Source organism: Staphylococcus rostri, from assembly GCF_002902145.1.
GTDB classification, from domain to species: domain Bacteria; phylum Bacillota; class Bacilli; order Staphylococcales; family Staphylococcaceae; genus Staphylococcus; species Staphylococcus rostri.
Map to the genome: position 1 here is coordinate 1 of NZ_PPRF01000013.1, position 57,671 is coordinate 57,671.

Annotated in this window: 51 protein-coding genes (1 of these 51 running past the window's edge); 39 read left to right on the forward strand and 12 right to left on the reverse strand. The window is 38.4% G+C overall.

Annotated features, from left to right (window positions below):
• The first annotated feature begins 385 nt into the window (after positions 1–385).
• The 3 genes from CD122_RS01400 to CD122_RS01410 all read left to right on the forward strand — a co-directional run bounded on the left by CD122_RS01400 (position 386) and on the right by CD122_RS01410 (position 3,237).
• On the forward strand, positions 386–1,210 hold the full coding sequence (locus CD122_RS01400) for an alpha/beta fold hydrolase (RefSeq protein WP_103357237.1): 825 nt from the start codon (positions 386–388) through the stop codon (positions 1,208–1,210).
• Positions 1,211–1,438: 228 nt separating this feature from the next.
• Positions 1,439–2,389, forward strand: coding sequence for an L-lactate dehydrogenase (locus tag CD122_RS01405; RefSeq protein WP_103357238.1), 951 nt, complete (start codon positions 1,439–1,441; stop codon positions 2,387–2,389).
• Between the two features lie 434 nt (positions 2,390–2,823).
• Positions 2,824–3,237 carry a transcriptional regulator, SarA/Rot family gene (locus tag CD122_RS01410; RefSeq protein WP_103357239.1) on the forward strand — a complete coding sequence of 138 codons (414 nt, stop codon included), beginning with the start codon at positions 2,824–2,826 and terminating at the stop codon, positions 3,235–3,237.
• A gap of 85 nt (positions 3,238–3,322) precedes the next feature.
• Here the strand turns inward: CD122_RS01410 and mnmM are convergent, their stop codons facing one another.
• Both mnmM and mnmL read right to left on the reverse strand, forming a co-directional pair.
• Positions 3,323–3,883, reverse strand: coding sequence for a tRNA 5-(aminomethyl)-2-thiouridylate-methyltransferase MnmM (mnmM, locus tag CD122_RS01415; RefSeq protein WP_103357240.1), 561 nt, complete (start codon positions 3,881–3,883; stop codon positions 3,323–3,325).
• Complete coding sequence (mnmL, locus tag CD122_RS01420) at positions 3,880–4,833, reverse strand: tRNA modification radical SAM protein MnmL/YtqA (RefSeq protein WP_103357241.1); 954 nt, start codon at positions 4,831–4,833, stop codon at positions 3,880–3,882. Before mnmL ends, mnmM begins: the two co-directional genes overlap by 4 nt.
• Before the next feature lie 117 nt (positions 4,834–4,950).
• Between mnmL and CD122_RS01425 the strand changes: the two genes are divergently transcribed.
• From CD122_RS01425 to CD122_RS01435, 3 genes are all read left to right on the forward strand, one after another.
• Positions 4,951–6,132 (forward strand): MDR family MFS transporter, encoded by a 1,182-nt coding sequence (locus tag CD122_RS01425; RefSeq protein ID WP_103357242.1) that lies wholly within the window; start codon positions 4,951–4,953, stop codon positions 6,130–6,132.
• A gap of 304 nt (positions 6,133–6,436) precedes the next feature.
• A complete protein-coding gene (gene leuS / locus CD122_RS01430) occupies positions 6,437–8,848 on the forward strand; it encodes a leucine--tRNA ligase (RefSeq protein ID WP_103357243.1) in 2,412 nt (803 codons plus the stop codon).
• A gap of 13 nt (positions 8,849–8,861) precedes the next feature.
• Positions 8,862–9,173: a rhodanese-like domain-containing protein gene (locus CD122_RS01435; RefSeq protein ID WP_103357244.1), complete on the forward strand. Its 312-nt coding sequence runs from the start codon at positions 8,862–8,864 to the stop codon at positions 9,171–9,173.
• Between the two features lie 64 nt (positions 9,174–9,237).
• Here the strand turns inward: CD122_RS01435 and CD122_RS01440 are convergent, their stop codons facing one another.
• Positions 9,238–10,509, reverse strand: coding sequence for a BaiN/RdsA family NAD(P)/FAD-dependent oxidoreductase (locus CD122_RS01440; protein WP_103357245.1), 1,272 nt, complete (start codon positions 10,507–10,509; stop codon positions 9,238–9,240).
• A gap of 120 nt (positions 10,510–10,629) precedes the next feature.
• On the opposite strand from CD122_RS01440, the gene CD122_RS01445 reads away from it, so the two are divergent.
• The 8 genes from CD122_RS01445 to CD122_RS01480 all read left to right on the forward strand — a co-directional run bounded on the left by CD122_RS01445 (position 10,630) and on the right by CD122_RS01480 (position 18,953).
• Positions 10,630–12,264 (forward strand): putative polysaccharide biosynthesis protein, encoded by a 1,635-nt coding sequence (locus CD122_RS01445; protein ID WP_103357246.1) that lies wholly within the window; start codon positions 10,630–10,632, stop codon positions 12,262–12,264.
• On the forward strand, positions 12,264–12,959 hold the full coding sequence (locus tag CD122_RS01450) for a pseudouridine synthase (protein WP_103357247.1): 696 nt from the start codon (positions 12,264–12,266) through the stop codon (positions 12,957–12,959). Before CD122_RS01445 ends, CD122_RS01450 begins: the two co-directional genes overlap by 1 nt.
• A 57-nt stretch (positions 12,960–13,016) precedes the next feature.
• Positions 13,017–13,421, forward strand: coding sequence for a YtxH domain-containing protein (locus CD122_RS01455; RefSeq protein ID WP_103357248.1), 405 nt, complete (start codon positions 13,017–13,019; stop codon positions 13,419–13,421).
• Positions 13,422–13,936: 515 nt separating this feature from the next.
• Complete coding sequence (gene pepV, locus CD122_RS01460) at positions 13,937–15,346, forward strand: dipeptidase PepV (protein ID WP_103357249.1); 1,410 nt, start codon at positions 13,937–13,939, stop codon at positions 15,344–15,346.
• Positions 15,347–15,348: 2 nt separating this feature from the next.
• Positions 15,349–16,197 (forward strand): D-amino-acid transaminase, encoded by an 849-nt coding sequence (dat, locus tag CD122_RS01465; protein WP_103357250.1) that lies wholly within the window; start codon positions 15,349–15,351, stop codon positions 16,195–16,197.
• Positions 16,198–16,555: 358 nt separating this feature from the next.
• Complete coding sequence (locus tag CD122_RS01470) at positions 16,556–17,347, forward strand: phosphotransferase family protein (protein ID WP_103357251.1); 792 nt, start codon at positions 16,556–16,558, stop codon at positions 17,345–17,347.
• A 12-nt stretch (positions 17,348–17,359) separates the two neighbouring features.
• Complete coding sequence (gene trmB / locus CD122_RS01475) at positions 17,360–18,007, forward strand: tRNA (guanosine(46)-N7)-methyltransferase TrmB (protein ID WP_103357252.1); 648 nt, start codon at positions 17,360–17,362, stop codon at positions 18,005–18,007.
• Positions 18,008–18,119: 112 nt separating this feature from the next.
• Positions 18,120–18,953 (forward strand): YtnP family quorum-quenching lactonase, encoded by an 834-nt coding sequence (locus CD122_RS01480; RefSeq protein ID WP_103357253.1) that lies wholly within the window; start codon positions 18,120–18,122, stop codon positions 18,951–18,953.
• Between the two features lie 75 nt (positions 18,954–19,028).
• Here the strand turns inward: CD122_RS01480 and CD122_RS01485 are convergent, their stop codons facing one another.
• Complete coding sequence (locus CD122_RS01485) at positions 19,029–19,349, reverse strand: hypothetical protein (protein ID WP_240624103.1); 321 nt, start codon at positions 19,347–19,349, stop codon at positions 19,029–19,031.
• 98 nt (positions 19,350–19,447) lie between these two features.
• Between CD122_RS01485 and CD122_RS01490 the strand changes: the two genes are divergently transcribed.
• The 11 genes from CD122_RS01490 (at position 19,448) to CD122_RS01540 (ending at position 33,814) form a co-directional block, all read left to right on the forward strand.
• The gene (locus tag CD122_RS01490; protein WP_103357254.1) at positions 19,448–20,518 is read left to right on the forward strand and encodes a M42 family metallopeptidase; all 1,071 of its coding nucleotides are present in this window, start codon (positions 19,448–19,450) and stop codon (positions 20,516–20,518) included.
• 20 nt (positions 20,519–20,538) lie between these two features.
• Positions 20,539–20,847, forward strand: a complete 309-nt coding sequence (locus CD122_RS01495) for a thioredoxin family protein (protein WP_103357255.1) — start codon at positions 20,539–20,541, stop codon at positions 20,845–20,847.
• A gap of 232 nt (positions 20,848–21,079) precedes the next feature.
• Positions 21,080–21,940 (forward strand): DUF1444 domain-containing protein, encoded by an 861-nt coding sequence (locus tag CD122_RS01500; RefSeq protein ID WP_103357256.1) that lies wholly within the window; start codon positions 21,080–21,082, stop codon positions 21,938–21,940.
• Positions 21,941–21,951: 11 nt separating this feature from the next.
• Positions 21,952–22,551: a YtpR family tRNA-binding protein gene (ytpR, locus tag CD122_RS01505; protein ID WP_103357257.1), complete on the forward strand. Its 600-nt coding sequence runs from the start codon at positions 21,952–21,954 to the stop codon at positions 22,549–22,551.
• Between the two features lie 17 nt (positions 22,552–22,568).
• The gene (locus tag CD122_RS01510) at positions 22,569–25,904 is read left to right on the forward strand and encodes a DNA translocase FtsK (RefSeq protein ID WP_103357258.1); all 3,336 of its coding nucleotides are present in this window, start codon (positions 22,569–22,571) and stop codon (positions 25,902–25,904) included.
• 24 nt (positions 25,905–25,928) lie between these two features.
• Positions 25,929–27,242 carry a UDP-N-acetylmuramate--L-alanine ligase gene (gene murC / locus CD122_RS01515; RefSeq protein ID WP_103357259.1) on the forward strand — a complete coding sequence of 438 codons (1,314 nt, stop codon included), beginning with the start codon at positions 25,929–25,931 and terminating at the stop codon, positions 27,240–27,242.
• Positions 27,243–27,317: 75 nt separating this feature from the next.
• Positions 27,318–27,755 (forward strand): DUF948 domain-containing protein, encoded by a 438-nt coding sequence (locus CD122_RS01520; RefSeq protein WP_103357260.1) that lies wholly within the window; start codon positions 27,318–27,320, stop codon positions 27,753–27,755.
• A gap of 209 nt (positions 27,756–27,964) precedes the next feature.
• Positions 27,965–29,293: a hypothetical protein gene (locus CD122_RS01525; RefSeq protein ID WP_103357261.1), complete on the forward strand. Its 1,329-nt coding sequence runs from the start codon at positions 27,965–27,967 to the stop codon at positions 29,291–29,293.
• 217 nt (positions 29,294–29,510) lie between these two features.
• Positions 29,511–30,602: a bifunctional 3-deoxy-7-phosphoheptulonate synthase/chorismate mutase gene (locus tag CD122_RS01530; RefSeq protein ID WP_103357262.1), complete on the forward strand. Its 1,092-nt coding sequence runs from the start codon at positions 29,511–29,513 to the stop codon at positions 30,600–30,602.
• Positions 30,603–30,894: 292 nt separating this feature from the next.
• Positions 30,895–31,884 (forward strand): catabolite control protein A, encoded by a 990-nt coding sequence (gene ccpA, locus CD122_RS01535; RefSeq protein ID WP_103357263.1) that lies wholly within the window; start codon positions 30,895–30,897, stop codon positions 31,882–31,884.
• 262 nt (positions 31,885–32,146) lie between these two features.
• A complete protein-coding gene (locus CD122_RS01540) occupies positions 32,147–33,814 on the forward strand; it encodes a formate--tetrahydrofolate ligase (protein ID WP_103357264.1) in 1,668 nt (555 codons plus the stop codon).
• A 62-nt stretch (positions 33,815–33,876) separates the two neighbouring features.
• Here the strand turns inward: CD122_RS01540 and CD122_RS01545 are convergent, their stop codons facing one another.
• Complete coding sequence (locus CD122_RS01545; protein ID WP_103357265.1) at positions 33,877–34,773, reverse strand: biosynthetic peptidoglycan transglycosylase; 897 nt, start codon at positions 34,771–34,773, stop codon at positions 33,877–33,879.
• A 351-nt stretch (positions 34,774–35,124) separates the two neighbouring features.
• Between CD122_RS01545 and tyrS the strand changes: the two genes are divergently transcribed.
• Both tyrS and CD122_RS01555 read left to right on the forward strand, forming a co-directional pair.
• On the forward strand, positions 35,125–36,387 hold the full coding sequence (gene tyrS, locus CD122_RS01550) for a tyrosine--tRNA ligase (RefSeq protein WP_103357266.1): 1,263 nt from the start codon (positions 35,125–35,127) through the stop codon (positions 36,385–36,387).
• 299 nt (positions 36,388–36,686) lie between these two features.
• Positions 36,687–37,040 (forward strand): hypothetical protein, encoded by a 354-nt coding sequence (locus CD122_RS01555; protein ID WP_206167740.1) that lies wholly within the window; start codon positions 36,687–36,689, stop codon positions 37,038–37,040.
• A 296-nt stretch (positions 37,041–37,336) separates the two neighbouring features.
• On the opposite strand, the gene CD122_RS01560 is transcribed toward CD122_RS01555, so the two are convergent.
• Positions 37,337–38,599: a S1C family serine protease gene (locus CD122_RS01560; protein WP_373694260.1), complete on the reverse strand. Its 1,263-nt coding sequence runs from the start codon at positions 38,597–38,599 to the stop codon at positions 37,337–37,339.
• A gap of 151 nt (positions 38,600–38,750) precedes the next feature.
• Between CD122_RS01560 and CD122_RS01565 the strand changes: the two genes are divergently transcribed.
• Both CD122_RS01565 and CD122_RS01570 read left to right on the forward strand, forming a co-directional pair.
• The gene (locus tag CD122_RS01565; RefSeq protein ID WP_103357267.1) at positions 38,751–39,371 is read left to right on the forward strand and encodes a lysophospholipid acyltransferase family protein; all 621 of its coding nucleotides are present in this window, start codon (positions 38,751–38,753) and stop codon (positions 39,369–39,371) included.
• Between the two features lie 149 nt (positions 39,372–39,520).
• Entirely contained in the window at positions 39,521–40,645 is a 1,125-nt protein-coding gene (locus CD122_RS01570) for an HAD family hydrolase (protein WP_103357268.1), read from the forward strand.
• Between the two features lie 41 nt (positions 40,646–40,686).
• Here the strand turns inward: CD122_RS01570 and serA are convergent, their stop codons facing one another.
• The 3 genes from serA to CD122_RS01585 form a co-directional block, all read right to left on the reverse strand.
• Positions 40,687–42,303 (reverse strand): phosphoglycerate dehydrogenase, encoded by a 1,617-nt coding sequence (gene serA / locus CD122_RS01575; RefSeq protein WP_103357269.1) that lies wholly within the window; start codon positions 42,301–42,303, stop codon positions 40,687–40,689.
• Positions 42,293–43,453, reverse strand: coding sequence for a pyridoxal-phosphate-dependent aminotransferase family protein (locus CD122_RS01580; protein ID WP_103357270.1), 1,161 nt, complete (start codon positions 43,451–43,453; stop codon positions 42,293–42,295). The genes serA and CD122_RS01580 overlap by 11 nt, the downstream gene beginning before the upstream one ends.
• Positions 43,454–43,627: 174 nt before the next feature.
• Positions 43,628–44,080, reverse strand: coding sequence for an SACOL1771 family peroxiredoxin (locus CD122_RS01585; protein WP_103357271.1), 453 nt, complete (start codon positions 44,078–44,080; stop codon positions 43,628–43,630).
• Between the two features lie 78 nt (positions 44,081–44,158).
• Here CD122_RS01585 and CD122_RS01590 point away from each other — a divergent pair, with 78 nt between their 5' ends.
• Positions 44,159–44,902, forward strand: a complete 744-nt coding sequence (locus tag CD122_RS01590; protein WP_103357272.1) for a glycerophosphodiester phosphodiesterase — start codon at positions 44,159–44,161, stop codon at positions 44,900–44,902.
• 63 nt (positions 44,903–44,965) lie between these two features.
• On the opposite strand, the gene CD122_RS01595 is transcribed toward CD122_RS01590, so the two are convergent.
• The 3 genes from CD122_RS01595 to CD122_RS01605 all read right to left on the reverse strand — a co-directional run bounded on the left by CD122_RS01595 (position 44,966) and on the right by CD122_RS01605 (position 47,945).
• On the reverse strand, positions 44,966–45,919 hold the full coding sequence (locus tag CD122_RS01595) for an ornithine cyclodeaminase family protein (RefSeq protein ID WP_103357273.1): 954 nt from the start codon (positions 45,917–45,919) through the stop codon (positions 44,966–44,968).
• A gap of 735 nt (positions 45,920–46,654) precedes the next feature.
• Complete coding sequence (rpsD, locus tag CD122_RS01600) at positions 46,655–47,257, reverse strand: 30S ribosomal protein S4 (RefSeq protein WP_103357274.1); 603 nt, start codon at positions 47,255–47,257, stop codon at positions 46,655–46,657.
• A gap of 229 nt (positions 47,258–47,486) precedes the next feature.
• Complete coding sequence (locus CD122_RS01605) at positions 47,487–47,945, reverse strand: GAF domain-containing protein (RefSeq protein ID WP_103357275.1); 459 nt, start codon at positions 47,943–47,945, stop codon at positions 47,487–47,489.
• A 180-nt stretch (positions 47,946–48,125) separates the two neighbouring features.
• On the opposite strand from CD122_RS01605, the gene ezrA reads away from it, so the two are divergent.
• The 9 genes from ezrA to CD122_RS01650 all read left to right on the forward strand — a co-directional run.
• Positions 48,126–49,826: a septation ring formation regulator EzrA gene (ezrA, locus tag CD122_RS01610; RefSeq protein ID WP_103357290.1), complete on the forward strand. Its 1,701-nt coding sequence runs from the start codon at positions 48,126–48,128 to the stop codon at positions 49,824–49,826.
• A 151-nt stretch (positions 49,827–49,977) separates the two neighbouring features.
• Positions 49,978–51,114 (forward strand): cysteine desulfurase family protein, encoded by a 1,137-nt coding sequence (locus tag CD122_RS01615; protein WP_103357276.1) that lies wholly within the window; start codon positions 49,978–49,980, stop codon positions 51,112–51,114.
• Positions 51,111–52,331, forward strand: a complete 1,221-nt coding sequence (gene thiI, locus CD122_RS01620) for a tRNA uracil 4-sulfurtransferase ThiI (RefSeq protein ID WP_103357277.1) — start codon at positions 51,111–51,113, stop codon at positions 52,329–52,331. Before CD122_RS01615 ends, thiI begins: the two co-directional genes overlap by 4 nt.
• A gap of 30 nt (positions 52,332–52,361) precedes the next feature.
• Positions 52,362–53,129: a TSUP family transporter gene (locus tag CD122_RS01625; RefSeq protein WP_103357278.1), complete on the forward strand. Its 768-nt coding sequence runs from the start codon at positions 52,362–52,364 to the stop codon at positions 53,127–53,129.
• 200 nt (positions 53,130–53,329) lie between these two features.
• Positions 53,330–54,316 (forward strand): signal peptide peptidase SppA, encoded by a 987-nt coding sequence (sppA, locus tag CD122_RS01630; protein WP_103357279.1) that lies wholly within the window; start codon positions 53,330–53,332, stop codon positions 54,314–54,316.
• A 9-nt stretch (positions 54,317–54,325) separates the two neighbouring features.
• Positions 54,326–54,937 carry an RDD family protein gene (locus CD122_RS01635; RefSeq protein WP_103357280.1) on the forward strand — a complete coding sequence of 204 codons (612 nt, stop codon included), beginning with the start codon at positions 54,326–54,328 and terminating at the stop codon, positions 54,935–54,937.
• 12 nt (positions 54,938–54,949) lie between these two features.
• On the forward strand, positions 54,950–55,444 hold the full coding sequence (gene tpx / locus CD122_RS01640) for a thiol peroxidase (protein WP_103357281.1): 495 nt from the start codon (positions 54,950–54,952) through the stop codon (positions 55,442–55,444).
• A gap of 240 nt (positions 55,445–55,684) precedes the next feature.
• Complete coding sequence (locus tag CD122_RS01645; RefSeq protein ID WP_103357282.1) at positions 55,685–56,623, forward strand: class I SAM-dependent methyltransferase; 939 nt, start codon at positions 55,685–55,687, stop codon at positions 56,621–56,623.
• Positions 56,624–56,708: 85 nt separating this feature from the next.
• Positions 56,709–57,671: the 5' portion of an acetate kinase gene (locus tag CD122_RS01650; RefSeq protein ID WP_103357283.1), read on the forward strand. It continues 234 nt past the right edge of the window; 963 of the gene's 1,197 nt are visible here — the first part of the coding sequence; its start codon is at positions 56,709–56,711; its stop codon lies beyond the right edge, outside the window.

Below are 57,671 nucleotides of genomic sequence, written 5' to 3' on the forward strand. Positions count from 1 at the left end.
AAGTTTTTGAATAATCCCATTTTTATTCCTCCCATAACTTTGTTTAACGATTAACAACAGTGTATCACGAACATTAATGTGATGAAAACGTTTTTAATATGAAATGATACAATTATTGGCTCGAAACACAAAAATGGGTTCGAATTAGGTGTTGAGATGTCATGTAGAAGGTAGTAGCTGATTGGTATGAAAATATGTTTTTACAAGCTTTTTTCAAACTTACTCAGCCTTGCCGGGGTGGGACAACGGAATCTTTTTAGATCAATGAGATTCTGGTCCCGCTCCAATAAATCTATCACAACCAAATATTGATTTTTATTAGCAATTCAGTAGTAAGTCAAGCTATAATAGAATGAAAGTATTTAGCAAGAAAGGTTAGGTACATATGTGGAAATGGGAAACAGTTAGTGAAGCGAAGGGCGTTGTTGTGATTGTTCATAATATGTTAGAACATACTGGACGTTACGCTTTTGTAATTACACATTTAAGACGAAATGGCTATCATGTCATCATGGGAGATTTACCCGGACAAGGTCAGACATCTCGTATGAATAAAGGACAAGTTGAAAGTTTTGATCAATATCACGAGTCAGTGTTAGAGTGGTTGAAAATTGCGGAAGGCTATCATTTGCCAATATTTATGATTGGTGTTGGACTCGGTGGTTTAATTGCTGTTAATCTTCTTGAAAAAGTGGATTTAGGCATTGAAGGTCTCGTGTTAATTTCACCGCTTTTAGCTTTTCAAAATAATGCACACACGCGTAAAAATATTTTAACATCAAATGTAGGCGATGTGTCTAAGTCTGCTAAGTTTGATTTAGGCTTTGATGTGACGGATTTGACGTCTAATGAAGAAGTTCAAGAAGAAACAGTCAGCGATGCGTTAATGCTTAAGAAAGTGAGCTATCATTGGTATCAAGAAGTGGTCAAAAATATGAAAGAGACGTCGACTCATCTTCAAAACATGAAAGCTGTTCCGCTATGTTTAATGTATGGAACAGAGGACAGAATCACAGACGTTTCGGTGACACGACAGCTTGCGACAGTTTGTGACTATGAAGAACTTTATGTTAAAGCGTGGCAAGGTTTTGCGCATGAGGTACACAATGAATCACAGAGAGAGGCTGTCATGCGTTATATTTTAAGTTTTCTCAACAACCGTGTACATTCTGCGGGGTTTTTAGTTGAAGATGAGAATACTTTAACGTAGGATTGTCTAATAAAGAAACTATGTTTGCGCTTACAATTAACTAAAAGAGAAATTACACAGTTTATTTTAAAATTTATCAATTAAGTGATTTGCTGACTAAAATAATTCTCCAATATATTTTATTGTGCTTGAACTAAAATACAAAGCATGTTAAATTATATATGTGAAATGCTTCACATTAATATTGCGTATTAAATATTGAAAATAGATAGATTGGAGAGAGTCTCAATGGCTAAAAAAGGTAATAAAGTAGTATTAGTAGGTGACGGTGCGGTAGGTGCTAGTTACGCATTTACAATGGTCAGTCAAGGTATTGCAGACGAGTTAGTAATCATTGACATTAATGAGGATAAAGTACTTGGTGACGTACTTGATTTAAACCACGGTGCACCTTATGCAATGTCTCCGGTAAAAGTTAAAGCAGGTCAATATTCAGATTGTGGCGATGCAGATTTAATCGTAATCTGTGCTGGTGCGCCACAAAAAGTTGGCGAAACACGCTTAGACTTAGTTGAAAAAAATGCTAAAATCTATAAAGGTATTATCACACCAATTATGGACAGCGGTTTCGATGGTATCTTCTTAATCGCAGCAAACCCAGTTGATGTTTTAACTTATGTAACATTGAAATACTCTGGTTTACCAAAACATAAAGTTATTGGCTCAGGTACAATTTTAGATACTGCACGTTTCAAACACTTATTAAGTGAAGAATTCGATGTAGCACCTTCAAGTGTTCATGCTAACATTATTGGTGAACATGGTGACTCTGAAGTGCCAGTATGGTCAAGCGCTACAATTGCAGGTCGTCCATTATACGACATCTTAAAAGAAAACCCTGAAAAAGAACACTTAATTGAAGAAATCTACGTAAAAACACGTGATGCAGCATATGATATTATCAAAGCAAAAGGTGCAACATACTATGGTGTTGCAATGGGCTTAATGCACATCTCTAAAGCGATTTTACGTAACCAAAATGTTGTATTAACAGTTTCTAGCTACTTAGAAGGTGAATACGGCGTTGATGGTGTATACACTGGTGTGCCAACAGTAATTAATGCTGAAGGTGCTGTACGTATTATCGAAACACCATTAAATGAAGATGAAAAAGCTAAATTTGAAAAATCAGCTAAAATTCTTAAAGATATGCAAGACTCAATCAGTCATTTATTTTAATATGTAACGATAAATGGAGATGTCATCCTTAGTGGGTGGCATCTTTTTTAGGCTGTTCAGCTTCTGTGGTGGAAAGATAATAATAAGTATCTTGTTTTCTTTATATTGTAATTCTAGCTCGGTTGAAATAGCTGTCTTCATTTAGCGTACAGTATGAATATTTTGTCAGTGTTCGAGAAGCAGGAAGCTTGATACAACTTTACAATTTGACAAAATTTGGGAGCCCGCTGACATTTCATATATTTTGTCTTGCTTATGGTAGCCCTTTTTTTAATCTGCCAACTCTTGTGCACAATTATATGTAAATTATATTTGAGCGATAATATAATGCAAAAGCAAAAATTCTAAAAGCACTCAATATTATTTGTTTCAAAAATTGCTTTCATGGGTATATTAGTGTTGATGATTATGTTTAATAGATGGGAGAATGTTGAATGACTAATCACAAAGCAGAAAATAAAAATGGTATTAAAGCATTGTATTCGTTACAAACGGAAATAGAGACAGTTTTTGATACAATTGCTGAAAAATTCAAATTAACGAAAGAAGAACTATTAATTCTACTGACATTGTGGGAAAAGGGGGCTATGACTTTAAAGGAAATGGATAAATTTGTCCAAATTAAGTCATACAAACGCTCACGTACATATAACCACTTAGTTAGTAAGCAGTGGATTTTCAAAGAGAGACCGGAAAATGATGAACGGACTGTGATGATCTATTACAACGAAGAGATGTTCGACAAACAACGAGAATTATTTACCATGATTGCTTCAGAAGTTAAACACCATCAATCGAAAATGGACCAACAATTCAAACAAATTATGCAACTAGGTCTAACACAATAAGTAGCAATTGGATGACACTCATCAACAATGTCTATAAAAAAACTGTACCGATTATCAAATATCAGTACAGTTTTTTGTGTTTATATTATCTTTTTTCAATCGCAATGACATAGGGTGGGTTGTTTTGTTGATTAATGAAACCATATTGTAGGATATGTGCTTGTTGTTGATCAAAGTTTTGTAGATAACGATAGACTTGTTCGCTTTCAACTTGCCCTTCTGGATGTCCTGGATAAACGACTAGAACAATAATGCCTTCTGGACGTAAATACTCAAAAATACGTTCAATAGCAGTAATCGTCGTGTCTGGTTGCGTGACAATATGTTTGTCGCCTTTTGGCAAGTACCCCAAATTAAAAATCGCAGCATCTAAACGTTCTAAGTGGGCTGAGTGTATATGACTAATCATGTTTTCATGACCCGTATGAACGAGGGTCACATGATCAAAAGCTTTTGTTTTAAGACGTGTTGCGTCAATGGCAGTTTGCTGAATATCGCAGCCATAGACATGTCCATTAGGTACGGATTGCGCCAAAAATAATGTATCATGTCCGTTACCGCATGTTGCGTCGATGACCGTGCTATCCGAGTGAATGTGTGATGTAATGAGTTCCTTGGCAAAGGGAAGAATACGTTGAACAATCATTGAACGGCTGCTTTCTGATAATGACTGCCTTGTACTGTGCCACGACGTTCAAGTTCGGCATCAATATCGTTAAGTACTTCCCATTTGTTGACACTCCACATCGGTCCAACCATTAAGTCGATTGGGCCATCGCCTGTAATACGATGTACAATCATTTCAGGCGGCAAGATTTCAAGTTGATCACAAACAAGATTAATATATTGTTCTTTCGTCATAAATTGTAAGAGCCCTTTATCATATTGTTTCACCATTGGCGTACCTTTTAAAAGGTGTAACAGATGAATTTTAATGCCTTGGACATCCATATCAGCGACAGCTTTTGCCGTTTCCATCATCATGTCATAATCTTCGCCAGGTAATCCATTAATAATATGGCTACATACGTTAATGCCGTGTTTGCGTAATTTAGCAACGCCTTCATAATAGACGTCCATATCATGTGCACGATTGATTAAGTCAGATGTCGTTTGATGTACTGTTTGCAAGCCGAGTTCGACCCATAAGTACGTCCGTTCATTTAATTCAGCGAGATATTCAACGACGTCATCAGGTAAACAGTCAGGTCGCGTACCAATCGAAAGGCCAACCACACCTTCTTCTTGTAGCGCCGCTTCAAATTTTTCGCGCAATACTTCAACAGGCGCATGTGTATTTGTAAATGCTTGGAAGTAGGCGATGTATTGACCTTCATGCCATTTTTCGTGCATACGTGATTTAATCTCTTGGAATTGAACAGGAATTGGATCTGCACGATTACCTGCAAAATCACCACTGCCGGCTGCAGAACAAAATGTACAACCACCGTGTGCCACTGTACCATCGCGGTTAGGACAATCGAAGCCTCCGTCCAATGCGACTTTAAATATTTTTTGACCGAATGTATTTTTCAAATGATAGTTGAGCGTATGGTAGCGCTTGTTTTCGAAAGCATATGGAAATACTGTTCCCATTTCGTCTCGTCCTTTCTAATTAACACAATGTATTCCAAGATTTTACCATATTTTTTGAATGTCGTGTTATAGTGTTATATTAGAATATGAAACCTGAGAAAGAAAGAAGGGATAATGATGCGAATGCCAAGTGCAATATGGTGGCTAGTCATCGGTATGGCAATTAATATTACAGGTGCGAGCTTTTTATGGCCGTTAAATACAATTTATATGACGAATGAACTCGGTAAGTCATTGAGTGTGGCGGGCTTGGTGTTGATGATTAACTCTATCGGTATGATTGCTGGCAACTTACTAGGAGGTACGATGTTTGACCGTCTAGGTGGCTATCGTACAATTATGGTCGGAACGATTGTCAGCTTGATAGCAACGGGATTACTCAACTTTTTCCATGGATGGCCATGGTATGCGATTTGGCTTATTATGTTAGGCTTTGGTGGCGGTATGATTATTCCGGCAATCTACGCAATGGCAGGTGCGATTTGGCCACAAGGTGGAAGAAAGACGTTTAATGCGATTTATCTCGCACAAAATATCGGTGTGGCATTGGGTGCGGCACTAGGTGGTATTGTGGCAGACTTCAGTTTTAACTATATCTTTTTAGCGAATTTACTTATGTATGTCGCATTTTTTGTGATTGCGGTATGGCAGTTTAATGTGGATTATCATGCGAAGGTAAAACAGCACAATACGATAGAAGATGTCGCGAATGTGCAAAATAAAAAACATTTTACAGCGCTTATTTTATTATGTGTCATGTTTGCATGTTGTTGGGTTGCTTATGTGCAATGGCAAACAACGATCGCATCATTTACGCAACAAATTGGTATTTCCATGCCGCAATATAGCTTATTGTGGACACTAAACGGCGTGTTAATTCTTGTCGGACAACCGCTTATTGCGCCGATTGTTCATTTACTTAAAGGCCAATTAAAAAAACAATTATATGTTGGCGTGTTTATTTTAATTTTGTCATTTTATGTGACAAGCTTTGCGACATCATTTTCATTCTTTGTGATCGGTATGGTTATTATGACGTTTGCTGAAATGTTCATCTGGCCAGCAGTGCCAACGATTGCGAGTCGCTTAGCCCCACAAGGACGAGATGGTGTGTACCAAGGCATTGTCAACTCTGCATCGACTGTTGGAAAGGCACTCGGTCCACTTGTCGGTGGTTTGCTCGTCGATTATTTCAACATGCAAGTGATGTTTTTATCGATGATTGGTTTGCTCGTGATAGGGCTTGTCTTTTTAGCAATTTTCGATAAAGGGATTAAGGGGCATTCATTGTTTGAGTAATGTGATGTGAAAATAAAAGATTATGCTTGCAACAATGCGTTAAATTGCCTATTATAGAGTGTAATAGCAAATTGTCATCGGAGTAGTAACTTAAAGTATGCGATCTTCAGAGAGTTAGTGGTGGTGCGAACTAACGATAGCATTTAAGTGAACTTGCCAATATAAAAAATGAATAACAGAACATCTCAACTATTTGAAAAATGAAGTGCACGAATGTGAATGAGGGTGGTACCGCGGCAAAGTTGTCGTCCCTTACGAATAACAGTAGTTTGAGGTGTTTTTTGTATTTTAGGAGGTCAATGCTGTGAATTATGATCATAAGCAAATTGAGAAAAAGTGGCAAAATTATTGGTTAGAAAATAAAACGTTTAAAACTGAAGACAACCTGGGGCAAAAGAAATTTTATGCTTTAGATATGTTCCCATATCCGTCTGGTGCTGGGTTACACGTGGGTCATCCAGAAGGTTATACAGCAACGGATATCGTGTCACGTTATAAACGTATGCAAGGATACAATGTGTTACATCCAATGGGGTGGGATGCATTCGGTTTACCTGCTGAGCAATACGCTTTAGATACTGGGAATGACCCTGCTGAATTCACGAAAAAGAATATCCAAACGTTCAAACGTCAAATTCAAGAACTTGGGTTTAGCTATGATTGGGATCGTGAAGTCAGTACGACGGATCCAGAATATTACAAATGGACGCAATGGATTTTTATTCAACTGTATAAAAAAGGTCTTGCATATATTGATGAGATTCCTGTGAACTGGTGTGAAGCGCTCGGTACAGTTTTATCAAATGAAGAAGTGATTGACGGTGTATCTGAACGTGGCGGTCATCCCGTTGTTCGCCGTCCGATGAAACAATGGGTGTTAAAAATCACTGAATACGCGGATCGTTTACTTGAAGACTTAGAAGACTTAGATTGGCCTGAATCAATTAAAGATATGCAACGTAACTGGATTGGACGTTCTGAAGGTGCAAAAGTTAGTTTCGGACTAGAATCATCTGATGAAAAAATTGAAGTATTTACAACACGTCCAGATACTTTATATGGTGTAACGTTCCTTGTGTTAAGTCCAGAACACCGTCTTGTAGATGAGATTACAACGCCAGAACGTATGGCAGAAGTAGCCGCATATCAACAAGCAGCAGCTAAAAAATCTGACTTAGAGCGTACAGATTTAGCCAAAGAGAAAACAGGTGTGTTCACAGGTGCATATGCAGTGCATCCATTATCTGGCGAACAAATTCCTGTATGGATTGCTGACTACGTGCTTGCTTCATATGGCACAGGTGCTGTTATGGCTGTTCCAGGCCATGATGAGCGTGACCATGAATTTGCAGAAACATTTGGCTTAGATGTTGTGAATGTCATTGAACATACTGAAGATACACCGGTTTACACTGGCGACGGACCACACGTGAATTCAGGTGCGTTAGATGGTTTGAACAATGCAGAAGCGATTGATAAAGCGATTGCCATCTTAGAAGAAAAAGGTGCGGGTGAACGCAAAGTCAACTACAAGTTACGTGACTGGTTATTTAGCCGTCAACGTTATTGGGGTGAACCAATTCCAATCATTCATTGGGAAGATGGTTCAATGACAACTGTTCCTGAATCTGAATTGCCATTGTTATTACCGAAAATGGATCAAATCAAACCGTCTGGTACGGGAGAATCACCACTTGCAAACAGTGCAGAATTTGTGAACGTGGTTGATGAAAAAACAGGCATGAAAGGTCGTCGCGAAACGAATACAATGCCACAATGGGCAGGTAGCTGTTGGTATTACTTACGTTACATTGATCCGAAAAACGATCAAATGTTAGCAGATCCTGAAAAATTGAAACATTGGTTACCAGTAGACCTTTATATTGGTGGTGTCGAGCATGCCGTACTTCACTTATTGTACGCACGTTTCTGGCACAAAGTATTGTATGATTTAGGTGTTGTTCCAACGAAAGAGCCATTCCAAAAACTGTTCAACCAAGGTATGATCCTAGGTGAAGGTAACGAAAAAATGAGTAAATCTAAAGGTAATGTTGTAAACCCTGACGAGATTGTAGCGTCACATGGTGCAGACACATTGCGTTTATATGAAATGTTCATGGGACCATTGGATGCCTCTATCGCATGGAGTGAAACAGGTCTTGATGGTGCACGTCGTTTCCTAGATCGTGTATGGCGTCTATTCGTGACAGAAGATGGCACGTTATCTGAAAAAGTGGCGGATGCACCAACGCCAAAATTAGAGCAAGTGTATCATCAAACAGTTAAGAAAGTGACAGACGACTTTGAGAAATTGAACTTCAATACAGCAATCAGTCAAATGATGGTATTTATTAACGAAGGCTACAAAGCAGAAGCAATTAACCGTATTTATATAGAAGGATTTGTTAAAATGTTAGCGCCAATCGCACCACATATCGGTGAAGAATTATGGGCGATTCTTGGTCATACACAAACAATCACATATGAACCATGGCCAACATATGATGAATCATTGCTTCAAGCAGATACAGTTGAAATTGTTGTTCAAATCAACGGTAAAGTACGTGCTAAACTTGAGATTTCAAAAGACACACCAAGAGAGGAAATGGAACGCATCGCATTAGCAGACGAAACGGTTCAAGCTAACTTAGAAGGCAAAGATATTAAAAAAGTCATTGCGGTTCCAGGAAAACTCGTAAACATTGTTGCAAAATAATAGGAGTGAGACGATGAAAGAAATTTCAATGGATCAATTAAAAGAACAGATTTTAAGTAATGAGCCAATTCATATTATCGATGTAAGAGAAAATGAAGAAGTTGCATTAGGTATGATTCCAAATGCGACACACATTCCAATGCAAGAAATCCCGCAACATATCAATGATTTTGATAAGGATAAAACATACTATATCGTTTGTGCGGCAGGTGCGCGCAGTGCGAGGGTAGTCGCATACCTTAACGACCAAGACATTGATGCTGTTAACGTTGATGGCGGTATGAATGCGTGGGGTGACGGTGATTTAACATATCCGGGTGTTTAACTTCAATATATAATAATATTAAAAAAGAGGGTGTCCACAGCGCGTGGTACATCCTCTTTATGTTTTATGCTTCTATTGAATCGTACGTGAATTGCCCAGCATAATAACCAGCAACATAACCAGTGACAAGGGCGCTTGTAATGTTATAGCCACCCGTGTATCCGTGGATATCCAGCACTTCTCCGCACAGGAATAAACCATCTTGTAATTTTGATGCCATTGTCGTTGGTATGATTTCTTTAATGGACACACCACCGCCTGTTACAAATGCTTTCTCGATAGGCAATGTACCATTAACTGTAAATGTAAATGCTTTAAATTGATGTGCCAAGTCATTGATTTGTTGCACGCTTAAATGATGATACGTTGTTTCTAAATCAATATGCGCTTGTTCCAATATAAAGTGTAAATAGCGTGTTTCAATGATACCTTTAAGGGCGTTTTTAATAATTTTGTCGGGTTGTTCTTTCAATAACTTAGTAATTTTTTGTTTAACTTCTTCCTCGTTCATATCTGGAAAAACATCTAATTGCATTTGTATGTCTTGACGTTTTTGTTGTTGCTGCTCTTTGTAAATAAATTGGCTACATCTAAGCGCTGCTGGGCCACTGATACCAAAATGCGTGAATAACATATCCATTTGGTGTGTAATGCGTTTTTTTCCATTTTTACGCAACACAGATAGGGCAACATCTTTTAAGCTGAGCCCTTTAAGCGTTTGTTCTCGAATAAATGGCTCGCTTGATCGGATAGGCACTTCAGTTGGGAATAAATCGGTAATCGTATGTCCAAAAACTTTGGCAAAATCATAGCCGTCACCCGTTGAACCAGTATGTGGCACACTCGTACCACCTGTAGCAATAACAACTGTACGTCCTTCATACTCTTTGCCATTCTCAAGTGTCACTGTATAGTGATTATCTGAAGCAGTAATGGCTGATACAGGACTATTTTCTAAAACTTCTACATGCTGTTTTTGTAGCTCAGCGATTAACACATCTAATACATCTTGTGATTTGTCCGTCACAGGGAACATACGCCCATGGTCTTCTTCTTTAAGTTTGAGGCCACGTGATTCAAAAAAGCGAATAATCGATTGGTTATCAAAAAGTGAAAAAGGGCTGTATAGAAACTTCCCATTCCCGGGGATATTTTTAATAATTTCGTCATACGGCAGATTGTTCGTCACATTACAACGACCGCCACCTGAAATTTTAAGTTTACGACCGAGTCCTTGCTTCTTTTCGATTAATAGCACACGCTGATGGTTCTGACTCGCTGATATAGCAGCCATAATACCACTAGGTCCACCACCAATGACAATAGTTTGATACATGAATTATATTCTCCTTCACTTTTATATATATAATGATTTTAACATAATCTGTTTATGTGTATAATGATGGTGTTATGCTATAATGAGTGTTCAAAAAATCAAAAGTAGGTTGATGATTCTATGAGTGAAAATAAGGAGTTAGTACGGGGGACGTTTTTATTAACTTTAAGTATTTTAATAACGAAAATATTAGGAATTCTATATATCATTCCGTTTTACCGTATCATTGGTGGTGCAGATAATCTCGCACCATTTAACTATGCATACGGCCCCTATAATATCGCGATAGCCGTCGCAACAGCAGGTGTGCCACTTGCCGCCTCTAAATATGTTGCGAAATATAATGCATTAGGCGCTTATCGTGTGAGTCAAAAATTGTATAAATCAAGTTTTGTTGTGATGAGTATTACCGGTGTGATTGGATTTATTGCGCTTTACGCATTATCTCCAACGATTGCATCAATCACAATTGCTAATAATACAGATAAAAATGCCGGTTGGACGGTTGAACAGATTACAAGCATTATCCGAACAATTAGTTTCGTCGTTATTTTTATTCCAGTATTAGCGACATGGCGTGGTGTTTTCCAAGGGTATAAATCAATGGGACCGACTGCCGTATCAGAAGTGACTGAGCAAATTGCGCGTATCATTTTCATTTTACTTGGTAGTTACCTTGTATTAAATGTATTTGATGGTTCTATGTTATTAGCCAATGGTATCGCAACATTCGGTGCTGCCATCGGTGCCATCGCCGGTATTTTAACGTTATGGTGGTATTGGATTAAACGTCGTAAGGGTATCCATGAAATGGTCGCATCCGATATGACAGGTATTGATGTGTCTTACACACAAATGTACAAAGAAATCATTTCTTACAGTATTCCGTTTGTAATTGTGAGTTTAAACTATCCATTATTTATGATTGTAGACCAGTTAACACATAACAATGCGTTAGAAGTTGCAGGTGTATCACATCGCATGCAAGATATGTTCTTCACAATTTTAAATATGACAACGAATAAAATTGTGATGATTCCGACATCGTTAGCAGCTGGTTTTGCTATCAGCTTAATTCCATTCATTACGAAAACGTATGAAGAAGGCAATTATAAAGAAATGCATAAGCAAATTCAGACCGCGATGGGCGTCCTTGCGTATATTACAGTGCCTGCAAGTCTAGGTATTATGGCGTTAGCGGTGCCACTTTATACAGTTTTCTATGAATATAGTATTGAAGGCAGTCGCTTATTGTTTATCTATGCACCCGTTGCGATTTTAATATCGTTACTTAGCGTAATTGCTTCGATGTTACAAGGTATTGATAAACAAAAATTAACAGTATTTATTATTTTAGGCTCTGTATTAATCAAATTGGCTTTAAACCATCCAATGATTGTGATGTTCCATACAGCAGGTGCGATTTTAAGTACAGCAATTGCCCTTACATTTGCGATTGTTTCGAGCTTACTTGTTCTTAGAAAATATGCTGGCTTTAAATTAGCAAACACAATATTAGATGTAGGACAAATTTTAATTTATGGCTTTATCATGATGATTGTTGTTGAACTTGTATACTACGGCTTACAATTCTTTATCTCACCAGCAAGCCAAGTGGGTGCACTGATTATTACAGTTGTTTGTGCCTTGATTGGTGTTATTGTATACGGTGTGATTACGATGAAAACACGTCTTGCCGATAAGTTTTTAGGCAACATTCCAAACAAACTACGTAGAAAGTTAGGTTGGCTTTAATGCGTCTTGACAAGTTTTTAGCGAATATGGGTGTTGGTACCCGTAATGAAGTCAAGGTATTGTTGAAAAAAGGGCAAGTGAAGGTGAACGGTGACATCGTCAAAAGTCCAAAGACAAAAATTGATGCAGCGCAAGATAAAGTGATGGTTGGTGGAGAACGAATCGGGTATGAACCTTATGTATATCTAATGTTGCACAAGCCTGCGGGTGTAATTTCAGCAACTGAAGATGACATACATCGTACAGTACTTGATCTAATTGATGACTACAAGCATTTGGCGTTGTTTCCGGTCGGTCGACTTGATAAGGATACGGAAGGCTTGTTGTTAATAACGAACGATGGCGCGTTTAACCATCGCATTATGAGTCCAAATAAACACGTGCCGAAACGATATTATGTCGAATTGGAAAAAGCTATTGTGCCAGAAGCTATTGAAGTATTTAAGGCAGGTATTGAACTTAAAGAAGGCTTGTTAAAACCGGCAGAACTTGAAATTCTTGAGCCGAGCAACACTGCACGTGTGACAATTCACGAAGGCAAATATCATCAAGTAAAGCGTATGTTTCATGCCGTAGATAATGAAGTCGTCTATTTAAAAAGAGAAGCGATTGGCGCGTTAGCACTTGATCCAACTTTAGCTAAAGGCGATTATCGCCAGTTAACACCTTCTGAAGTTGCACTTTTTGAAGATTAATGTTTAAGTTATGCACACTAAGGGAAAGTGTATTAAAACTTTACAGAGGTGATTACAATGGCAAAATCTAATCAAGTTATCAAAGCAATGATTGGTATTGGCGGTGCATTGGCAGCAGTGGCGCTTTCAAACAAAAGCAGACGTGATAAAGTGAAAGAAACATATCAAAATTATAAAGAAAATCCTGAAGACTATAAGCAACAGGTACAAGAGAAAGCATCACAATTAGGTAACATTGCGACGGATGAAATTAATAAAGTGAAAGAAGATCCGAAAGCATATGTTGATGCAATCAAACAAGGTCCAAAAGCTTTCTTGAATGAGAAAAAAGAACAGTTCTTACAAGATGATGCTGAGAAAGCAGAACGTAAAGAAGCGGATTTCGTAGGTGAGGGTGGCGGAGATCCATCACAAAACCTTAACGAAACGACAAAGGCAGTTTTGGAAAACAAAAATAAATAATGTTGATGCGTTATAAAAGGCTGGGACTTTGTATCCCGGTCTTTTTTGTTATAGTACCAGTTAGGTTGATATAGCTGTCTTCATTTAGTATACAGTTCTTTGTGATTATGCGCTTTTTTGTCAGTGTTCGAGAAGCAGGACTCTCGACAGGACTTCGCAATTCGACAAAATTTGGGAATCAATTTTGCTCATTGCTCGGGTTCTGCTCGATTCCTAAACGCTTCTCTCACAACCTCGTTTTTGAATATCATCGTTTCCTGATTGCTCGCTTGCCAAGGCGCCTCACTCCAACTAGGGAGCACTACAGAAGTCTCATCGGTATGCAAAGATTTCGTTGTAGTGTTTCGGCAAGGATGACTCGTTCACAATTTTTTTCAGTTCTGGTCGCCAGTGCGTAAACTATTTTGAACGCTAATTTGTCAGGAAATTTAAAATGATGTAGGTTTGTACTGTCGTTCGTCAAGAAAATCATGTAAAATAAAAAGTACAACTATTTTAGAAAGAAGCTGAGACGCATGTGGAGAGAGAAAGTAAAAGAGTATGAAGACCAAATTATCGAAGACTTGAAGGGGCTACTAGCAATTCCTTCTGTACGTAATGATTCAGAAGCAACGGCTGACGCACCTGTTGGACCAGGTCCTAAAGCAGCGCTGGAATATATGTATGAACTTGCAAAGCGTGATGGGTTTGAGACATTTGATACAGATCACTTAGCTGGACGCATCGAAGTCGGTAAAGGAGAAGAATTATTTGGTATTTTAGGTCATGTCGACGTTGTACCTGCAGGAAATGATTGGGATACAGATCCATTCACACCTGTCGTGACAGAAGATCGCGTGATTGCACGAGGCACGTTAGATGACAAAGGACCAACAATTGCTGCGTATTATGCCGTTAAAATTCTAAATGACATGAAGGTCGATTGGAAGAAACGTATCCATATTATTATCGGAACAGATGAAGAGTCTGATTGGAAATGTACAGATCGTTATTTTGAAACGGAAGAAATGCCAACGATTGGTATCGCACCGGATGCTGAATTCCCACTGATTCACGGAGAAAAAGGGATTACGACATTTGATATTCAGCAGACATCACTTGCACATGATGACGATGAGCCTGAGATTGAATTACATCGCTTAGTGTCTGGCGAACGTTATAACATGGTGCCGGATACTGCACAAGCTGATTTACTCGTTAAAGAGAATATGACGAATACGATTCAACAATTTGAAGCCTTTTTATCAGAGCATAAGCTGTCGGGGAATCATGAAGTTGAAAACGGCATTTTAAAACTAACTGTTTATGGAAAAGCTGTTCATGGTATGGATCCGTCAATTGGTGTAAATGCTGGATTATTCTTATTACATTTCTTGAATACACTTAACTTAGACCAAACTGCACGCAACTGGGCGGCGTTTAGTGAACGTTATCTTTATGAATCTCACTTTGGTGAAAAGATGGGCATGAAGTATCATACGGAACAGATGGGCGACTTAACGACGAATATTGGTATTTTAAATTATGACCAAGCGAATGGTGGCTCATTTGGTATCAATTTACGTTACCCTGAAGGTTTTGACTTCGAACAGGCGATTCAAGTGTTTGAAGATGAAATCAAAGCGCTCGGTTTTGAACTAAAAATAGGTAAAGTCCAACAACCACATTTCGTGGACCCAAGTGACCCGTTTATTCAAAAACTGTTAACTGCGTACCGTAATCAAACAGGAGATATGTCACCTTCATATACAATTGGTGGCGGCACATACGCACGTAACCTTGATAAAGGGGTAGCATTTGGCGCAATGTTTGACGACTCTGAAGATTTAATGCATCAAAAGAATGAATACATCACGAAAAAACAATTGTTCAATGCAACAAGTATTTATTTAGAAGCAATTTATTCTATTTGTGTGGAGGAATGAGTATGACAAAAATCTTAGTAAATGATGTGTTAGTTGAAGAGCAAGATGCAAAGGTCGCATACAACGATAGAGGTTATAACTTTGGCGATGGTATCTATGAATACGTGCGTTTATATGACAATAAGTTGTTTACCGCGAAAGAACACTTTGAGCGTTTGTTGAGAAGTGCACAAGAAATCGGGTTAGATATTGATTATACGGTGGAATCACTAACTGAGCTTGTGCGAAAGTTAGCAGAGGCAAATGGCGTGACTGACGGTGGTGTCTACATGCAAATTACACGTGGGGCAGCGCCAAGAGATCATGCGTTTCCAACACCACCTGTGGCACCTGTGTTAACAGCTTTTACAAAGTCTTATGAGCGTCCGTATGAAGAATTGAAAAATGGTGTTTCCGTTGTGACGACTGATGATGTACGTTGGTTGCGCTGCGACATTAAGAGTTTGAACTTACTCGGAAATGTTTTAGCAAAAGAATATGCGACGAAGTACAATGCTGAAGAAGCGGTACAACATCGCGATGGTATTGTAACGGAAGGTGCGTCTAGCAATGTGTATGCAATTAAAGATGGTGTAGTACATACGCATCCAGCAAATAACTTGATCTTAAACGGTATTACACGTCGCGTGATTCAATGGATTTGTGACGATGAAAACATCACATTCAATGAAGAACCATTTACTGTAGAGTTTTTAAAAGCTGCTGATGAAGTCATTATTTCGAGTACGTCTGCAGAAGTTATGCCAGTTGTGACGATTGATGGAGAACCAGTAAACGGCGGACAAGTTGGTCCAATTACACGTCAATTACAAGAAGGATTTGAACGCTATATCGCTTCACATTCACACTAAAAATTCTGACAATCTGCACGATAAAACAGAAATGAAATTTTCATGACATATTAAAACGACACACAAGTAAAACGACACATTTTGTGTTTGATTTTTGGTTGAAAAATAAGCGTAATAACTATACACTTATTAATGAGTCTAAAAATAGTACGTGGATAATTATTTGAAAATGAATGGCAATTAATAAAAGGGCTGGGACGTGTATCTCAGCCTTGAATAGGCTATTGGCGATAACGTGTGTGTGCGAGGTTTTATTTGATATGCATGCTATTTGCCGGGGTGGGACATTAAACGCTCATAATATTTATGAGTACACTGTCCCACTCCCTTTTCTCTTTGAAAGTGAGGTGAACATGTTGTGGAGCAGTTCTATCAGTTAGGTTGGACATTGGATTCAGCAGGTGGCGTGTCAGGTGAGGCATACATGGCTGAACAAGATGGACAGAAGTTATTTTTGAAAAGGAACTCAAATCCTTTTATTGCGGCGTTATCGGCAGAAGGTATTGTGCCAAAGCTCGTATGGACGAAACGTATTGAAACGGGTGAAGTAGTAACAGCACAGCACTGGAAAAATGGCCGTGAGCTTGAAGCGGATGAAATGGGTCAAGCGCGCGTGGCACAGTTATTAAAGAAAATCCATCAATCCCGACCATTACTGACGATGTTAAAACGTATGGAAATGGCACCTATCACACCGGAGATTATGTTGAATAAAATTAATGCATCGTTATCAAGAGAAGTTCTTACACACCACGTGGTAAGAAAGGCATTGACGTATTTAGAAGATCATATGCCTGAATTAGATGCGAGATTTTATACGGTCGTACACGGTGATGTAAACCATAACAATTGGTTGCTGTCAGATAAGGATGAATTATTCCTTGTTGACTGGGAAGGTGCAATGATTGCGGACTGGGCAATCGATATTGGTATGCTGCTTTACAATTATGTTCCTGAAAGCCAATGGTCTGAATGGTTAGATACTTATGGCGTGAAAGAGACAATGGATCTCAAAAAACGCATGAAATGGTATACCGTCATTCAGTCGATTGGTATGGTTCAATGGAGTGAAGAGCACAAGCGCTTTAAAGAAATGAACACATGGCTTGAGTTTTTAAATGATGTCATGACAAGTAATTTATTTATATAAGGAGTTATAATCATGAGAATGCGACATAAGCCATGGGCTGAAGATTATTTGCGTGAGCATCCAGAGATTGTAGACATTGATTGCGATCATGCAAATTCTGTGTCACAGTGGTTCGATAACGACCATCCGATCCATATTGAAGTAGGTTCGGGTATGGGGCAGTTCATTACAACGCTTGCTTCACAAAACCCACACATTAACTATATTGCGATTGAACGCGATAAGAATGTGATGATCCGCGTATTGGATAAGGTGAGAGATAAAGGTCTCACGAATATTAAATTGTTGTGTAATGATGCGGTCGTGTTAACGGATTATTTCGCAACAAATGAAGTTGCGCGTATTTATTTAAACTTCTCTGATCCGTGGCCTAAAACACGTCACGCTAAAAGAAGATTGACGTATCACACATTTTTAGCGATTTATCAACAAATTCTACATGAAGATGGCGATATTCATTTTAAAACAGACAACCGTGGTTTGTTTGCGTATAGTTTAGAAAGTATGTCGCAATATGGCATGTATTTTACAAAAATCAATTTGAACTTGCATGAAGAAGATGCAGAAGATAATATCGAAACTGAATATGAGCATAAATTTGCAGAAAAAGGGTCGCGAATTTATCGCATGGAAGCAAAATTCCACGCGCCAAAAGCATAAACTTTGCGTCTAAAACATCACTCACAAAATGGAGAGTGGTGTTTTTTGCATTTTATTTGATGAACAGCCTTCAATATCGCTAAAATAGAAGTAATGATAGGGGGAATGCGTGATGAAACTAGGTAAATTCCAAATTGATGTGCTCAACGGTGGCGATGTCAAAATGGATGGAGGTGCAATCTTTGGTGTGGTACCGAAACCATTATGGGCGAAAAAGTATCCGTTCAATGACAACAACCAAGTGCCATTATCGACGCATCCAATCTTAATTAGAACGGACGACTGTAACATGATTATTGATGCGGGTATCGGTAATGGTCGGTTGACTGATAAGCAAAAACGCAATTATGGTGTTGGTCAAGAAGCAGATATTGAAAAAAGCTTGGCACAATACGACTTAACACCTGCAGACATTGATCTCGTGTTAATGACACATATGCATTTCGATCATGCGACTGGTTTGGTGGATGAAGAAGGACATGCAACGTTTCCAAATGCACAGCACGTGATTCAACAAGATGAGTGGCACGAGTTTGTCAGTCCTAATATTCGTAGTAAGGCAACATATTGGCCGGCGAACAGAGGCGATTATGAAGTGCGTACGATTTTATTTGAGAAAACATACACACCGTACCCTGGTATTACAATGACACATACAGGTGGTCATAGCTTTGGTCATGCGATTATTGAAATTGAAAGTGAAGGACAGAAAGCGGTCCACATGGCGGATATTTTTCCGACAGTTGCACATGTGAATCCATTGTGGGTTTCTGCATATGATGACTATCCAATGCAGTCGATTCGCGCAAAAGAGCGTCTCACGAAACGCTATATTTTAGAAGATTATTGGTTTTTGTTTTATCATGATATTAATTATTTGGCTGCGAAGTTTGATACAGATGGCAAAACAATTAAAGAAACGATTGAACGACCAAAATTTGAATAGGCATCAAAAAAGGGACACAACGTGCATACAACCATCCTAACGTGGTGGTTGCACATGTTGTGTCCCTTAGTCGTATTAAACTTCAATAATGTCTATAACTTGACCATCATATGCATCAGCAATAAAAGTATAGTGGTAAACTTTACCATTACGCAGTGCACTAATGCCGCCTTTATAGACTTCATACTCGATTCCAAACTTGCGATAAAGTGTTGGCTCATAGACAATGTATGAACCCGTGACATTTTGAAAATAATCTTTTACGGATGCAATCACTTTCTCTGCAGGGTAATAACTTTGTTTGTTTTTATTTAGTGTATAAAAATAACTACCTGTCATCAGAATCCCAATTGTAATAGGAATCATCAGTGGCCATTTTTTCTTTGTATTTCTCAATTACATCGCCCCCATGAAAACATATTTCTAGTGTACCACAGCTGAGATGTTATACTAAAGTAAGAATGTAAGAGAAAAAAATAGGGGAGCGTGTGTCTATGACAGAAAGTACATTACAACATATAAAAAAACTGACTGAAATGCATGGTGCACCTAACTTTGAACATCGTGTTCGTGACTATATGAAGCGTGCGATGACACCGTATGTCGATGGCTTTGTTGATGATCGTATGGGTGGTTTTTATGGTGTGAAAAAAAGTGCGAATCCAAATGCACAGCGTGTGATGGTAGCGGCGCATATGGACGAAATTGGGTTTATGATTACGGAGATTACTGCACAAGGTTTTATTAAGTTCACAGCATTAGGTGGTGTCGCGAATGATATTTGGCAAGGGCAACGCTTAAAAGTGTTAACACAGCAAGATGAAGAAGTTGTAGGGGTCGTTGCGAATATTCCTAAACATTTTAGAACGGGGCAGGAAGGTGCACCGAAAATTGAAGATTTGTTATTGGATATTGGTGCGACATCGCCTGAAGAAGTGGCGGAACGTGGGATTGTGATTGGCGATCCGATTGTACCACATACCGAACTTATTCAATTGTCGGAACATCGATTTGCGGCTAAGGCATGGGATAACCGTTATGGCTGTGTGATTGCAATCGAACTGTTAGAACAACTTAAAGACGTTGAATTGGACTTTGATTTGTACGTAGGTGCCAACGTCCAAGAAGAAGTCGGTTTACGCGGTGCACGTGTAGCAGCAAACTTAATTAAGCCGGATATTGCATTTGTTGTCGACTGCTCGCCGGCTAACGATATGAAAGGACGTCAAGGGCTCTCTGGCGTACTTGGAGACGGTGCATTGTTGCGTATTAAAGATGGTACAATGTTATTGAAACCAGCATTCAAGCAATTTTTAATTGACGTTGCAGAAACACATAATATTCAATATCAACATTACATCTCACCAGGTGGTACAGATGGTGGTGCAATCCATCAATCAGGCATCGGTGTACCAACCGCGGTTATTGGTGTATGCGCACGTTATATCCATAGTTCTGATGCGGTATTTGATATTCGTGACTATGCAGCGGCGAAAACGTGGTTATCACAATCTGTCCAAGCATTGGATGCACAAGTCATTTCAAAATTACAGTATGAAATCTAAATAAAAGGAGTGTTGTTAACATGAAGCAACTTGAAAATATTGAACAATATGAAACGTATAAACAAAAGGAAACAGTTTTTCTATTTACGGCAGATTGGTGCCCAGATTGCCGCGTCATCGAGCCAGGATTACCAGAAATTGAAGCGAAGTTTACACAATTTGAATTTGTATCTGTAGATCGCGATCAATTTATCGACTTAGCGATTGAAGAAGGTGTTATGGGTATTCCAAGTTTCTTAGTGTATAAAGCAGGCGAACGTGTTGGGGATTATATCGGTAAAGAACGCAAGACAATTGAACAAATTGATGCATTTTTAAGCCGATTTTAAGCTTTCACGAAGAAGGTAGTAGTGGATCAGCGTGCACTTTCTGAAGCCCACTTAACCTTGTCGAGGTGGGACAATAGAATCTTTTTAGAAAAACTGAGATTCCTGTCTCACGCTGAAGATGTAAAGACACAATTACAAAGCAAGATTTCAACCCTTGGGACGCACGTTTTTTCTAGTCCTAAGGGTATATTTATTGTAAACTAATATAAGGCATGAAATTAGGAGTGAAAAAATGAATGTCTTTAAAATGAGAGATTTATTAAAAACACGTTTGAGTAATCTAGAAGTAGGTTTTCAATTCAATCGTGATAAAGAATCACTAAGAATTTATCGCACGGATAATCAAAAAGGTGTGACAGTCAAGCTTTCACCGATTGTTGCGAAATACAATAAAGGACAGCAACAAATCGTTGAAGAAATTGTGTACTATGTTGAAGAAACGATTGCACAAATGCAAGATGAATCAACGAAGACACTGGATGATATTCAAATTTTACCTGTGATTCGTGCGACAAGTTTTCACGAAAAAACACCTGAGGGTCATCAATTCCTAACAGATGCCCATACGGCTGAGACACGTATTTACTATGCGCTAGATTTAGGTAAGTCGTATCGTCTCATTGATGATAAAGTGTTAGAAGATCTTGGACTTACTGCGCAACAAGTGAAAGAAATGGCATTGTTTAATGTGCGTAAGTTAGATATTTCTTACAAAACGGATGAAGTCAAAGGAAATATATTCTATTTCTTTAATACGAATGATGGCTATGATGCGAGTCGAATTTTGAATAAACAGTTACTACAAGACTTCGAGGCGAAATGCCAAGGCGAGATGTTAGTGGCTGTACCGCATCAAGATGTGCTGATCATTGCGGACATTCGCAATCATACAGGTTATGATGTTATGGCGCATATGACCATGTCATTTTTTACAAATGGTTTAGTGCCGATTACATCATTATCGTTAAGCTATCATGATGGAAAATTTGAACCGATTTTTATATTAGGCAAAAACAATAAACAAAAGTCCGCGCAAGAGCCGAATGTTGTGCAACATTTGCGTGCGACAAAAGATACAGAAACGGATGAATAGGAGAGAAAACAATGAATTTATTTTACAATCCAACAGGTGTTGGCGACGTAGCATTTGTACAATTAGAAGTGGTAGAAGGCCCGTTTGAATACGAAAGAACTGGCGATGTTGTGACGATTAAAAAAGATGACAAAGTTGTAGGATTTAATATTTTCAAAGCTGCTGAATCATTGAACATTGAGGGTGTAGGACATATTAAAATGACAGATGCGTTGTTATCTGACATTCAAGCAGCACTTCAAGCGTCTGGTGTTAATGCAGAATTAGATGTTGATTTATCACCAAAATTTGTCGTTGGTTATGTACAAGAAAAAGAGAAACATCCAAATGCTGACAAATTAAGTGTATGTAAAATTGATGTCGACACTGAAGTTTTACAAATTGTGTGTGGTGCACCAAACATTGAGCAAGGGCAAAAAGTTGTCGTTGCAAAAGTAGGTGCGGTAATGCCAAGTGGTATGATTATTAAAGATGCAGAATTACGTGGCGTGCCATCAAGTGGTATGGTGTGCTCTATGAAAGAGTTGGATTTACCGAATGCGCCACAAGAAAAAGGGATTATGGTTTTAGAAGATTCGTATCAAGTAGGACAAGCATTTTTTGAAGAATAAGGAGAGGGTGTGAACTCATGAGTTGGTTTGACAAATTATTTGGCGAAGATGATAAGTCTGCAACGACACGTCGTTCATCCCAAAAACGTTCACAACACCAATCTTCACAAGAGACGTCACAGGGGCTTATCCCGCAAACGAATGATGTCTATCAACGACCGAGAGGGAAGTTTCGCTTTCCGATAGATATGCATGATGCGCATCATACAATGGATGAAACGGATATGGCACATACGACAAGTCAACAGACTGAACCTGCACATAGACATAGTGATCAGCGTCCGTCGTATACACTCGATAGAAGGCAACGAAGACATCGCAATGGTGTGCGTGTGAAAGGAACTGAGACACCATCAGCGTCTGATTTACAAGTGTCACGTAGCAATACGCTGTCTACACATTATCGCCGTCCATCGACGACATATCGTGCAAATGGTGCGCGTGATACGGCAGCGACACGTCAACAAGAAACACGACCAGCATACCATCGTCCTGACTTCAAAGCGTCTGAAGTACCATCAGCAATCTTTGGAACGAAAGCACGTCGTGAGATTAAGAATAGTGGGTTAAAGCAACCACAAAATACGCAAGCGAATGATGGACATACAACGCGTGATGTGACGAAAACAACACGTCAAGCACCTGTAAAGCGTCCATCATCTACAAGTCAACGTAGTAAAAAGCAAGCAACACCAAACTATTCTAAGCGTGATAACACAATTAATATTGAGAATATCTATGCGTCTCAAATTGTTGAAGAGATTAGGCGTGAGCGTGAAAAGAAAGTACTACAAAAGAAACGCTTTAAAGAATCATTAGAGCAAAAGAAAGCAGCACAACAACAGGATGACAGTTCCGATATTCAACAAGCAATTGATGCCATGCATGCGCAACAGGCGAAACAATTGCTAGGTGCTGCATATGACATGGACGATACAGACAATCGTGATGTTTCGGAAGTGTTAGAAAGTGTGAAGCAACTAGAAGTGGCCACGCAAGATGATTCAGCAAATGAGTATGAAGATCAATACCAATACGAAGAAGTTGACTTGTCACAATATGCAGATGAGCACGATGAAGTACAAGACAGTGTTGAAGACACAAATTCAGCAGATGTAGCGACGGTTGAAGCACCTAAGAATATTGAAAGTGCACATGACGACATTGATCAACATGATACTGTGCAGATGGATGACAGTGCTGACATGACACAAGGTGTGGTTAACGAACCTGTCTCAGAAGCCACAGAAGTGCAAAATGCTGACGATGCGACGTCGGACTTTGACACGCATGACTTTGAAGACAACACTGAAATGTTACATGAAGAAGATATTAAGAATGATGCATCAGCTGTTGTATCGGACGAACCTAACGATGGAACGACTGAGCGTGACGAACAAGCAAAACGATCTGTTGTAGCACCAATCTTGAAACCAACTGTTGCTCAACATGGTGAATCAACAGTCGATATGCGTGACGATGAAGCGCAAGTAACGACGCAAGATACAGTCGACGAAACAGATGTATCGACTGCGAGTGATGTTGAAGATGCTACAGAACGTGACGTTGATGAGCAAGTGGACGAAGCTGCAGTGGTGCAGGACGAGCCAGCGCATGTCGAAGCGGATGATGCGGAAGCAGCGCAAGGCGAAACAGCTGAGTCGGCTGAGCCGGTACAAGCTGTTGAAGCAACGCGCCCAACACCTATCAGACGTAAGGCGAAACCTTTTAATGTTGTGATGACACCATCAGACAAGAAAAGACATATGGAACGTCAACAACAGCAACGACAAGTAACACCGCACAGGCAAGCGACACCGATGAAGAATGCGTCGTCTGAACAACAGACAGTGCAACGTGGTTCTGAGCGTGTCACGAGCCCGGAACTTGTTGATACGACAACTGGGCAAGGCAGCGAAAAACCTAACACGCCAGTTGCGGAGAAGAAGATACGTCGAGGTCCAATGATTCATTTACCGAGTCTTGATTTATTAGATGCACCGGAAGTTCATGAACGTGATGAAACATGGATTGCAGAGAAGAAACAAGAGTTAAATGACGCATTTTACTATTTCAATGTGCCTGCAGAAGTCGTTAATGTCATTGAAGGACCAAGTGTGACACGTTTTGAACTGTCTGTTGAAAAAGGTGTGAAAGTATCACGTATTACAGCGTTACAAGACGATATTAAAATGGCACTTGCCGCAAAAGATATTCGTATCGAAGCACCAATTCCTGGTACAAGTCTCGTTGGTATTGAAGTGCCAAATCAAAACCCAATGAAAGTGAATTTACGTGCGATTATTGAGTCGGAAAGTTTTAAAAACGCATCTTCAAAATTAACCGTTGCGATGGGTAATCGTATTAATAATGAACCGTTGTTAATGGATATTGCTAAGACACCGCACGCCCTTATCGCAGGTGCAACGGGTTCAGGTAAGTCAGTATCTATTAACAGTATTTTAATTTCATTACTTTATCGCAATCACCCTGAAGAGTTGAAATTATTGCTGATTGATCCGAAAATGGTTGAACTAGCACCTTATAATGACTTACCACACCTTGTGGCACCCGTTATTACGGATGTTAAAGCAGCAACGCAAAGCTTGAAATGGGCAGTTGAAGAGATGGAAAGACGATACAAACTGTTTGCTCAAGCACACGTGCGTAACATTACAGCTTTCAATAAAAAAGTGAGTTACGATCAACGCATTCCTAAGATTGTGATTGTCATTGATGAGTTGGCCGACTTGATGATGATGGCACCACAAGAAGTTGAACAATCAATTGCACGTATCGCTCAAAAAGCGCGTGCATGTGGTATTCATATGTTAGTCGCAACCCAACGTCCATCGGTGAATGTTATTACAGGATTAATCAAAGCAAATATTCCTACTCGAATCGCATTTATGGTATCATCAAGTGTGGATTCAAGAACAATTTTAGATAGTGGCGGTGCAGAACGTTTACTAGGCTATGGCGATATGTTGTATCTTGGAGGTGGCATGAACAAGCCAATCCGTGTTCAAGGTACATTTGTGTCAGATGACGAAATCGATCGCGTTGTGGACTTTATTAAAGCACAACGTGGACCGGAATATTTATTCCAAGAGCAGGAGTTATTGAAGAAAACGGAAACACCTGCTAAAGATGAGCTTTTTTATGAAGTGTGTGAATTTATGGTGCGTGAACAGAGTATATCCACATCACTGATTCAACGTCATTTCCAAATAGGTTATAATCGTGCAGCGCGCATTATTGATCAATTAGAACAATTAGGATACATTTCCGGGGCGAACGGTTCAAAACCGAGAGATGTTTATCTTACAGAATCAGAGTTAAGCGAACTATAAAAAACAGAAAGGAGCGATTGTGTCATGACGAAATACCATTTTGTCGGTATCAAAGGATCTGGTATGAGCTCATTAGCCCAAATTTTATTTGATTTAGGTCATGAAGTACAAGGTTCTGATATCGAAGGATACGTATTTACGGAAATCGCATTAAAAAACAAAGGGATTACGATTTTACCCTTCACAGCAGAGAATATTAAAGAGGGGTTAACCGTTATACAGGGAAATGCTTTCGCTGATACACATGAAGAAATCGCTCGAGCACACGAACTCGGACTGAAAGTAATACGCTATCACGACTTTTTAAGTGAGGTAGCGAATCAATACACATCTGTTGCTGTAACAGGTGCGCATGGAAAAACATCAACAACTGGCTTGTTATCGCATGTGATGAATGGCGATAAAAAGACATCATTTCTTATTGGTGATGGTACAGGTATGGGCTTACCTCAAAGTGAATATTTTGCGTTTGAAGCATGTGAATATCGCCGTCATTTCTTAAGTTATGCGCCGGATTACGCAATTATTACAAATATTGACTTTGATCATCCTGATTATTTTAAAGATGTTGATGATGTCATTGACGCGTTCCAAGGCATGGCAAAAAATGTTAAAAAAGCTTTAATTGCATGGGGAGATGACCCACATGTTAAATCAATTAAGGTAGATGTGCCTGTCTACTACTACGGTTTTGACGAATCAATGGATGTTTATGCGAAAAACATTAAAATAACAGATCAAGGTACAGAATTCGATGTTTACGTAAGAGGCGAATTCTATGATCATTTTATTTCACCACAATATGGTGATCATACGATTTTAAATGCGTTGGCCGTCCTAACAATCGTTTATTTAGAAAAACTAGATGTTGAGAATATTAAAGAGGCATTAATTACATTTGGTGGAGTGAAACGTCGCTTTAATGAGACGTTCGTACACAATCAGGTGCTCGTTGATGATTATGCACACCATCCGAGAGAGATTAGTGCTACAATTGAAACAGCTAGAAAAAAATATCCAAATAAAGAAGTTGTTGCGATATTCCAACCGCACACTTTTTCAAGAACGAAAGCATTTTTAAATGAGTTTGCTGAAGTACTCAACCTTGCAGATCAAACATACTTATGTGATATCTTTGGTTCAATTCGTGAAAATGATGGCGAATTAACAATCAATGATTTATTAGCACTTGTTGATAATGGACAACTCATCTCTGAAGCGGATGTGTCTGTATTGAAGAAACATGACAATGCGGTCCTTCTCTTCATGGGAGCGGGAGACATTCAAAAAGTACTAAAAGCATATATGGAAGAAGTGGGGATTGACCCTGTATTCTAATGTTTGACCTTGACAAGAATGGGTATTTATATAAAATATATAGCATAATTAAATGTCATTAGGAGGCGTTTTTGAATGGAATGGATTTTACCAATCGCAGGGATTATTGCTGCAGTTGCTTTTTTAATTTTAGCTATCGGTATCGTTGCAGTATTAGTATCTGTCAAAAAGAACTTAGATCATGTTGCTAAAACACTTGATGGTGTAGAAGGACAAATTCAAGGTATTACACGTGAATCTACAGACTTATTACACAAAGCCAATCGTTTAACTGAAGATATCCAAGACAAAACAAACCGCTTAAACTCAGTGGTTGATGCAGTAAAAGGTATCGGGGACTCAGTTCAAACATTAAATGGTTCAGTTGATCGTGTGACACACTCAATCACACACAACATTTCACAAAATGAAGATAAAATCTCTCAAGTTGTACAATGGTCAAATGTTGCAATGGAAATTGCTGACAAATGGCAAAACAGACAAAATCGCCGCAACCACGTTGCAAAGAAATAGGTTGTTATTTCGCAGAGCGCGATGAAGACACAATTTAATAATGAATATAGAATAGGACTGACAGAATATTTGTTTCAGTCCTATTTTTTTAAAACCAAAAAGGTGGTATTCTATAATAAAGTAGGGTTTGGGTAGAATTTTTGAGAAAAAGGCTTTTGCCACCCAAGCAAAGTGGATTAATCGTGATAATGTCAAGGAGGACGGAGAGAATGGAAAATAAAGAACATACACAGTTTTCGCAAAGCAATGAAGCAAATCATAATTTAGATTTTGCGGTAAGCTTTATTGCGGGAACACTTATTGGAAGTGTCGTAGGTTACGCTGTGAAACCTTTTGTGACACACGTTGTTAATTATACGCAAGAACATGAATTAACGAATGTGAGCAAGCAATCACAAAAAATTCGTCAAGAAGCATTGCGTAAAGCTGAAGAAATCAAAGGTAAAGCACAACAGATTAAAGCGGATGCACTTCATAAGAAAGAGGATCAACTAGATGAGCCAACTGTTGCACAACGCGAAGCACAACAGCGTGCAATTAGAAGTGAAGTAGATTCTGATCGACTTGAAGCACCAACAAAACCAACGTATCATTTCAGTGAAAAGAAAGATAAACCGGTTGAATTAGCAACATTAAAAACGCGTCATCAAACAATGTCTGATGCAGGCACTGTCGAGACAGTCGAACCGTCAACAGAACCAAAAGAAGAAGTAGCGGTGTCGTCATTAGCAGCAATGCGTCAAGCGATGGCAGCTGATAAGCCAGTAGCTACACCAGAAAAAGCTGTAGAAGACAAACCAAAAGCAGCAGAAAAAGAAGAAGTAGCAGTATCATCATTAGCAGCAATGCGTCAAGCAATGGCAGCTGATAAGCCAGTAGCTACACCAGAAAAAGCTGTAGAAGACAAACCAAAAGCAGCAGAAAAAGAAGAAGTAGCAGTGTCGTCATTAGCAGCAATGCGTCAAGCAATGGCAGTTGATCAACCGGTAGCTACACCAGAAAAAGCTGTGGAAGACAAACCAAAAGCAGCAGAAAAAGAAGAAGTAGCAGTGTCGTCATTAGCAGCAATGCGCCAAGCCATGGCAGTTGATAAGTCAGCTGAAGCATCGGAACAACCAAAGTCGGTTAACAATGCATCATCAGAAAAGAAAGTACAAAAGTCTTATGTGAAGAAGCCGGTAACTACAGTTGAACAACGTGTAGAACAAACACACCGTGAAGCAAGATTTGAAAATGGTGTGATTACACATGAAAAACCAAGTCAGGCGAAAAAAACAGCAACACGTAAAAAGCCGACACAAGCTAAGAAATCTACGCCACGTAAAAAGGCCACACAGGCGAAAAAAGCGACTGCGAAGAAAACACCAGCGAAAAAGACAGCACCAAAGAATTCACAAGCAAAGACGGCGTCAAAAAATTCGCAAGCTAAGACAGCACCAAAGAAAGCGACAACTTCAAAATCAGCAACGCAAAAATCAACGCAAGAGAAAGTAAAGAAAACAACGAATAAAGTTGAAAAACATACATTTAAAAAATAATGATGTATCATTGAAATATATGAGATTGTCTAAGTCACTGACGTAGGGTGAGATGCCGAAATCGTCAGTGACTTTTTTTGATGAGAATTTTCGAAAAATTTAATAAATATTTGGTTTGAAAGGTTGCAAAAGCGATTTATACCTGTTAATATACTAAATATCCAATAAAGCTTTTTATCGCTTTAAAGTATATAAGAAATTCGTTGAGGTGACAAATATGACAAACAAGTTAGAACTATACAGAGCAGAAATAGAAGAAATCAACGACCAAATACTTGATTTATTATCCAGAAGAGGTCATTTGGCGCAAAAGATTGGAGAAGAAAAGCGCAAGCAAAGTACGGTAATTTATGATCCGCAACGTGAAAAAGAAATGTTGAATACTTTGATTGATAAAAACCAAGGTCCGTTTAATGATAATGTCATCAAACAATTGTTCAAAGAAATCTTCAAAGCATCGACAGACTTACAAAAGTCAGATAATGAAAAGCACTTATATGTGTCACGTAAATTAAAACCAGAAGATACAATTGTCCAATTTGATAACGGTGGTATCATTGGACAAGGACATAAATCATTTGTCTTCGGTCCATGTTCTGTTGAGTCTTACGAGCAAGTTGAAGCCGTCGCGAAAGACTTGCATGCGAAGGGCGAAAAGTTCATTCGCGGTGGTGCATTTAAACCAAGAACGTCACCTTATGATTTCCAAGGTTTAGGTGAAGAAGGTCTACAAATTTTAAAACAAATTAAAGATAAATATGATTTAAATGTTGTCAGTGAGATTGTACATCCAAATCATTTTGAATTAGCAGATCAATACTTAGACGTCTTCCAAATCGGTGCACGTAATATGCAAAACTTTGAATTATTAAAAGAAGCTGGACGTACAAACAAACCAATTTTATTAAAACGTGGTTTATCAGCTACAATTGAAGAATTTGTATACGCAGCTGAGTACATTGCATCTCAAGGTAATCAAAATATCATTTTATGTGAACGCGGCATTCGTACATATGAAAAAGCAACACGTAACACACTTGATATTTCTGCAGTACCAATCTTAAAACAAGGCACACATTTACCAGTACTTGTAGATGTAACACATAGTACAGGACGTAAAGACATTATGTTACCAGCAGCCAAAGCAGCGTTAGCAATTGGCGCGGATGGTGTGATGGCAGAAGTACACCCAGAGCCTTCTGTAGCATTAAGTGACAGCGGCCAACAAATGGATCTAAATGAGTTTAATACATTCTACAATGAAATTAAGCCGTTATCTGAAATGTACAATCAGAAGAAATTAAAATAAAAGCAATAAATGAATAACTTAAACACTTTACTGGAAAGTTATGCGTTTTCGTGGCACAATGAAATCTTTAGAGCGTCAGATTTCATTGTGTCACTTTTTGTGTAAAGAACAATAACTTACTTATATACATAAATTATAAAATTTCTTTTATTTCAATGAATAAAATTGACAAATAATTGACAAGAAAGCGTTTTATATTTCATCCGTAAGTGAAGTGTGTTAAACTTTGAAAATGATATGAAAACAGACTACAATAATATAGGTAACGCTTACAAGGAGGTTAAAAATTACAATGACAGTAACAATTTATGATGTTGCACGTGAAGCGAAAGTTTCTATGGCGACCGTGTCACGTGTTGTGAACGGCAATCAGAATGTAAAGCCGGCCACACGTGATAAAGTGAATGAAGTAATAAAACGATTGAATTATCGCCCAAATGCAGTGGCTAGAGGTCTCGCAAGCAAACGTACGACAACAGTGGGTGTGATTATTCCTGACATCTCAAATATATATTATTCAGAGTTGGCGCGTGGTATTGAAGATATCGCAACAATGTATAAATATCATACGATTATTTCAAATTCTGATGATGATCCGAAGAAGGAACGTGAGATTTTTAATAATCTTTTAAGTAAACAAGTGGATGGTATCATCTTCTTAGGTGGAACAATTACTGAAGAAATTCAAGAACAAATTAGTAAATCATCAGTTCCTGTGGTTGTATCAGGTACAAATGGTAAAGAAGCTGATGTTGCATCTGTTAATATTGATTTTGTCAAAGCAAGTGAACAAGTGACGGAGAAATTACTTGAAACAGGTGCGAAAAAGTTTGCCTATATTGGTGGCGGCTATTCAAAAGTTGCACAAGAAGAGGTTGCTAAAGGTTTAGAAAACACGTTGAAAAAACATGGCTTATCAGTAGACGAACATTTAGTGTATGTTGGTAATGAAACATATCAAGATGGTTTACGCGCATTTGAAGCAATTAGTGAATACAAACCAGATGCGGTGTTATCAATTAGTGATGAGCAAGCAATTGGTGTCGTACATGGTGCGTTAGACCACGGTTTACGTGTACCAGAAGATATTCAAGTTGTGAGCTTTAATAACACACGTTTAGTTGAAATGGTACGTCCACAATTATCAAGTGTCATTCAGCCACTTTATGATATTGGTGCAGTAGGCATGCGTTTATTAACGAAATACATGAATAAAGAAGAAATTACTGAACAGAACGTGACACTACCACATACGATTCGTTATCGTGGTACAACTAAATAATGAGTAATCCAAAGCAATGTAGCCACGTGTTACATTGTTTTTTTGGTTACTTCAATCTTTTAAATCTTCAAGTATCGAACAATATAAAGATAAAATAGATAATAAAATTGCTTTTTCGACAGAATTTGACATTTAATACAATGAATCTCCTGATATTGTTCGACATTTACAAGGGAGTTCGCTATTATTAGAAGTGGATAGAATTTACAGAATTATATGTTTACATCTAATTTTAAATGAATAAATTAAGGGGCTGAATAATGTGAGTCATTTATCAGATTTAGAGATTGCAAATCAAGCAACATTAAAACCTATTAAGGAGATTGCTGATAAAGCTGGAATTGCTGAAGAAGCTTTAGAACAATACGGACACTATAAAGCAAAAATTGATATTTCTAAAGTTCAACCAAGAGGCGGTAAAGGGAAAGTTGTACTTGTGACAGCGATGAGTCCAACGCCAGCAGGTGAAGGGAAGTCAACAGTGACTGTCGGCTTAGCGGATGCATTCCAACATATCAATCAAAATGTGATGGTGGCATTACGTGAACCTGCACTTGGACCTACTTTTGGTATTAAAGGTGGCGCAACAGGTGGCGGTTATGCGCAAGTTTTACCAATGGAAGATATTAACTTACACTTCAACGGTGACTTCCATGCGATTACTACAGCAAACAACGCATTATCTGCATTTATCGATAACCATATTCATCAAGGCAATGCTTTAGGTATCGACCAACGTCGTATTGAATGGAAACGTGTATTAGATATGAACGACCGCGCATTACGACAAGTGGTTGTTGGCTTAGGTGGACCAACGCAAGGGGTACCACGTGAAGACGGTTTTAACATTACAGTCGCTTCTGAAATTATGGCGATTCTATGCTTAAGTACAGATATTATGGACTTAAAAGCAAGCATTGCAAAAATTACTATCGGTTATACGCGTGATCGCAAACCTGTAACAGTTAAAGATCTCGGCGTTGAAGGTGCGCTTGCGATGATCTTAAAAGATGCGATTAAGCCAAACTTAGTACAAACAATGGAAGGTACACCTGCATTGATTCACGGTGGTCCATTCGCCAATATCGCGCACGGTTGTAACTCTATTATCGCAACAGAAACAGCACGTAACTTGGCTGACATTGTCGTAACAGAAGCAGGTTTCGGTTCTGACTTAGGTGCTGAGAAGTTTATTGACATCAAAGCGCGTAAAGCCAATTTCGAACCAGATGCAGTTGTACTTGTTGCAACGATTCGTGCGCTTAAAATGCACAGCGGTGTTGCTAAAGATAACTTAAAAGAAGAAAATGTTGAAGCAGTTAAAGCAGGTATTGCCAACCTTGACAGACATGTAAACAATATTCGCAAGTTCGGTGTTGAACCAGTTATTGCTTTAAATGCCTTTATTCATGATACAGACGCAGAATTTGAAGCTGTACAACAATGGGCAAAAGACAATGATGTACGCTTATCTTTAACGGAAGTATGGGAAAAAGGTGGCGCTGGTGGTGTCGACCTTGCTCAAAAAGTGCTTGAAGTAGTTGAACAACCGCAAAACTTTAAACATTTATATGATTTAGAGCAACCTTTAGAAGCTAAAATTGAAACAATCGTTAAAGAAATTTACGGCGGTTCAAAAGTAACATTTACATCAAAAGCGCAAAAACAATTAAAACAATTTAAAGACAATGGTTGGGATCATTACCCAATTTGTATGGCTAAAACACAATATTCATTCTCAGACGATCAGACACGCTTAGGTGCACCATCGGACTTTGAAATCACGATTCGTGAACTTGAAGCCAAAACAGGTGCAGGCTTTATCGTTGCATTAACAGGGGCGATTATGACAATGCCAGGTTTACCGAAACAACCTGCCGCATTAAAAATGGACGTGACTGAAGACGGACATGCCATTGGTTTATTCTAAGTTGAATATATAAAAATAAGGAAAGTCGCTACAATGATATGTAGTGGCTTTCCTTATTGTCGTTACGGATTCAGATGTTGCGGAATATTGTATGTGAGCGCTTCTTCATATTCTTTATGCGTAATCATTTGTTCAATTAACATACGTTTAAGTACGTAGCGTTGTCGATTAATAGAAGGCGCCATTTCACTTTTAGGACGCAATTGACCATGTTGATCAAATGGTGTGTAATAATATGGACTTTGCAGTAATCCAGTAATATAGGCAGACTCAGCAATATTTAATTCACTCGGAGCTTTACCGAAAATCCCATAGGCCGCAGACGTAATCCCTGTAATATGTTGCCCATTGGTATCTAAACCAAAAGGCACACGATTCAAGTAGGTGAAAATAATTTCATCTTTCGTCATCAATTTTTCAATACGCATCGCATACATAATTTCTTTAGCTTTTCGATTATATGTCCGTTCATTTGATAAAATTTGGTTTTTAATCAATTGTTGCGTAATGGTACTCCCGCCCGTCGCAAATTGATGTTGAAAAATATCTTGATAAATAGCGCGTACAACCGCTTTAGGTAATACGCCGTTATGTAAATAAAATTGGTCATCTTCAGCAGCAATAAGCGCCTTTACGACATATGGAGATACTTCTGAAGGTCCAGCAATCAATACGGGTTCAGGTGCATCATACAATGCGATAAAATCTGTGTTTGGAGATGTCGCAGCTTGCAATTCCGGTAGTGTCGTCACTTTTTGAACCAATGCGGTATCATCTAGTTCGTGTGATTTATAGACGATATTTGTAAAGTAGATGAGTATGATACTGACAAAAAGTAACAAAGCACATATTAAACCGATAACGCATGTGAAAAAGATACGCTTAATACGGACACAAAATGTATCAAAACGTGTAAACCAAGTATATGTTTGTTCATATGATTCACCGGATTCTTTCATCATGCACACCTCCACTATGCCAATATTATAGCATACAATATTTTTATAGCACTTTTTCAAAAAGCAGTACGGGTTGACATACAAATTAAAAAGTCTATAATTATAGGAAAATGTATATGTAATTGAAACAGAGACCAAGTAGCGGTTGTGCATACAGCAACAGAGAGTTAGTGGATGGTGCGAACTAACGTATGACAATAGGTGAATACAGCTCAATAGACGTTTCAACGTTTGGTGATGAACGTATCATTGCAAGAGTATGAAGTATGGTGGTACCGTGCACAAATGTTTGCGCCCTTACGTGATGTAAGTGGTGTTTTTTTATGCTTAAATTTATAGGAGGTAAGGAATATGGCAAATGCATTAATTGAAGAATTGAAGTGGAGAGGTTTAATTTATCAACAAACAGATGAAGCAGCAATTGAAGAATTATTAAATAAAGAAGAAGTTAAAATTTACTGTGGTGCCGATCCAACGGCAGATAGTTTACACATTGGTCACTTATTACCTTATTTAACATTACGCCGTTTTCAAGAAGCCGGTCATCGTCCAATCGTGCTTGTCGGTGGTGGAACAGGTATGATTGGTGACCCATCAGGGAAATCTGAAGAGCGTGTTTTACAAACGGAAGAACAAGTTGAAAAGAACGTATTAGGACTTCAAAATCAAATGCACAAATTATTTGATTTCGATATGGATAATGGCCCAATTCTTGTAAACAACAAAGACTGGTTAGGTCAAATTAGCTTAATTGAGTTTTTACGTGATTACGGTAAACATGTCGGCGTGAACTACATGTTAGGTAAGGATTCTATTCAATCACGTCTTGAACATGGTATTTCATACACAGAATTCACGTACACAATTCTACAAGCAATCGACTTTGGTCATTTGAATCGTGAATTCGGTTGTAAAATGCAAATTGGTGGTTCAGACCAATGGGGTAACATCACAAGTGGTATTGAGTTAATGCGCCGTATGTACGGTACAAATGATGTTTATGGTCTGACAATTCCACTTGTTACGAAAGCAGACGGTAAAAAGTTCGGTAAGTCAGAATCAGGTGCTGTATGGTTAGACGCTGAGAAAACAAGTCCATACGAATTCTATCAGTTCTGGATTAATACAAGTGATGAAGACGTTATTAAGTTCTTAAAATACTTCACATTCTTATCTCAAGAAGAAATTGCAGAATTTGAAGTTTCAGTAGCAGAAGAGCCGCATTTACGTAAAGCACAAAAAGCACTTGCGGAAAATGTAACAGCATTTATTCATGGACAAGAAGCGTTAGAAGAAGCACAACGCATCTCTCAAGCATTGTTCAGCGGAGATTTAAAATCATTATCTTCAAAAGAGATTAAAGCTGGTTTCAAAGATGTGCCACAAGTGACGTTATCAAATGATACAACAAACATTGTGGACGCACTTGTTGAAACGAAAATTTCTTCATCTAAACGTCAAGCACGTGAAGATGTTCAAAATGGTGCGATTTACATTAACGGTGAACGTCAAACAGATTTAGCTTATACATTATCATCAGAAGATAAATACGATGATGCTTTTACAATCATTCGTCGTGGAAAGAAAAAATACTTTATGGTTAATTACCAATAAGGTTAACAGTCATAGGGTGGGGCAGGTAACTCAATTTTTAAAGTTCACTGCCCTCCTATTTCTCAGTAATATTACATTTAGATTTTTAATTAATATTGACTTAAATATAGTAGTTGTATTAGACTAAATTTAGCAGTTGTCAACTAACGCCTCTTAGCAATGCGAAACATAGTTGGCCTTTTTTATTAATAAAGTATGTCATGTAATACCAATTTCTGCACATTGATTGTTTAATTATTGCAAGAAGCACCAAGCTCTCCAAATTATCCTCAAAATTGTGACGAGATTGGAGTGATTTGATGGGACTTTCATACGCACCAGACTATACATGGACTGAGCACTTTGTCAAAAGAGCTTCCGAAAGGTTTGGCGTCGATAGTACCAAAATAGCAAAGTGGGTGGCACATCAAAGTGGCAGTTTGACCCCTTATTCAGAAGAAGTTGAAACGCCAAAACCTGAAATAAAAAAATATGTTTCAGATGATGGAGTTGTCTTTGTTTGTAATACGGTGGAATTTCGATTTGTTACTTGTTATAAAGCACATGATTTGTTAGAAGCAGGTAAAAAGGTCACGATACACGAAAGCAATGTCGATTTGTTTAAAAGTGAGGTCAATAAGTTAGCCCATAAATATAGACTGAAAGACAGTTAAGAAACGTTACTCAGTATAGCTGGGCAAATTGATGAATTTTATAAATTAAGCTATAAAATTATGAATGGTAGACTGACTGAACGCAATTATCAACTGATACAATCTTTAGTTGATGAGTTTCATGTGATTAAGTCTGCAATGCGCGTGATTGAAACCAAACGTGGTGATTTCAAGAGTTATCAAGAATGAAATAATTGTTAAATCTTATTACAGCATCTTTCTGCAAATAACCAAAACAATTTCAAAAGTATAAGTAAAAACCTCGCAACTCATTTTGAGCATACGAGGTTTTATATTTAGGTTGATGAACGCGATTCAACGAGTGAAACATTCACTTTTTGTGACTTACCATCTCGTATAATTGTGAATGTGACCGAATCGCCTGGTTTTTTATTTTTGTAGAGATATGAACGTAAATCTGAATCATTTTCTACATCTTGGTCATCGACTTTTGTGATAATGTCACCACGTTTTAAGTCGATTTGACTGCGTTGTACTTCTGCAACATAGACGCCGCTATCAACTTTAAATTGCTTCTGATATGAGGCGGGAATGTCTGATACGTTTAACATGCCGATGCCGACAGAAGGGCGTTTCACTTCGCCGTTTTTAACAAGTTGTTCAATGACGAGTTTGACTTCGTTACTTGGAATGGCGAATCCGATACCTTCAACTTGTGGGGCAGAAATTTTCATTGAGTTAATACCAACAAGGTTTCCGTTAATATCTACAAGCGCACCGCCTGAGTTACCAGGGTTTATCGCTGCGTCTGTTTGGAGTACCGTTACTTTATTTGAACCGGCTGATGTTTCGGCATCAATTGTACGTTCACTGGCAGAAATAATACCAGAAGTAACAGTATTAGCAAATTCTAAGCCGAGTGGGTTACCCATCGCAAAGACACTGTCACCCGTTTTAACTTTTGATGAATCTGCAAAATCAATGGCTTTAATATCATTGCGGTTTTTGATTTTTAGTACGGCAATATCTGTCAGTGAATCTGTACCTACAAGTTCCGCACTCACTTGTTTGGAGTTATGTAACTGTACTTTGATTGACGAGGCACCTTCAATCACGTGGTTGTTGGTTACGATATACGCTTCATTTTGTGTACGTTGATAAATAACACCTGAGCCAATGCCTGAGGGTTCAGCGCTTGTTGATTTACCACGAAGTAGATCTTCTAAGCTTTCCGCTTTTTGTTCGTTAATGACACCGACAATGGAAGGTGATTTATCTTGAATCATTTCGTTAACGGACTGATAATTTTTCGATTTACCGTCTAATAAATTGCCACCTTTGTCATTTTCTGCAACATTCACATTGGCACCTGATTGCCCGCTTGAATCCGTTAATTTTGAAAAACCACTCACGGCAGCGAATGCGATGAGACCGCCGATTAATCCGGCGACAAGTGCAATAAGAATTGTTCGTAGTACGCCTGATTTTTTAGGGGGTGGTGTTTGATAACTTTGACGATACGCATGTTGTTGTGTCTGATGTGTATGCATCGTATCCGAATTGTTGTCGGACGTCTGATTAAAATCATTCGAGTTCATAAAATACCTCCTTCAAATATATTATGCGTTTTTTACTGAAAATTTTCTAGTCACACGCCATCGGTCTTGAGTTGTAGACAGTGACCGCTTGTTGAAATGAGTGGGAAATGATAGAATCTAAAGAGTTAATTCTAAAAAAGAAGGTGCCAAAATGCTATACAAAGTGATCGGGTCGGTGCTTGATTTTATCGTAGCAAAACGACTTAAAAATTTAGAAGTAATTGGAAAAGAAAATCAACCGAATAACAATGAATATCTTGTTACATGTAACCATGAAAGCTACAACGAAATTGTGTTACTAGGTATCGCATTATTACCAAACCAAATTCATTTCATGGCGAAACAGGAGCTTTTCCAAAACAAGCTTTTCGGGAAGTTTTTAACGGCATTAAATGCGTTCCCGGTAAATCGCGAAAACCCTGGTCCAAGTACATTAAAAATTCCAGTGAAATTATTGAACTCTAACAAAACGGTAGGGATTTTCCCGTCCGGTCATCGTACGACAGAAGAAGTGCCGTTGAAACGTGGTGCTGCAACTATTGCGATGCTTGCGAAAAAGCCAATTTTACCTGCAGCATATGTAGGTCCGACGAAGTTATTAGGTATGTTAACAGGTAAAGCGTATATCAAATTTGGTGAGCCAATTGATACAACAACATTCCCTGAAGGTATGAAGCGTCAAGAAAAAGTTGAATACCTAACACAACAAATTAGTGACCGTACGAAACAATTACAACAAGAATTGAATGATTATGTAAAAACTCAAAAATAATCATGAATGGCGTAGATAAGCTGAAATAGTTGCTTGTTTACGCCTTATGATTTATGGCTGCACATTTTAAAATTATGTGGCAATGTTTGGTGTTCATTAGCGTGCATGCTATAATACTATTATCTGAATATTCGGGAAGAGGGGTAGCCATGACAAAAGCAGTATTATTTGATGTAGATGGTGTATTTTTAGATGAGGCACGCTGTTTTGACGTGTCGGCATTAACAGTTTATGAACTTTTATTCGATGAAGCGTATTTAAATTTAAAAAAGGGAGAGGCGTTAGACGCACTCACTGATTCACAAATTGCAGCGATTCGTGCGGAATTATTTGAGAATGATTTGATTTTACATCGTCTCAAGTCTTTAGGCATTAACTCTAACTGGGATATGTTATTTATCGTTTTTGCTGTCCATTTAATCGCATTACTCGAGCCGCTTTCAGATGACGTCAAAGCTTCATTTTTAGACGAAGTATCATTTACTGAAACATCGTTGGCATCATTGCGTGAACATATTTCTTACAAAGGGATTGATTATGCACTGCCATTGGATTTCTTAAATGGCTTGACAGAGGGTAAAGAACAAATTTATCAAGCGTTAATCGACTATGCAGGACGTGTCTTAAACACTGATCAAACAGCACTATTTGATATTAATAGTCGCTTATGGCAACTCGCACAAGAATTGTTCCAAGAATGGTATCTAGGTACAACGTTATACGAAGAAGTTGAAAAGAAAGCAGCGAAAACAACGTATAAAAAAGGCTATATTTATAATGAAGTCGTACTGGCACCTGTTGAAGGCATTCGCACATTACTTAGCGACCTTAAAGAAGCGGGCTATATGATTGCGATTGCGACAGGTCGTACACGCGTGGAAACGTTAATTCCATTTGAAGCACTAGGTCTATTATCTTATTTCGATGATGACCATATTGTTACGGCGAGTGAAGTGATTGCGGCTGAGAAGCAATATCCTGAGTTGAAGCCACTAGGTAAGCCGAATCCGTTTAGTTATATCGCAACGTATAATGGCAATGATACATCACAATATCAAGATTATGCGACGAATCAAACGAAACGTGTCAATCATAGTGAGGTGACGATTGTAGGTGATTCATTAGCTGACTTGCTAAGTGCACAAAAAATCAATGCGTCATTTATCGGTACTTTAACAGGATTGAAAGGGACTGAAGCGGCTGAAGAATTAAATGCTAAAGGTGCAGATGTTCTTGTGAATAATGTTTTAGAAGTACGCCAACATTTATTATAAGAATAAAAAACAGACATTCGAAAATGTCTGTTTTTTTGTTCTTATTCACTAATAGTGCTAGTAGGGAGTTGATTCAGTGTGACCGGCGTGACGTCTTTAAGGCCCGGTATCGCTAATAATTGCTCTTTCACAACATCATTAATTGGGTGATCGATAGATAAAATCATCATCGCACGTCCGCCAATTTGTTTACGTCCAACATACATTGAAGCGATATTTACGTCATACTCACCTAAGATTTGACCTGTTTTACCAATCATGCCAGGTTGATCGGTATGATGAATAATCAACTGATGATGTTCAGGCTTGAAATCAACAGCGTAATCATTGATACGTACGATGCGAGGACCAAAGCCATTTAAAACGGTTGTACCAATCTTAACGCGGTCTTCTTTGTTAATGAGTTCAACTTCAATGTAGTTGCTAAAGCCTTGCTTATTTTTCGTTTTTTCAATTGTATATGTGACATTTTGTTCATTTAATAACATTAATGCGTTAATTAAGTTTACATGATTGCCCATATCTTGTTGTAACACGCCTTTAGCCAATGTACGTGTCATCAAACTTGTATCATCTAATGCAAGGTCACCACCATATGTGATATTCATTGAACGTGGTGCTTTTGGTAACAGTTGAATACCGATTTCACCTGTAATTTGTGCGAGTTCAACAAATGGTTGTACATCATTGGAAGGGTTGAATATTACTTTTGGCGCATTCACCGCATGTGTGACTTTTTGATGTTTCAAGATGTCGATAATTTCTCCAGCAACTGATAGCGCGACTTTTTCTTGCGCTTCGATTGTTGAGGCACCAAGATGAGGTGTGACCACGATTTTAGGATGTTTCGTAACGGGTGAATCGGTTGCCGGTTCGTTTTCAAAAACATCCAGCGCGGCACCTGCAATTTTTTGAGCATCCAGTGCATCAATTAATGCTTGTTCATCAATAATCCCTCCACGTGCCACATTAATAATTCGCAAATTAGGCTTCGCACGGTTAAAGAAATCAGCATTAATCATACCTCGTGTTTTGTCTGTTAAAGGTGTATGCACAGTGACAAAGTCAGCCGCTTCTGCAATCTCTTCAACGGTTGCACGTGTGAAATGAAGTTCATTCGCTTGTGCTTCTGTTAGATAAGGGTCAAAAGCAAGCACGCGCATACCAAAACTTTGCATACGTTTCGCAACACCAATCCCAATTCTACCAGTACCAATCACCCCTAAAGTTTTTTGATACAGCTCTGTACCACGAAATGATTTGCGATCCCATGTACCATTTGTCAAAGAGGCGTGTGCTTGTGGAATGTTACGCGCCATGCTTAACAACATCGCCACAGAATGTTCGGTCGCTGAAATGGTATTACCATCAGGCGCATTAATGACGATAATCCCTTCTTTTGTTGCTGTATCAATGTCGATATTATCAACGCCAACACCAGCACGTGCGACAACTTTAAGTTTGTCAGCCGCTTGTAATACAGCTGGTGTGACTTGTGTTTGACTGCGCACGATTAGCGCGTCATAGTCTTTAATTGTTTCAACGAGTTCAGCCTCTGATAAGCCAGTTTGATGCACGACTTCAAATGCATCATCGTCATGTAATTGTTGTAAACCATCGTCAGAGATGGGATCTGCTACGAGTACTTTATAATTCATTGTATACAACCTCCATAAAAGCTTTAGTCCCTTTGCCAATATAGTTTTCATTGCGATAGTCCGTTAAAATAATTTCAAGACTGGCGATAAATGGTAACAAGTCAAAAGGAGAAATAAAGCCCATATGACCGACACGCAAAATATGTCCTTTTAGTTTTCCTTGGCCGCCTGCAATTGAAATATTGAAAGTGTTACTTAATTCATTTTTAATATGTTTAACTTCATCAGTATCTTTAGGCACAAATGCTGTAACGGTAGGGGATGCCGAATCGTCTGCCACTAATAAATCAAGGTCTAGTGCTTTAAGCGCATGGCGTACTGCATCTCGAATTGCATAATGGCGTTGAACGACTTGTCCATGTCCTTCTTCATCAACCATCTTCGCATACTGTACGACACCACGAAATGCAGGTACATTTGGTGTGTAAGGTGTTGTGTGTGCTTCGAGTGAGGCGTGATGTTTCGACAAGTTTAAGTAGAAAGACGGACTGTCGATATGCGCAAATCGTTCGCGAGCACGATCATTGTAAGCGACAAAGGCAAGTCCAGGCGGTAACATCATGGCTTTCTGACTACCGGCAACTAAGACATCAATTGCATCACGTGCCATATCGACATCTACTGCACCGATACAGCTGACACCGTCCACCACGAAGTAGATGTTGTCATCATGCGCTTTTAATGCGTGTCCAAGTTCGGCAACAGGATGTAATACAGAAGTAGATGTTTCGCAGTATTGTGTGAAAACAGCCGTAACCGGATGCTCGAGTGACTGAATGAAAGACATGACGTCATCAGTTTTAAAAGCTTGCCCCCATTCTACGTTGAAGACGTGTAAGTTGTGTGCGTATGTTTCGGCAATTTGTTGGAAACGTGCGCCGAATGCTCCTGAAACGATTACAACGATGTGGTCATCTGGATTTACAAGATTACGCATGCTTGCTTCTAAAGCACTTGTACCACTAGAAGTTAAAATAATGACATCGTTTGATGCACCAAAAGTTGTTTTAAGACTTGAGAAAGCTTTTTGTGCGATAGCTTCAAAGTCAGCTGAACGATGGCCGACCATTGGTAAATTCATTGCGTTTTGAATCGCCAATGGCACAGGTGTTGGTCCAGGTGTTAATAATAATGAATGGTGTGTATACATAGATAAGAACCCCCTATGAGTAGATTTTCTAATTTTAACAAATTTTCAGATAAAAGAACAGATACCTTTGCGAATAATTTATTTTTGTTGAGGGTATCATAGTAAAAAAAGGTGGGACTACGGAATCATTTAGAAAAATGAATGCCTGTCCCACTCTCCACGCTAAATATAGATCTACAATTTATCTGTTAGTGTTGGTATTACTTCAATGTCTACGTTTCCACGCAAGCTGTTCGATACCATACAATTTTGATCTGCAACTGTAATGAGGCGTTCAAGACGCTGTTCAAGTTTGGTTACTTGTTCTTGATTTGCCATTGTAATGATAGGGCGGTGCGTAATCTTAACCATACGAAACTTGCCATTATCGAAAGAAGCGGTACCGGCAGATCGCATATCAATTTTAAGTGGTGTTAAGTGTGCGCGTTCAAGTGTTGCTGCGAGCGAGATAGTCATACAACTTGCCGCTGCCGCCACGAGCAGTTCATCAGGATTTGTTCCGACACCTTGACCATTAAGTGCACTGGGAATTGATACTGCATGGTCAAGTACATCGCCGGTTACTTGTCCGACCTCATTTCGTCCACCTTGCCATGTCACAGTTACTGGAAAATCATGTTGAACCATTTTTGATATTCACTCCAATTCATTATGTGTTATGTTAAGTGTAGAGAAACGTCGAGTAAAAAGAAAGGGAGACAGTTTATGAAATTAGTACGACCGAATAAGGCATTTAAAGTCATTGCACATCGTGGCTTGTCAAAGCATAACCCTGAGAATACACAGTTGGCTTATCAAGCAGCTTTGAGTCAGCATATCGATATGTTAGAAATTGATTTACATATGACTAAAGATGGCGCATTAGTTGCGATACATGATGATACGATCGACCGTATATCGAATGGCAAGGGCGCTATTAAAGGTTTGACGTTAGAGGCATTACGTGCATTTAACTTTAGTCGCCAAGCAAACTTTACGGTGGATGCTTCAATAATGACATTTGATGAAATTTTAACGTTATGTAAAAAGTTTTCGAAAACATTATTAATTGAAGTGAAAAAGCCTAAAAATTATCCGAATATTGGTGCACAAATCATTCAAAAGTTGAAACATCATGCTTTCCCAACGAATCGTGTCATTATCCAATCTTTTGATCAGTCATTTATTCAAAAATTAGCAGAAACTGTGCCATACATGCATTACGGTGTGCTCATTAGCAAACGAAAATATTGGTTGAAACAACCGACATTTAGTGAAATAGCGAAATATGCTGACTATGTGAATCCCAACTATCAATTGATTAACAAGAAATTCATTTCACGTGCGCATGCGGAAGGTTTGAAGATTATGCCTTATACAGTCAATGACAGTCAAACGGCTAAAAAATTAATACAAATGGGCGTTGATGGTGTGATTACCGATATACCCGAAGAAATATTTAAATTATAGTATGTGAAAAGTGGTGGAACAGCAGAGAAGATGCCCTGATGTGTTCCACCACTTTATTAATGATTATTCGTTATTTTTCAATTTTTCCCATGCACCTAAAGCAACAGCTAAATCAAAATGTGCCGCACCGACGCATTTAAAAATGGTAATACTGTCATTGTCACGTTGAACTGTGCCTTGGCGTGAGAGTCCTTTTAAATCAGCATCATGTTCCGCAAAAGAGAACAAACCTTTCTCATCTGCTTCAATAAATTCGCCAGCTTCTTCTTTCAAACCTTCTAAATCATCAAAAACAATTTGTGACGCTTTTGGAAAGAGGCGATTATCCATTTCTTTCATTTCTGGACGATAGGAGCCAATTCCATTAATGTGTGTCCCGTTTTGAACATCAGCAGCATCAAAAACAGGTGTTGTAGATTGCGTTTGACAATTGATAATATCTGAACGCTTTACAAGGTCAGATACATCAGATACGACTTCAAAATCAATATCTGGGTGTTTCTCGGCTACTTGTGCAAGAAATTTTTCTGCTTTCTCTGTTGTACGGTTAAATAGTAAAACCTTTTGAATTGGTCGCACTTCTAAATTACCCAAAAGTTGTTCATACGCCATGCCGCCTGTACCAATCATACCGAGTGTTTGTGCATCCGTACGACTCATATATTTTGAAGCAATACCGCTCAGCGCGCCAGTACGTAATCGTGTTAAATAACTACCATCAAGGCTCGCGATATGTTCACCTGTTTCAAGGTCTGTAATAATAATATTCGCTTGTGTTGTAGGTCTATGATGTTGCGGATTGTCTGGTGTGATAGAGGTGATTTTGATAATCCCTTGTTGCTTGCCAAGATGCACACATGGCATGTACAACATTGATTTGGCACCGTCACCAGTTGGAATAACGACACGCGTTGTTTGGCTAATACCATCCATATTTTCAAAAAGATGCTCAATATCTTGTATCGCATCTGACATATGATAGTGTGCCTTTACTTGCGCTTCTGTGAAAACTTTCATCGTAACATCTCCCTTTATAAAACTTTAATACTAGTATAGGTAACATTGCTGACAATGAAAAGTAATTCATGGGGATGTAGGTAGAAGAAGTAAATAATTAACGATGTTGGTTGAAATAAGGCAATGGAACTATAAAAACAAAAATTAGTTAAAGTAAGGGTGGACAAGAGATAGTCAATAAACGATGAAATTCAAGAATCGGGTTATGAGAGAAGCGTTTAGGAGTCGAGCAATGATATTAAGGTTACTGGCAGTAGCTGAGTGATGTCTGACTACGCCCTTTGGCTTGTCACACATCTACTCAGCTTTGCCGGAGCACTACAACGAAATCTTTGTTAAAAAACATTAGATTTCTGTAGTGCTCCCAAAATTAGTTGGAGTGAGGCGCCTTGGCAAGCGAGCAATCAAGAAACGATGGTATTCAAAAAAGAGGTTGTGAGAGAAGCGTTTAGGAATCGAGCAGAACCCGAGCAATGAGCAAAATTGATTCCCAAATTTTGCCGAATTGCGAAGTTCTGTCGAGAGTCCTGCTTCTCGAACACTGACAAAAAAAGCGCACAATCACAAAGGACTGTACGCTAAATGAAGGCAGCTATTTCAACTCAGCTGGAATTACAATATAAAAATAAAACTAGATACTTATAATTATCTTTCCACCACAGAAGCTGAACAACTCATATAAAAAAACCAAGAAAGGGCGCACCCAATCTTGGTTTTGAAAATATAAACGATATCTTAACGTGAGTAGTACTCAACGATTAATTGTTCGTTGATTTCAGCTGGTAATTCGCTACGTTCAGGTAAGCGAACGAATGTACCTTTTAAGCTGTCTGCATCGAAGTCTAAGTAATCAGGAACAAAGTTGCTGATTTCAACAGATTCTGCGATGATTGCAAGTTTTTGTGATTTTTCACGAACTGCAATTTCTTGACCTGGTTTTAAAGTGTATGATGGGATGTCAACACGTTTACCGTCAACTAAGATGTGACCGTGGTTAACTAATTGACGTGCTTGACGACGTGTACGAGCTAAACCTAATGCGTATACTACAGCGTCTAAACGGCTTGCAAGTAATACCATGAAGTTTTCACCGTGTACACCACCTTGTTTACCAGCAGTGTTGAAAGTGTTACGGAATTGACGTTCAGTCATACCATATAAGTAACGTAATTTTTGTTTTTCACGTAATTGTAAACCATACTCTGATAATTTTTTACGTTGTGTAGGACCGTGTTGTCCTGGTGCATAAGGGCGTTTATCTAATTCTTTACCAGTACCTGATAATGAAATACCTAAACGACGAGATTTTTTCCAGCTAGAACCTCTGAATCGAGCCATAATTGACTCCTCCTTTTTCTTTTTTGTAGTTATGAAAAAACAAAAAAGAGTGTTAAATGCTCAATAGGATATGGTGTTTTGTGTGTCCTCGCCTCATAGCTACGGTTACACGGCACGCCCGCTTCGGGAACACTATAGCGCCTATCAATATTTAACTGCTATTTTCGTTTATTCACACAAAGTTCATTGTATCATGTTACTTTCATTTGTCAATGCTTAGTCCCATTTTTTAAACGTGTTTTTCTAAAACCTCAACAAATGCGGCTAATCCCTCTTGATCGTCTTGTGAGAAACGATTTGTAATAGGGGCATCGATATCCAACACACCAATAACATTGCCATCTTTATGAATTGGAAGGACGATCTCAGATTGGCTTGCGGCATCACATGCGATATGACCAGGGAATGCATTAACATCTGCGACACGTTGGATTTTATCTTCTTGCACAGCTGTGCCACATACACCGCTGCCAACTTGAATGTGAACGCATGCTGGTTTACCTTGGAAAGGCCCAAGAATTAACGCGCCGTCTTTCATCAGATAGAAGCCCACCCAGTTAATTTGATCTAAGTTTTCATTTAATAAAGCAGAAGCGTTACTTAAATTTGCGATGAGATCTGTTTCGCCATCTAGTAATGCATCAAGCTGTCGTGCTAATAAGGAATAGTCTGTCTGTTTAATCGTCATCTACTTCACTCACTTTTACTGAATTTTAAAGTTATTATAGCCTCTCTCCATTTTGAGCGCAATATTTCAAGACTGTCGTATAAATATATGAGGAAGTACTGAATTTTTTAAGATTTCGATTTAATGCGATGATAAATTACGTTATAATGGTTTTATGTATTTAGGAGGAGAAGAATGAACATGTTATTGTATATCATACTAGCGGTTATTATTATCATTTTAATTGGCATTGGTATCTTGTTCTATATGCGTTCTAATAAGCGAACAATCATTCAAGAAGCTGAAGCGCGTAGAGAAAAGCTTAACAAGTTGTCGTATGACGAAAGTTTAGAAAAGCTTAAGCAACTTCATTTGTCTGGTGAGACGAAGCAACGATATGAGTCATTGCGTAATGAATGGACGCAAGCGACAAATGATTATTTAGCGCCAGTCGATGAAAAAATTCATGAAGCTGAAGTGACGCTTGATAAGTTTAAATTCTCGCAAGCACAAGTTGAGATTGATGATGCACATGGCTTAATGGACGAATATGAAGCGAAATATCAGACGTTAACGGAACAAGCTGATGAAGTGTGCAATCTTCATCAAGAAAGTGACAAGATTTATGAAGAAACAAAAGCAAGTCATCGTAAAATGAAACGTGATGTTTTAGCGAATCGTCATCAATTTGGTGAGGCAGCAGCACCGCTTGAACAAGAAATTGAAGCATTTGAACCTGAAATCGAACGTTATCAAGCATTAAAAGATGCGGGCGACTATCAAGAGGCACATACGCATATTAAAGGTTTAAATGATGACATCACGTTTTTACAACAAGATATGAAGGAAATTCCAGACTTAATTCGTGAAGCGCAAAAAGAATTACCTGGACAGTTCCAAGACTTAAAATATGGTGTACGCGACTTGAAAGTGGAAGGTTACGACTTAGACCATGTCAAAGTGGATAGTACCTTACAAAGCTTGAAAACAGAATTGAGTTTTGTTGAACCAATGATCAGCAAGTTAGAACTTGATTCAGCCAATCAAAAATTGGAAGAAATCAATAATCAACTTGACGTGATGTACGATTTAATTGAGCATGAAGTCAAATCTAAAAATGCGGTTGAAGAATCTAAAGAACGTATTACAGATGAGTTGTTCCATGCTAAAGATATGAACTACACACTCCAAACAGAAATTGAATATGTGCGTGAAAACTACTACATCAATGAGAGTGATGTTCAGAACGTACGCCAGTTTGAAAACGAAATTCAAAACTTAATTGCTGTATATGATGAGATTTTATCGGAAATGTCAAAATCAGCAGTACGTTATAGCGAAGTACAAGATAACTTGAAATACATTGAAGATCACGTAGCAGTCATCAATGAAAAACAAGAAAAATTACAAAATCATCTCATCTCATTACGAGAAGATGAAGCAGAGGCGGAAGAACATATTTTACGTGTTCAAAGTAAGAAAGAAGAAATTTATCGTCGCTTGCTTGCATCTAACTTAACAAGTGTGCCAGAACGCTTTATCATTTTGAAAAATGAGATTGATTATGAAGTGCGTGACGTGAACAAACGTTTCAGCGAGCGTCCAATCAATGTACAACAATTGAAAGATAAGGTTAACAAAGTGGTACTTCAAATGAATAAATTTGAAGATGAAGCGAACGACGTATTAATTAATGCCGTGTATGCTGAAAAATTAATTCAATATGGTAACAGATATCGTAAAGATAACCATGAATTAGATAAGAGCTTAAATGAAGCAGAACGCTTATTCAAAAATAATCGTTATAAGCGCTCAAGTGAGATTTCAGAACAAGCACTTGAACGTGTAGAGCCGGGAATCAGTCAACATATTGAGCGTGAAGTAATGGCGCAACAGTCATAAATCAAAGATAACCATGATGTGTAATTGAGCATCGTGGTTATTTTTTAATATCTGAAAAAGTGACATGTGTATTTTGAAATTTTTAGCTATTCATTTTAATCATAGTTATAGTACAATGTAGTAATGATTAATGAATGAAGGAGTCCTAGCGATGTTATATTTTGATAATGCGGCAACGACACAGCCTGATGCTTCTGTGTTAGACAGTTATGTGAAGGTGAATCAGCAGTTTTATTTTAATCCGAATAGTCCACATGACAAAGGTGTGGAAGCGGGGCGTTTGCTACAACAAGCACGTACACAAATTAAAACGACGCTACAGCTGCAAGATGAAACTGTGATTTTCACAAGTGGTGCAACAGAATCTAATAATATGGCGCTAAAAGGTGCGGCGTATCAAAAGAAACATTTTGGTCGTACGTTGATTACGTCTGTGTTAGAGCATCCATCTGTTCTAGAAGTGATGCGTGCATTGGAAACAGAGGGCTTTACATTGAAATATGTGAATGTAACGAAAGAAGGACGTATTGATTTAGAACACTTAAAGTCATTGATGTCTTCAGATGTGATATTGCTGACATGTATGCAAGTCAATAATATTATGGGGCAAGTGCAACCGATTGCTGAAATTGTAGACATATTGAAAGACTATCCGAAAGTACATTTTCACGTAGATGCTGTGCAAGCGATGGGCAAGTTTCCATTGGTTACAAACGGTGTAGATAGCATTGCGCTTAGTGGTCATAAATTTAATGGCTTGAAAGGGCAAGGCGTACTGATTTTGAAAAACATGCACAACATTCAACCGATTATTCATGGTGGTGGTCAGGAATTTGCATTGCGCAGTGGTACCGTGAATGTGCCGATGGATGTTGCTTGTGCAAAAGCCATTCGTTTAGCGGAAGATCATCGTCAAGCCATGATGCGCGAATTGGCAGAGGTGAACCGTCAAATCAGAGCGTTTGTTGCACAACATCCGGGCGTCTATATTAATTCACCTGATGATGCCTCACCGCATATTTTAAACATTGCTTTTCCAGGCGTACGTGGTGAAGTGCTCGTCAATGCATTTTCAAAATTAGGTGTGATGATTTCAACAACAAGTGCCTGTTCATCTAAGCATGCCAAAGTCAATGAAGTACTGCAGGCAATGGGCATTTCAACATCTCGCATTTTAGGAAGTATCCGTTTATCCTTCGATTACAATACAAAACAAACAGATGTCAAAGCATTTCAACAAGCATTTGACACAGTCTATGAAGAAGTTAAGGAGCTGCTAGAACAATGATATATGATCATATTCTCGTAAGATATGGAGAACTTACATTAAAAGGTGGAAACCGTAAAGTATTCGTCAACCAATTACGTTCAAACGTAAAACGTGCGTTAATGCCATTACAAGGCTATGAAGTGAAAGCAAATCGTGACCGTATGTATATCAAGCTAGAACCACAAGCAGATGTTGAAGAAATGATGTCACGAATTTCAAAAGTGTTCGGTGTCCATTCGATTAGTCCGGTACTCAAAATTGACAAAACAATGGAAGCAGTCTATGAACACGCTGATCAGTTCGCTCAAAACTATGCTGAAGGCGAGAGCTTCAAAGTAGAAGTAAAGCGTAGCGACAAGCAATTTGAATATGAAACTTTCGCAATTCAACGCATGGTTGGTGGCGAAGTATTGAAAAACGTACCAGGCTTACACGTTGATGTACGTAACCCAAACCATCAAATTATGGTAGAAGTCCGCTTAGATGCGATTTACATGTACGATCGCAATATCCAAGCAATCGGCGGTTTACCAGTTGGTACAGGTGGCAAAACATTATTAATGCTATCAGGTGGTATTGATTCGCCAGTCGCAGGTATGGAAGTGATGCGTCGCGGTGTAACAATTGAAGCGATTCATTTCCACAGTCCACCATTTACAAGTGAAAAAGCCAAACAGAAAGTCATTGAATTGACGCGTATTATGGCGGAACGTGTAGGGAATATCAAGTTGCATATCGTGCCGTTTACTGAAGTTCAAAAACAAATCCATAAGGTCGTTCATGAGCGTTACACAATGACATCAACACGTCGTATGATGTTACGCATTGCTGATAAAGTGGCACATCAAATCGAAGCAGATGCGATTGTGAATGGTGAAAACCTCGGTCAAGTTGCCAGCCAAACTTTAAAGAGTATGTATGCGATTAATGCCGTAACATCAACACCTATTTTACGTCCATTATTGTCGCTCGATAAGGAAGAGATTGTCGCAAAGGCAAAAGCGATTGGTACGTTCGAAACATCGATTCAACCGTATGAAGATTGTTGTACAATTTTCACACCAAAACATCCGGTGACAGAACCACAATACGACAAAGTCTTAAAATATGAATCTGGATTTGATTTTGAAGATATGTTGAACGATGCCGTTGCAAATATTGAAACACTCGTGATAGATAAGAATTACCAAGTACAACAAGAAGCTGAAACAACTTGGGGAGACGACTTATTCTAAAATAGATAACCAATAAAAGGGGATGGTTACATGTTGATGGAATGGGATTGGACAATAATCCTTGTTATTATTGCGTTTGGTTTTTTAGCAGCTTTTATTGATGCGGTTGTTGGTGGTGGCGGTTTAATTTCGATTCCGGCATTGCTCGCAATCGGCTTGCCACCTGCCACGGCGCTCGGAACAAATAAACTTGCGAGCGCATTCGGTTCGTTAACAAGTGCGCTTCGTTATTTACGTTCTGGCAAAGTCGATTTGAAAATCGTCGCCAAACTATTTCCGTTGTCATTTGTCGCGTCCATATGCGGTGCGATATTAGCCGTCTATTTACCGGCAGAATTACTGAAACCTTTAGTCATTGTCATTCTAACGTGCGTATTGATTTATACAGTGATGAAAAAAGATTGGGGTAGCATTCGTACATATCAAAGACTATCACTAACTAAGTTGATTTTATTCGTTGGTGTTATCGTGCTTATCGGCTTTTATGACGGATTTTTAGGTGGCGGCACAGGATCATTTTTAATGTTTGCCTTTTTAATCATTGGTTTTGACTTTTTAAGTGCAGCAGGCAATGCTAAAGTGTTAAACTTTGCCTTTAACTTTGGGGCATTATTGTTATTTATCTACCTTGGTCATGTAAACTTTGTTATTGGTTTAAGTATGGCGGCGAGCATGATTGTCGGCTCGTATGTTGGCGCATGGTTTGCACTCAAATATGGCGTCGGATATGTCAAAGTGCTGTTTGTCGTCGTCACATCGATTTTAATTGTTAAAAACTTTATAGATTATTTTTTTTAGTAACTATTGAAAAGGTCTCTCATCATAATTTGAGAGATTTTTTTATTTGGCAAAAAACATGAGGTTGGGACACCGTTTATCGGTTTCCCAGTGCTTAAATATATTGTGTCCCAGCCCCAAGTTAATATGATATGAATAGTACAAATTGAAAAAGGTTTGTTATGATAAAAGAAATTAATTTTAAAGGAGTGGGTAGAAATATGTCAAAACGTATTGTTGCAATCATACTTGCGTCAGTCATTGTGCTAAGTGGCATTTTAATGAGCGCAGTCACAACGGTTGCTTCATCATTTTTTGAAAAGAACATCTCGATGATGGATGATGCGCAGAGTGTGGTTGTTAAAGAAGGCAACAGTGCAAAACAAATTGCAGAAGTCTCTGTAAAAGGGGAAATCATTGATGTGGGTACGGGAGGTTTATTTGGAGCGGATGGATATAATCATCAAGCAGCACTTAAACAATTGGATACTATTAAACGAGACGACACAATTAAAGGTGTCATGTTAACGGTTAATAGTCCAGGTGGTAGTACCTATGCCAGTGATGAACTGTATCAAAAGTTAAAAGAAGTAAAAGATGCGGGTAAAAAAGTTTACGTTCAAATGGAAACGATGGCAGCATCTGGTGGTTACTATATTTCTGCACCAGCCGATAAAATCTATGCAGGGCCGCAAACAATCACAGGCTCAATCGGTGTGATTTCAGAGTCCATTGATTATTCTGAATTACTGGGCAACTTAGGTGTTAAAACGAATACGATTAAATCAGGTGAACACAAAGATATTATGAGCCCTTCAAAAGAAATGACACCAGAAGAACGCGAGATTTTACAATCGATTAATAAAGATAGTTACGACCAATTTATTAATGTGATTGTGAAAGGCCGTCATATGTCAGAATCTAAAGTACGTCAACTTGCTGATGGCCGTATTTACAGTGCACAACAAGCGAAAAATAACGGCTTGGTTGATGAGATTGGCTATAAAGATGCAGCAATTAAAGACTTGAAAAAGGCTATAAATGCTAAAGATGCGCAGGTAATTAGTTTTGACGAATCAGAAGCCGGGTTGAGTTCATTATTCGGTTTAAAAAGTTTCTTCAATGGCATTCGTGCAGATGTAGAACAAGTCAAATCTATTTTGCATAACGATTCTCAAACAAGACCGATGTATAAATACGAAGGGTAGGTGTTTTGAATGACTGAAATGCATAACATGACAAACGCCAATCCAACCGGTCAACGACAACACAGGGCAACATCTGTAACGACGCCTTTATCTATGAGTCAATATGAGTTGGATGCCTTTTTATATGCAGGCTTTGGTCGTCGTTTCTTTAGTTACGTCATTGACATTATTATTTTATGGGCGATTACACAACTTATTTTGACGCCAATCTTTGCATTGACAGGTATGGATGAATGGCAATTATGGATTTCCTATTTTAATGTTGCCAATGTATTAAAAGCATTACTGTATTTTGCTTATTTTGTGTTAATGACACGCTATTTCCAACAAACCTTAGGAAAAATGATTTTAGGAATTAAAGTATACACAGATGAGATTACAGCTTTATCATGGTCTGATGTGTTAATGCGAGAATGGATCGGTCGCATTATTTCGAATGTGATGATGGGCTTACCATATTTAGCAGTTATTTTCACACCGAAACATATAGGCGTGCATGATTATTTTGCGGATACGGTGGTCGTAAAACAAAAGTATCTCAAACATATTCAAGCTTCTAAAAATCAAATGCGTGCGAATGACACACAAAATCGTTATAATAGTGAGGAATTGTATCAATAAGGAGGAAAACAATTGACACAAATTACATTTAAACAAACACCCGTAAATTTATTAGGTGACGAAGTGAAAGTCAACGATCAAGCACCTGATTTCACAGTAGTAGATCAAGGATTAAACCCTGTAACTTTAGCTGATTATGCAGGTAAAAAGAAATTGATCAGTGTTGTACCATCGATTGATACAGGCGTATGTGATCAACAAACACGTCAATTTAACGAAGCAGCAAATGACGAAGATGGTTACGTTTTAACAATTTCAGCAGACTTACCATTTGCACAAAAAAGATGGTGTGCAAGCAATGGTTTAGATAATGTCATTACATTAAGTGACTACCAAACACATTCATTTGCGAAAAACTATGGTGTGTTAATGGAAGGGTTAATGCTATTAGCAAGAGCGGTATTCGTATTAGATGAAAATAACAAAGTTGTCTATAAAGAAATCGTCCCAGAAGGCACTGATTTCCCTAATTTTGATGCGGCATTAGAAGCGTATCGCAATATTTAATTGAATGTATAAGAGCGTTAGAGACGTATTAAGAAGTTGTCGAACTATATGATATTAACGTCTTGAAAGCTGTGATAAGGTTGAGGCAATGCGATTGTTGTGCTTGTCTCAGCCTTCTTTTTTTATTATGCTAGAAATATGGCGTGTCATCACGCTGATTGATAGAAGCTGTATACATGAGATTTTCTAGCATTATTGTTAAGATAAAAATATAGATTAGAATTTGAAAGGGCGTAACTTATGACACAATCACCGTCAATCATGGAGCAATTGTTTCAAAAACTCGATGAAAAGACTAAATCATTAAATGAAGAAAATGGGCAAAGTTTTATTGAAAATTTAGGATTAGCTATGGAATATTTTTATACAACAGAGCGATCATTGTTGGAACAAGCATCATTCCAAGACAGACGTAAAGCATTTCAATTTGCCTATTTAAGTCAATTACAACAAGAAGAAGTGCAAGCGAACCATCAAATCACACCAGATAGTATTGGGCTTGTTGTTGGGTTCTTAATGTCCCAATTTGAACCAGACGCATCAGCCATGCATATTGCTGATTTGGGAAGTGGGTCAGGTCATCTGAGTGCGACAATTCATGATGTACTAAAAGATGTGACGATGATGCACCATCTAGTAGAAGTTGATCCTGTATTATCACGTGTAAGTATCCACTTGGCAAACTTCTTGGAAATACCGTTTGATGTCTATCCGCAAGACGCAATCATGCCATTACCATTTGAGGATGCAGATGTGGTCGTGGGTGACTTACCAATCGGTTATTATCCAGTAGATGAACGTAGTCATGATATGCAATTAGGTTTTGATGAAGGACATAGCTATGCGCATTATTTAATGATTGAACAAGCGATTGCAGCATTAAAGCCATCTGGTTACGCATTTTTAGTCGTACCAACTCAACTTTTTGAAGGCGAACATGTGAAACAGTTGGAAAATTTCATTGCTACAGAAACAGAGATGCAAGCATTTTTAAACTTACCTGCGAACTTATTCAAAAATAAAAATGCACAAAAATCAATTCTTGTGCTACAACGTAAAGAGCAAGGTAAAACTAAGCCTGTCGAGGTTTTTCTAGCCAATATCCCTGATTTTAAGAGCCCACAATTATTCCAAAACTTCTTAGCGGAATTACAAACATGGCGTTCTGAAAATCATTAAAAATAACCTGTAATACGCTTGAATTAGAACTGTATTAATGGTTAAATAGATGTGGATAAATTTAAATATACTGGAGGACGTTCCTATGTCAAAGTTAATTTTGGCGATTAATGCTGGTAGTTCATCTTTAAAATTCCAATTAATCGAAATGCCGGAAGAAAAATTAGTAACTAAAGGTTTAATCGAACGTATTGGATTGAACGATTCAATTTTTACAATTGAAGTTGATGGTGAAAAAATTAAAGAAGTTAGTGATATTCATAACCATGACGAAGCGGTTAACATTATGTTAGACAGCTTCCAAAAACATGGTGTTATCAACGATATTAACGATATCGATGGTACTGGACACCGCGTTGTACATGGTGGCGAAACTTTCCCAGAGTCAGCTTTAGTAACTGATCAAGTGGTAAGTGATATTGAAAAATTAGCGGACTTAGCGCCGTTACACAACCCAGCGAACTTAATGGGTATTAACGCATTCAGAAAACTATTACCAAATATCCCACACGTTGCGGTATTTGATACTTCATTCCACCAAACTATGCCAGAATCTGCATACCTTTATAGCTTACCTTACGACTACTATAAAGATTATGGTATCCGTAAATACGGTTTCCACGGCACAAGCCACAAATACGTGTCACAACGTGCTGCAGAAATCCTTGGCAAACCAATTGAAGAATTACGCATGATTTCATGCCATATCGGTAATGGTGCGTCAATTACAGCTGTTGATGGTGGCGAATCAATTGATACGTCAATGGGCTTCACACCATTAGCGGGTGTAACAATGGGAACACGTTCAGGTAACGTTGACCCAGCTTTAATTCCATTCATTATGGAAAAAACTGGTAAAACAGCTGAAGAAGTAATCAATGTATTAAACAAAGAGTCTGGTTTATTAGGTATTACTGGTCAATCATCAGACTTACGTGACATTGAACAAGCTGCAAACGAAGGCGACGAGCGCGCTGAACTTGCATTAGAAATCTTTGCATCACGCATTCATAAATATATGGGTACGTATGCATCACGTATGCACGGT

What these genes read in the sequence shown, in the direction of transcription:
- CD122_RS01400 (WP_103357237.1), top strand. Translation starts at nt 386, where the DNA reads ATGTGGAAATGGGAAACAGTTAGTGAAGCGAAGGGCGTTGTTGTGATT.
- CD122_RS01405 (WP_103357238.1), top strand. Translation starts at nt 1,439, where the DNA reads ATGGCTAAAAAAGGTAATAAAGTAGTATTAGTAGGTGACGGTGCGGTA.
- CD122_RS01410 (WP_103357239.1), top strand. Translation starts at nt 2,824, where the DNA reads ATGACTAATCACAAAGCAGAAAATAAAAATGGTATTAAAGCATTGTAT.
- mnmM (WP_103357240.1), bottom strand. Translation starts at nt 3,883, where the DNA reads ATGATTGTTCAACGTATTCTTCCCTTTGCCAAGGAACTCATTACATCA.
- mnmL (WP_103357241.1), bottom strand. Translation starts at nt 4,833, where the DNA reads ATGGGAACAGTATTTCCATATGCTTTCGAAAACAAGCGCTACCATACG.
- CD122_RS01425 (WP_103357242.1), top strand. Translation starts at nt 4,951, where the DNA reads ATGCGAATGCCAAGTGCAATATGGTGGCTAGTCATCGGTATGGCAATT.
- CD122_RS01435 (WP_103357244.1), top strand. Translation starts at nt 8,862, where the DNA reads ATGAAAGAAATTTCAATGGATCAATTAAAAGAACAGATTTTAAGTAAT.
- CD122_RS01440 (WP_103357245.1), bottom strand. Translation starts at nt 10,509, where the DNA reads ATGTATCAAACTATTGTCATTGGTGGTGGACCTAGTGGTATTATGGCT.
- CD122_RS01445 (WP_103357246.1), top strand. Translation starts at nt 10,630, where the DNA reads ATGAGTGAAAATAAGGAGTTAGTACGGGGGACGTTTTTATTAACTTTA.
- CD122_RS01450 (WP_103357247.1), top strand. Translation starts at nt 12,264, where the DNA reads ATGCGTCTTGACAAGTTTTTAGCGAATATGGGTGTTGGTACCCGTAAT.
- CD122_RS01455 (WP_103357248.1), top strand. Translation starts at nt 13,017, where the DNA reads ATGGCAAAATCTAATCAAGTTATCAAAGCAATGATTGGTATTGGCGGT.
- pepV (WP_103357249.1), top strand. Translation starts at nt 13,937, where the DNA reads ATGTGGAGAGAGAAAGTAAAAGAGTATGAAGACCAAATTATCGAAGAC.
- dat (WP_103357250.1), top strand. Translation starts at nt 15,349, where the DNA reads ATGACAAAAATCTTAGTAAATGATGTGTTAGTTGAAGAGCAAGATGCA.
- trmB (WP_103357252.1), top strand. Translation starts at nt 17,360, where the DNA reads ATGAGAATGCGACATAAGCCATGGGCTGAAGATTATTTGCGTGAGCAT.
- CD122_RS01480 (WP_103357253.1), top strand. Translation starts at nt 18,120, where the DNA reads ATGAAACTAGGTAAATTCCAAATTGATGTGCTCAACGGTGGCGATGTC.
- CD122_RS01490 (WP_103357254.1), top strand. Translation starts at nt 19,448, where the DNA reads ATGACAGAAAGTACATTACAACATATAAAAAAACTGACTGAAATGCAT.
- CD122_RS01495 (WP_103357255.1), top strand. Translation starts at nt 20,539, where the DNA reads ATGAAGCAACTTGAAAATATTGAACAATATGAAACGTATAAACAAAAG.
- CD122_RS01500 (WP_103357256.1), top strand. Translation starts at nt 21,080, where the DNA reads ATGAATGTCTTTAAAATGAGAGATTTATTAAAAACACGTTTGAGTAAT.
- ytpR (WP_103357257.1), top strand. Translation starts at nt 21,952, where the DNA reads ATGAATTTATTTTACAATCCAACAGGTGTTGGCGACGTAGCATTTGTA.
- CD122_RS01510 (WP_103357258.1), top strand. Translation starts at nt 22,569, where the DNA reads ATGAGTTGGTTTGACAAATTATTTGGCGAAGATGATAAGTCTGCAACG.
- murC (WP_103357259.1), top strand. Translation starts at nt 25,929, where the DNA reads ATGACGAAATACCATTTTGTCGGTATCAAAGGATCTGGTATGAGCTCA.
- CD122_RS01520 (WP_103357260.1), top strand. Translation starts at nt 27,318, where the DNA reads ATGGAATGGATTTTACCAATCGCAGGGATTATTGCTGCAGTTGCTTTT.
- CD122_RS01525 (WP_103357261.1), top strand. Translation starts at nt 27,965, where the DNA reads ATGGAAAATAAAGAACATACACAGTTTTCGCAAAGCAATGAAGCAAAT.
- CD122_RS01530 (WP_103357262.1), top strand. Translation starts at nt 29,511, where the DNA reads ATGACAAACAAGTTAGAACTATACAGAGCAGAAATAGAAGAAATCAAC.
- ccpA (WP_103357263.1), top strand. Translation starts at nt 30,895, where the DNA reads ATGACAGTAACAATTTATGATGTTGCACGTGAAGCGAAAGTTTCTATG.
- CD122_RS01545 (WP_103357265.1), bottom strand. Translation starts at nt 34,773, where the DNA reads ATGAAAGAATCCGGTGAATCATATGAACAAACATATACTTGGTTTACA.
- tyrS (WP_103357266.1), top strand. Translation starts at nt 35,125, where the DNA reads ATGGCAAATGCATTAATTGAAGAATTGAAGTGGAGAGGTTTAATTTAT.
- CD122_RS01555 (WP_206167740.1), top strand. Translation starts at nt 36,687, where the DNA reads ATGGGACTTTCATACGCACCAGACTATACATGGACTGAGCACTTTGTC.
- CD122_RS01560 (WP_373694260.1), bottom strand. Translation starts at nt 38,599, where the DNA reads ATGAACTCGAATGATTTTAATCAGACGTCCGACAACAATTCGGATACG.
- CD122_RS01565 (WP_103357267.1), top strand. Translation starts at nt 38,751, where the DNA reads ATGCTATACAAAGTGATCGGGTCGGTGCTTGATTTTATCGTAGCAAAA.
- CD122_RS01570 (WP_103357268.1), top strand. Translation starts at nt 39,521, where the DNA reads ATGACAAAAGCAGTATTATTTGATGTAGATGGTGTATTTTTAGATGAG.
- serA (WP_103357269.1), bottom strand. Translation starts at nt 42,303, where the DNA reads ATGAATTATAAAGTACTCGTAGCAGATCCCATCTCTGACGATGGTTTA.
- CD122_RS01580 (WP_103357270.1), bottom strand. Translation starts at nt 43,453, where the DNA reads ATGTATACACACCATTCATTATTATTAACACCTGGACCAACACCTGTG.
- CD122_RS01585 (WP_103357271.1), bottom strand. Translation starts at nt 44,080, where the DNA reads ATGGTTCAACATGATTTTCCAGTAACTGTGACATGGCAAGGTGGACGA.
- CD122_RS01590 (WP_103357272.1), top strand. Translation starts at nt 44,159, where the DNA reads ATGAAATTAGTACGACCGAATAAGGCATTTAAAGTCATTGCACATCGT.
- CD122_RS01595 (WP_103357273.1), bottom strand. Translation starts at nt 45,919, where the DNA reads ATGAAAGTTTTCACAGAAGCGCAAGTAAAGGCACACTATCATATGTCA.
- rpsD (WP_103357274.1), bottom strand. Translation starts at nt 47,257, where the DNA reads ATGGCTCGATTCAGAGGTTCTAGCTGGAAAAAATCTCGTCGTTTAGGT.
- CD122_RS01605 (WP_103357275.1), bottom strand. Translation starts at nt 47,945, where the DNA reads ATGACGATTAAACAGACAGACTATTCCTTATTAGCACGACAGCTTGAT.
- ezrA (WP_103357290.1), top strand. Translation starts at nt 48,126, where the DNA reads ATGTTATTGTATATCATACTAGCGGTTATTATTATCATTTTAATTGGC.
- CD122_RS01615 (WP_103357276.1), top strand. Translation starts at nt 49,978, where the DNA reads ATGTTATATTTTGATAATGCGGCAACGACACAGCCTGATGCTTCTGTG.
- thiI (WP_103357277.1), top strand. Translation starts at nt 51,111, where the DNA reads ATGATATATGATCATATTCTCGTAAGATATGGAGAACTTACATTAAAA.
- CD122_RS01625 (WP_103357278.1), top strand. Translation starts at nt 52,362, where the DNA reads ATGTTGATGGAATGGGATTGGACAATAATCCTTGTTATTATTGCGTTT.
- sppA (WP_103357279.1), top strand. Translation starts at nt 53,330, where the DNA reads ATGTCAAAACGTATTGTTGCAATCATACTTGCGTCAGTCATTGTGCTA.
- CD122_RS01635 (WP_103357280.1), top strand. Translation starts at nt 54,326, where the DNA reads ATGACTGAAATGCATAACATGACAAACGCCAATCCAACCGGTCAACGA.
- CD122_RS01645 (WP_103357282.1), top strand. Translation starts at nt 55,685, where the DNA reads ATGACACAATCACCGTCAATCATGGAGCAATTGTTTCAAAAACTCGAT.